Here is a 57516-nt window from a genome sequence, read left to right as displayed (position 1 = left end):
ACAAGGAATTTGTGGTCGATCTCTGGCAGGTGTTTCATGCGCGAGCGATGGGCGCTTCCGCGGTCTTGCTGATCGTTGCTGCTTTGGAGGACGGCGACCTTAGGGAGCTTAGTCGATGCGCCGAATCGCTCGGACTAGTGCCGCTGGTTGAGGTTCACGACGCGAGCGAACTTTCGCGCGCGTCGGATCTGGGCGCCCGGTGCATCGGCATCAACAACCGAGATCTCAAAACGTTTCATACGACGTTGGAAACGACCGAAGAGCTGTCGGGCCTTGCGCCGGCGGGGTGTTGTCTGGTCAGCGAGAGTGGGATCGGGTCGGCGGAGGACGTCGAGCGCGTGCGGCGCGCCGGGGCGCATGCGGTATTGGTGGGGGAATCGCTGCTGCGCCGCCCTAGGCTGGCGGAGGCCATTCAAGATTTGATGGGTCGAGCATGGGCGTCAGGGTGAAGATTTGCGGACTGGCGCGCGCGAAGGACGTCCTTGCGGTGGCTGAATGCCATCCGGATGCCATCGGCTTTGTATTCTGGCCGGGTTCCAAGCGGGCCGTACGCGCCCGCGATGTCGCCGAATGGGTCGTCGACCTCCCAACCAATATTTTAAAGGTTGGTGTTTTCGTGGATGCCACACGCAGCGACATTGAACGCACCATGGCTGTGGCCGGACTCGACATCGCCCAACTGCATGGAAACGAATCTCCGGAGGAGTTCGTCGGATTTCGTGGGGGATTGTGGCGGAGCGTGAGGTTGTCGAGCGGGTCCCATGTCGATCCAGCGGCATGGCACGTTGACGCATATCTGATCGATACTTATAGTGAGGAAGCGCCCGGTGGCACGGGCAGGGTAGGGGACTGGGTCCGGGCGCGCGAGTTCGTCGTGGCCTGTTCGAGGCCCGTATGGCTCGCCGGCGGTCTGACGCCCAACAACGTCCGGGAAGCCATACGGAGGGTCCAGCCCTGGGGTGTGGACGTTAGTTCGGGGGTTGAAGAGGCGCCGGGACAGAAGGATTTGGAAAAGGTCAAAGCGTTTATCGAAGCATGCCGAGAGGACTGACAGAACCAGATTCCATGGGGCATTTCGGGCCCTACGGCGGGATGTATGTCCCGGAGACCTTGATGCAGCCGTTGCAGGATCTCGCCGCTGAGTACATGAAAATTCGGAGAGATCCGGCGTTTCGTCGGGAGCTTGGCGAATATTTGCGGAACTATGTCGGCCGGCCGACGCCGCTTTACTATGCCCCGCGCTTATCGGAAGAAATCGGGGCCAGGACCTATCTCAAGCGGGAAGACCTCTGCCACACGGGAGCCCATAAGATCAACAACTCGCTGGGTCAGGCGCTCCTTGCCCGGCGAATGGGCAAGCGACGCGTCATTGCCGAAACGGGCGCCGGGCAGCACGGAGTGGCCACGGCAACGGCTGCGGCGATGTTCGGGATGGAATGCGTGATCTACATGGGCGCAGTGGACATGGAACGCCAGGCGCTCAATGTCTCGCGCATGAAGCGATTGGGCGCCACGGTCGTTCCTGTCACTGCGGGCCAGCAAACCTTGAAAGAGGCCATCAACGAAGCGATGCGCGACTGGGTAACCAACGTGCGCACGACGCACTACATCCTCGGTTCGGCGCTGGGGTCTCATCCCTACCCGCTGATGGTTCGCGATTTTCAAAGCGTGATTGGCCGTGAAGCACGCGCCCAGATTCTCAAAGCTGAAGGGCGGCTGCCGACTCATGTGCTGGCTTGCGTGGGCGGGGGAAGCAATGCCATCGGAATTTTTTACCCCTTCATCCGAGACCACGAGGTGACGTTGATCGGCATTGAAGCGGGCGGCGAGGGGATCCGACCCGGCCGGCACGCGGCGAGATTCGCCGGTGGGCAGGTGGGTATTCTCCAGGGGACGCGCACGTATCTCCTCCAAGACCCCGACGGCAATATCCAGCTCACTCACTCGGTAAGCGCGGGATTGGACTACGCCGCCATCGGACCCGAACACGCCCTGCTGAGGGATTTGAAGCGCGCTGAATATCACTACATTTGTGACGAAGATGCGGTGGAGGCGCTCAACCGGCTTTGCCGACTCGAGGGAATATTGCCGGCCCTGGAGACGGCTCACGCCGTGGCTTACGCTTTGAAGGCGAAACGCCGTTTCCGGAAAGACGACCTGATTATCATCAATTTGTCGGGGCGGGGCGACAAGGATGTCCAGCAACTCGAAGCGTGGGAACACGGCCGGGCTCACTCCGGCCGAAATGGAGGAGACCGGTGAGCATCCGGAGCATGACCGGCTTCGGGCACGGCTCGGCAACGGTCGGCGGAATCCACGCTGAAGTCGAAATCAGTTCCGTCAATCGCAAGCAACTCGACGTCGTCCTCTCGTTGCCCCGCCCCTTGAGCTGCCTGGAGGCACGGCTTCACGAAGAGGTGGCCGCCGAGATGTCGCGCGGGCGCATTTCGATAAGCATCAAGGTGAAAACGACGACGGTCGACGGCAGCCATAGTGTTCGCTTGGATTACGCGCTCGCCAGAGCCTATCTGGAAGCGTTTCAAAAGGCTGGAAAGGCGTTGGGCATTCCCGCCGATGTGAACGTTCGGATGCTTGCTGAATTGCCGGGTGTCTTGGCCATCGAAACTCCGGAGGAAGATCCTGAAAAGGTCTGGCCGGCCATTCAGCGAGCTCTACGTCAAGCGCTGCAGAAATTGGACCAAATGCGCCTGCGCGAGGGGAGGGCGCTCGCGATCGATTTGTCTAAACGGATTGACCGGCTCACCCGCCTGTCTTCCAAAATTCGTCGCCGGGTGCCAGGTTCTGTCGAAGGGTACCGAAGGTCGCTTGCAAGGCGCGTTCAAGCGATCCGGCGCGATATTCCGATCGATCCGGATCGCATCGAGCGGGAGGTTGTGATGTTCGCAGACCGTGTGGACATCACGGAGGAATGCACACGGATCGAAAGCCACCTCAATCAGGCTCGGCAGTTGCTGCGGGGAAGCGAGCCGGCGGGTAGGGCGCTGGACTTTCTCGCGCAAGAATTGAACCGCGAGATCAACACAATCGCATCCAAGTCGGCAGACCGTGAGATTGCAAAAATGTCTGTCATGTTTCGCGCCGAATTGGAACGGTTTCGGGAACAGGTGCAAAATGTCCAGTGATTGATCTGCCTCCCAGATCTCTCTTGCTGGTTGTTTCCGCTCCGTCGGGCGGCGGCAAAACGACGCTTTGCGAACGCCTCCTCGCGGAGTTTGACCAGATGATCTACTCCGTTTCCTGCACAACCCGGCCGCCGCGCGAGGGCGAAGTCGATGGCGTTGACTACTACTTTATCTCTGAGGCCGAGTTCGAAAAAAGAGTTCGAGCCGGAGAGTTTCTCGAGCACGCGATTGTGCACGGACACCGATATGGAACCCTTCGGCGGTTCATTGAGCGGGGCTTCGCGACCGGGCGGGACGTTTTGATGGACATCGATGTCCAGGGAGCTGCGCAAATCCGCGCGAGTCTCGCGGCGCTGCCGCCGAACGATCCCCTGCGCCTTGGATTCGTGGATGTGTTCATCGCGCCGCCGTCCATCGAAGTTCTGAGGAAACGGCTGTATTTGCGTGGCAAGGATTCAGACGAAGTGATCGAACGACGCATCGCGCAAGCGGAGCAGGAGTTGAGCCGCTGGCGCGAGTATCAATATCTCATCATCAATGATCGGCTCGACGCCTCCTACGACGCATTACGAGCCATCGTAGTGGCCGAACACCGGCGTGTAGCGAGGAGAGCTGTGTGATTTTTTTGCAACGATGGTTGACGGCAACGACAAGTGTTCTTATTCTGTTGCAAACGTGATAGAATTTAATGAGCAGTGAATCACACTTGTTCGATGCTATCGCTGGCCATGTCGCTGGCTGATCCATTTTTCTCTCTGATCTCCGATCCGCTTCACATGCATCCGAGAGCGGCTATCAAAGGTCGCAGGTTCGAGTTCGGATTGTCTTCGAAGGCCGCCATCTTCCTGGGACGCGCTAGCGTTCCACGGCGGGGTGGCGAGCAAGCGAAGGAAACACAAGGTACGCAAAGCGGAAAGGAGGGATGAAAGCCATGGTCGCCAAGAAAGCAGCGAAGAAGGCGGCGAAGAAAGCGGCGAAGAAAAAATAAGCCGATAAAAAAGGAACCTGGCCGTTGATCGGCCAGGCCGTGAAATGACGACTCGCGATTCTCAAGGTCAAAGAGTCGTCATTTCATTTTTCAGCTAACGAATGCCACCAGATTCTGGCAAGTAGAAATCCTCAAAACTTGTTTGCTATACAGCCCCTAGTCGAATAAATTACACGAGACCGCTACAGGTTGTGGCATCGAGACGTTATGCGTTGCCCGAAATGTAACCATTTGGATGACAAAGTGATCGACAGCCGGATGGTCCGAAACGGCGATGTGATCCGGCGACGACGCGTTTGCCTGGCCTGCGGCTATCGCTTCACGACGTATGAGGAGGTCGTCAAACCCGGCTTGCGCGTCATCAAGCGTGATGGACGGCATGAAGATTTTGACCGCAAGAAACTGATCACCGGCATCGAACGCGCATGTGAAAAGCGACCCATCAGCTCTCAACAAATCGAAGCGCTTGTTGATTCGATCGTCCAGGAACTCGAAAGCGAATACGAGCGCGAGGTGCCATCCACGGTCATCGGCCAAAAGGTGATGGACAAACTCGAAGAGCTCGACGAGGTCGCCTATGTCCGGTTTGCCTCCGTTTACAGGCGCTTTCGAGATGTGAACCAGTTCCTGAGCGAGGTTGAGGGACTGATCGGTCGAGAATGATAAGGCCCACATCCGCTCCATCGTATGAGGACCCGCTCCGCCGAGTCGATTCTCTGGTCGACCTTTGTTCTGAATCCGGATTCGATAACGCCGCAATTCGAGAGATATGGAACGGGGTGAGGATGTTTCTGGATCAGACTGGCTGCCCCAGGAATTACGTGGCGGATGCAGAGGCTTTGTGTCTCGCTAAGGCCCTCGCATTGTGCGGCTTCAAGGAGGAAGCGGCACGATCGTGCGCACTAGCGCATTCCGCACGGCCTTTTGGCGGATGTCTGCCCGCCGCACAACTTTCAACCGCTGGATTGATGGCGCTGGCCCTGGGGGTGCTGAGGGGCGTCGAGAGACCCGCGCTTGTGCCGGGCTTTTGTATCGTGCTTGACGGCGAGCCGCTAAGCCGCAGTGGTTTTCTTTCGCTCGACTTCGCGTTCTGGCCGATGATCCGAACGCTGCTGCGCGATGCGCTGCAAATCCTCAATTCGGCCTGTCGACCTGGCGCCGTGATGATGAAAAACTGGTCCAAATCCGGCGCTAAGAAGCGCATCGCCGCGTGGCGCGGCGAAGTGGCCTGTCTGTTTGCCGATCTTGCTGGGATGGATACAGCTCACCGGCTTATATGGGCCTCCACATGACCTTTGGCGGGCCCGACCTTGACGTTGGCTGGGGTGTTGGCTAGCGTCGCATCTCCTTCGCACATGCCGAAACTCCAAATTCTTCCATCCTTGTTAGCCGGCGATTTTGGAGCTCTCGCAGAGTCCTGTCGCATCGCTGAGGCGGCCGGCGCGGATGGCCTGCACCTGGATGTCATGGACGGCCATTTTGTACCCAACCTGACCATGGGGCCGGACATCGTCCGGGCAGCACGCCGCGCCACACGATTGCCGTTGAGCGTTCACCTCATGTGCACACACCCGGGAACACTTTTGGAGGCATTTCTCGATGCGGGCTCCGATCTGATTCTTGTTCACGTGGAGGCGCGGGAATCGCCCGGTCCTCTTCTCAAACGGATTCGGGAGGCTAACCGTCGTGCGGGAGTTGTTCTCAATCCGGAAACACCGGCGGCCGCCGCTGAACCTTGGCTCGGGGCGTCCGACGAAATTCTTGTGATGACCGTGCACCCGGGGTTCGGCGGCCAACCGTTTTTGGAGCATGTCACTCCGAAGATTACCGAGTTGCGTCGCCTGGCGCCGAATATCGACATCTCAGTCGATGGCGGAATCCACGCGGAGACGGCCGAACGGTGCGCGCGGGCTGGGGCGAACGTGATGATCGCGGGAACATCGCTATATCGATCAGCCGACATGAAGGCGGAAATCGCTCGCATGCGCGATCGCTGCCTGCGATGCCTGGCGTGACTTGGACATGCGCGATCTCTCTCACATCCGCAACTTCTGCATCATCGCGCACATCGACCACGGGAAGTCGACGCTCGCCGATCGACTGCTGGAAATGACGGCGACGATTGAGAAGCGGCTGATGCAGGATCAGGTCCTGGACGCGATGGACCTCGAACGGGAGAGGGGCATCACGATCAAAGCCCACCCTGTAACGATGTACTACACTGCGAAAGACGGGAGGCGCTACACGTTTAACTTGATCGACACTCCCGGGCACGTGGACTTTTCCTACGAAGTCCAGCGAAGTCTCGCGGCCTGCGAGGGGGCGTTGCTGGTGGTCGACACAACCCAGGGCGTGGAAGCCCAGACGGTCGCCAACACCTACCTGGCCGTCGCGCAAGGCCTGACGATTGTGCCCGTGCTGAACAAAATCGATATGCAGAACGCCCGCATCGAGGAGGCGGAAAAGCAGTTGGAGGAAATACTCGCGATCCCCTCGCAGGACGCCTTCAAGGTCAGTGCGCGCACCGGGCTAGGGGTGGATCTTCTGCTGGAGGGCATCGTGGCCCGAATCCCGCCCCCTCGGACGACTCTCGAGCAACTTCGCGCACTGGTCTTCGATTCGACCTATGACAACTTCCGCGGAGTGGTCACTTACATTCGCGTCGTCGATGGCTCCCTGAAGCCGGGCGATCGAGTGCGCCTGCTCAGCACCGGGCGAGATTACGAGGTGAAAGAAGTCGGCATATTCACCCCAAATCCCGAGCAGGTTGCCGCACTGGGGCCCGGTGAAGTGGGTTATTTCATCGGAAACATCAAGGACCCTGCTGAAGTCCGTATTGGCGATACGGTTACGCTCGCGCAACGGCCGGCCTCCGTTCCGCTACCAGGGTTCAAAGAGATTCATCCGATGGTCTTCAGCGGCATTTATCCGATCAATACAGCAGACTTCGAAAAGTTGAAAACCAGTCTGGAAAAGTATCGCCTGAATGACAGCTCGTTCAGCTACACCCCTGAGAACTCGGTCGCCTTGGGTCTCGGATTTCGTTGCGGTTTTCTCGGCCTGCTTCATATGGAAATCGTGCAGGAACGGCTCCGCAGGGAATATGACGTCGACATTATTTCTACCTATCCGAACGTTGTGTATCGCGTGTTCACCACCGATGGGGAGATGATCGAGCTGGAAAACCCGACGAAGCTGCCGGATCCCTCAAGAATCGCCCGCATCGAAGAACCTATCATCAAGGCGTTTATCATCTGCCACAACGAGCATATTGGCGACATGTTGCAACTGATCATGGATCGCCGAGGTACCGTCGAAAAAACCGAGTCGCTGGATACACGCCGGGTAATGCTCACTTGCAAGCTACCGTTGAATGAGATCCTGATCGATTTTCAGGACAAGCTGAAGAGCATAAGCCGGGGGTACGCCTCAATGGACTATGAGCATCATGGGTACGAGCCGTCTGATCTGGTACGGCTTGATATCTTGGTCCATGGCGAGCCGGTTGAAGCGTTTTCCTGCATCATCCATCGCACGAAGGCGGAGGGGAGGGGCCGTCAACTTTGCGTCGCGCTCAAAGAGCTGATCCCGCCTGCCATGTTTCCGATCGCGATCCAGGCTGCCGTCAACCGAAAGATCATCGCCCGCGAAACGATCCGAGCCTATCGAAAGGACGTCACTGCGAAATGCTATGGTGGCGACATCACCCGGAAGAGGAAATTGCTCGAACGCCAAAAAGAGGGCAAGAAACGAATGAAACAGTTCGGAAGCGTGAGCATACCGCAGGAGGCGTTCGTAAAGGTTCTGAAAGGCGGCGTGGAATGAGAGGGTTGAGCGAATGGCTATCGCGCCGCAGGCTTCGAAAAGCGGTTCGCCATCTGCTCCACGAGGCGGCGCACCTCCGGCGGATGCGGGAGGACATCGCTTCGTCCGCCTCAATTGACGCCGTTCGCCGGGCAGAAGAGGAGCTGAGGCACGCTCGGCAATCGGGAGACCGGCAGAAAATGGAAGAGGCGGCGGAGCGCCTCGGCGCGGCCCTCGAACTGCTGGCGCCTCCGAGGGCGCACCCGCGACTCCGAGAGAATCTGGAGGTCCTTGTCGTTGCTCTTGTGGTGGCGATGGGCTTCCGGACCTACTTCATCCAGCCGTTCAAAATTCCCACGGGCTCTATGCAGCCCACTCTATACGGGATCACCGTAACGCCGCAAAAAGGAAAAAAGTGGTACGACTATTTTCCAATAAATCTCATTCCGCTGGCCCTGTTTGGTGAACGATACCAGGAGGTGCGGGCGCGTGCAGACGGCCGTTTGGAGGCGCGGTTTGATGAATCGGAAGAATCGATTCGCCTCTATGTATCAGGTGTTCCGCACGACCTGCCGCGGGGCATGGTGGTCAACGTCCAGCCGGGCTCCCAGGTGCGGCGCGGCGAAATTCTGGCCTCCGGACGCGTTCGCCTCGGGGATCACATTTTTGTCAACAAGGTCATCTACAATTTCAGCCGACCCAAGCGCGGCGATATCTTTGTGTTCAGCACGGATGGAATCGACTATCCAAGGATTCGACCTGATTCATTTTACATCAAACGAATTGCCGCATTGCCGGGCGAGCAAGTTCAACTGGACCCGCCTTATCTGGTTGTGAATGGAAGCCCCGTCATCAAACCATACCCCTTTGAAAGAATGCAGGACAAACGCAAGGGTTATCATGGGTACCAGTTGCCGATTTCAGACGGCCGAACCCGTCTGGCGCTTGGATTCCGGGGTCAGACCCTCAAGCTTTCCGAATTTCAGTATTTGCCATTGGGCGACAACACGATGTCCAGCCTCGACGGACGATATTTCGGCGGGGTCGACAGGAAAAACATCGTTGGTCCGGCCTTTATGGTTTACTGGCCGTTCGGTCGGCGATGGGGCTGGGTGCGATAAAAATTGACCCGCAAAAATTTCGATCTGTTTTCAGGGGATTCGTAACATGGTCATTCACGTCGTTGACGGCCCAAAGTTCTTGTATACCAACGTCGCATAATACATATTATGTCTAATAACCTAGGGCGGACAAAACCATATCTTGTGGTGTCGACTCGATGTAATCGTCGAAGGTCACAAGGCGTGTCAAACCTCGCAGAAAGTCGGGATTGTAAGATCGCGGTGACGCGGAACGGCAGAGCTCATTGTCCCTTCACCGTGAAGTACTCACGCGGCGGGTCAAATTCCGCTCAGTCGAAGTCAACCCCTTCCAATATCCCTAATGATTGCCTAATTCGGGGCTCCAATTCGATGGTATAAATCCAGATACTGCTTGGCTGCCTTTTCCCAGGAAAGGTCGAGCCCCATCATTCGCCGAGCGAGCTCCAACCGCTTGGTCGTTTTGTGCCACTCGAGAGCACGATCAAGCGCTCGAAGCAACGCCGTTGCTGTGTATTCGCGGAACTTAAAGCCCGTAGGCTCCGATGATTCATCCGGGTCGCGAATGGAGTCCGAGAGACCGCCAACCGAATGAACAATCGGAACAGTTCCGTAACGCTGGCTATACATCTGGGTCAAACCGCAAGGCTCGGATTTTGATGGGATGAGCATGAAATCAGAACCCGCGGTGATAAGGTGGGATAGGGGGGCGTTGTATCCGATAAGTACCCCTACCCTACCCTTGAAGGTTTCCGCCCACGATCGCGCCAGATCCTCGTATTTCTTTTCCCCGGAGCCCAGCAAAACAAATACGAGGTCGCGCTCCATCATTCCCGGCAGGGCCTCCGCGACGATATCAAGGCCTTTCATGTCGACCAGCCGGGAAACCATTCCGACGATTTTCGTCTTTTCACCCACCAGAACACCCATTTTGGCAGCAAGCGAGCGCCGGCAAGCTGCCTTGCCCTTCAAATCGGATGACGTATAGGGAGCTGGCAGGTGCGGATCCGTTGCGGGATTCCACACCTCGACGTCGATGCCGTTCAACACGCCGAAAAGGCGGTCCTTCACGCTCCGCAGCAAACCATCCAATCCAAATCCCCCCTCAGGTGTTAGAATTTCACGCGCGTAACCCGGGCTGACCGTTGTTACCGCATCCGAACCCGTAATGCCCGCCTTCATGCAGTTGATCTTTCCGTAATATTCAAAAGTGTTCACGGAGTAGGCGCTGAAGGGCAGATTGGTCAGGGCATAATCCGCATCGGGGTAAATACCTTGGTAGGCGATGTTGTGTATCGTGAACATGCATTTCTCGCGGCGACCTCGACGTTTTCCCTGAATACCGTGCTCGAGAAAATACGGGATCATCCCCGTTTGCCAGTCATTCAGATGAATGACATCGGGAGCGAGGTTCAGACGGTCAATGAGCGCAATCACGGCCTTTTGGAAAAAAACAAACCGCTCGAAGTTGTCCTCGTAATCGCGTTCGGGAAGATTGTAGAGCTGGGAACGGTCGAAAAACTCGTCCCGTCGCACGAACCAGGTGATCACCCCGCGGTCATTGACCGTCAGAAATTCAGCGGTGTACTGCTTCATGCCGACGGGCACGGTCACTCGCAAATCCTCCCGGTTGAAGCGGGACGCCTTCTCCAGCACTGTCCGATAACAGGGCATGAACCGATGAACCGTATGACCCAACTTGGCGAGCGCAACCGGCAGCGCCCCCGCAACCTCGCCCAGGCCTCCTGTCGAAGCGAATGGTGATATCTCGCTCGAAACGTATGCGATTTTCATGGAATCATCGGCTTCACGTTGGAATCCCGGCGTCTCAGTGTATAGTCCCACGAAATGGCTTCCAGAGCAAGCTTGGAAAATCGGTTGCTGCAACTAATGGCGGACCCCGCCTATCAGCCGCTAAAGCAGCATGACCTGATTCGCGAGCTGGGCGTCCAACCTCGCGATCGATCATCATTCCGCGCTCTTCTGCGCGACCTGGAAAAGGCAGGCCGCATTGTCCGGCTCCGTAAAAATCGTTGGTCGCTGCCGCAGGCGACGAGGTATGTCGAAGCGCGAATTACGTCTCTGCCCGGCGGCGATGCGATTGCGACGGCCGCCGATGACCCCGCGCGCGAATTTCACATCGACCGCACCCATCTCGCCGGCGCACTGCACGGCGACCGCGTGTTGCTCGAACTTTTTCGGCGCCGCATGCGCGACGGTGTCGAACGGCATCAGGCCCGGGTCGTGCGCGTCATTGAACGCTTTCTGCGAAAAATTCCCGGCGTCCTTATCCGCGGGCCCTATTATTGGTATGTCATTCCGGACCACCCGCGGATTCGGGACAACATCCGCGTCACCGGGGCAGCTTCAGGCATCACGCTTCGGGAGAATTTCCACGTTGTGGTTGAACTGGCGCCGTGGGAGGGACCAGGCGAGGGGCTTCTCGGCAACGTGGTTGAGATCCTGGGCAGGTCGGACGACCCGAAGCTCCCCGTCCGGATCCTTCTGCGGAACTACCAACTTGAAGAGGCGTTTGACGACGACGTCGAGCGTACCGCTCGAAGCCGAAGTGCAAAACTTACCGAGGATGACCTTGCAGGCCGCGAAGATGCGCGAGCCCTCATCGCATTCACCATTGATCCCGAAGATGCGCGTGATTTTGACGATGCCGTCTCGCTGGTCTCCATCTCGGATGGATGGGAATTGGGGGTGCATATCGCCGACGTATCCCATTTTGTGCCCCTGGGCTCGGCGGTCGACCGCGAGGCGGCCCGCCGCGGAAACAGTGTCTACCTCACGGGCGGCTTTGTGCCCATGCTGCCGCATTATTTGACGTCCGACGTCTGCAGTCTGGCGCCAAGGATCGACCGCCTTACCTATTCCGTCTGGATTCGGATTGACAACAACGGAAAGGTTCTCGGGCACCGAATTGCTCCTTCCATTATCCATTCGCGTGCGCGCCTGGACTATGATCAGGTGCAGCAACATTTCGACCGCCCCTCCTCCTCGACCATACCTTCGGAAATCCGCGAAACGTTGGAGGCCATGTGGTCGCTGGCTGCTACTCTTCGAAGGCGTCGTATGGCGCTGGGAGCTCTCGACCTTTCGATGCCGGAGATCAAATGCGAGCTTGATGAAAGCGGGCGCCCGGCGGTGATTCGCAGGCGCGGAGCACTCCAGGCGTACCATCTTATCGAGGAATTCATGTTGCTGGCAAATGTCGCTGTCGCCGAGGAATTGTCCGCCCGGCGATCGCCGGCCCTATACAGGATCCATGATGAGCCATCGGAGGAACAATGGGCGGCCATGGCCGAGAGCCTTGCGAAGCTGGGAATTCGGCACGCTCCTTCAAACAAGTCGGAAATCAATCAGATCTGCGCGGAAGTTGCCGGAACGCCGCGGGAATACATCGTGAATTTGACTATCCTTCGTCACCTCAAACGGGCGCTTTACTCCGAGAGACTTTCCGGCCATTTCGGGCTGGGATTTCCCAAATACACGCACTTCACCTCGCCCATTCGCCGTTATCCGGATTTGATTGTTCACCGTCTCCTCAAATCCCTTCAGGCAGGCCGCCGGCCTCCCTACACACGGGAAGAATTGCAGGTTCTTGCCGATCACTGTTCCACCACGGAGCGCAACGCCGATGAGGCGGAAGCAGAGAGCCTCCGCCAAGCTTGCCTGACCTACTACGAGGCCCAACTTCAAGCCGGCCGCACAGGGCCCTATGAGGCGCTGATAACCGGCGTCAATCCCCGCGGACTTCTCATCGAACTTCAGGAATCCCTACAACGAGGGATGATCCTGTTTCGTGACATGAGGGATGGCGACTTCATCGTGGACGAGGAGGCGGGCCGGGCGCGGTCACGGGATCGCCAACGCGTTTACCGCATCGGCGACACGGTGCAAGTGGATCTGCTCCGCGTGGATACCCGGCGACAAAGAATAGACTTCACTCTGGCTGATCCGGCTAGTCGCGGAGCGCCGCCCGAAGGCCGTCGCGGGCGTCATCGAATCAGGTAAATCAACTTTTCCTCACGGCCTTCGCGCTCGATGTCGAGAACCAGTGCGCTGATCCGATTCTTCAGAAATTCGGAAAGAAAATATTCCGCCCTCCGCTGGCTGACCATCCGCATCGAATTGACCCGACGGATTATATCGCCCTCCCGCAACCCGACCGCGCGAAAAAAGTCCTCCTCGCCCTCGGAATCGAGGACATAACCCGAGATCGACTCCCCATCCATCACCGGCTTGAGCGAAGCATAGACGTTCGCGATTCGTTCCGGATCTTCGAGGACCTCCGCGTAATACCTCAGCAACTCGTCCCGTCGAAACACCCATCGATTCTCCCCCACCCTCTTCCCGAAGCGAGACGTTTCAAGAGCGGGCATATCTTCCATGCTCAGTGGCTCGGACGAAGATGTGGAAACAACGTGCCGCTCGGACGAGGAGGCCGCGCGGAAACTGAGGGTGATTTCAAAAACCCGCTGGTCCTGCCGAAGGCGAACGCGATCCGCCTCGATATGCAGCACGGTGACATCCTCAACCTGATCCCCCTCCCTCACAATGAACTGCGTTTTCCGCGCGATGTCGTCGATGATGGCCAAACGACCGGACGGTTCACTCTGTCCCTCGGATTCCGCCCCATACAGGAAAAATGTGCCGGCAAGTCGAAAACGGGAATCGGGAGTCTCGGAAACGGAAGCTGCGGGGCTTCCGGCCCGGAAGACGCCCCAAGCGTCGCGCGGAGGCAAGGGTTCCTGAAGATCGGTCGTCGAAGCCGGCAACGGAGCGGGCGGCTCAACATAGCGAGGCAGGCCTCGAAGCGTGAGGTAGACGTGGACGGCTGCCATGGCCGCGAGCAGAAGGCAAAGGGCCGCTCCCGCAGCGGCCGAACTGGCGACAATACTGTTCATATAAAGAAAGGCATGGCGCGGTAAGCCGGATTCTGTCACCGCCTGAGCGGTCCGGTCATTTGTCTGATGCGATCTACCCGAGGCACTCCCCGTTCAGGGGTCCCCCGCTCGTGCGGGGAGAGGCGGGCCACCTCGTGCCTCCTACGCGATCTTGCTCCGGGCGGGGTTTGCCTTGCTCCGAACCTCTCGGTCCGGAACGGTGGTCTCTTACACCACCTTTTCACCCTTGCCGGCCGTTGAAACGGTCGGCGGTTTGTTTTCTGTGGCACTTTCCGTCAGTACGGTTTGACCGTACCCCTCCCGACCGTTTCCGGCCGGGACGCCCTGCCCTGCGGAGTCCGGACTTTCCTCCCCCCGGCGCCGAGCGGACCGGGGAGCGACCGGGCGCCATGCCTGCATCATATATACCCCTTCACCCGCGCCAATACAAGAGACGACCGCAATAGGAACAGCTCGTCATAACCGTTCCTCGCTTGGCGTCGTGCACCGATTGCGGCGGCAACTGCATGTGACAGCCGCCGCACGATCCTCTGTCCACGGGAACGACGGCAAAATCGCCAGTATGGTTGAGGACGCGTTCATAGCGGGATAGCCATGCCGGATCGACCTGTTTCGCTAGCTCCGACCGCTCTGCAGCAGCCCTCTCCAGCTCCGCGCGAAGATTCGCAAGCCGCTGATCCAGCGCTCGGGCCTCGCTCTCGAACACTGCAGCCTCCGACTTATACTTCTGCTCGATCAAAGCCAGGTTCGCGCGCAGCCCTTCGGTCTCTTCCATCAATTGAATTTCCCGATCCTCCTCGTCCCGAATGGCCTTTTCCGTCGCAGCGATCTCCCGGTCCAGAGCGCGATATTCCTCGTTCGTCCGAACAGTGTTTTGTTGGGCGCGGAGTTTACCAATCTTTTGGCGTAGGGATTCGATCTCCAAGTCGATGGCTTTGATCGCAGCAGCGTTTTTTTTCAGCGCTTCATGCGCCGCGTTCAGCGCAGCCTTGTGTTCCTGCAACGCCTTCTCGTGCAGCTTTTTCCGCGCCGGAATATCCTCAATTTCACGCTTGAGCTGTTTGATCCGCCGGTCGCGGTCCTGGAGAACAAGCAACTGTTCAATCGATGTCAACATGCTTCTCCTGAAATTCCGGCGACGATACGACCCGAGGCTGTCGAAGTCAACGGCTCCGCCATGTAAGCAGATGGTGCTCCGTGCGATATACAGGCGTGGATAGGCAAAAAGTATTCTTCTACGCTTTGTTTTGTTCGATATTCGCTGCCATGTCGTGGGCGACGGTCCGCGCCAGCCTGGACCGCAACGTCATCGACGCCACGAGGGAACTTATTCGCGATCCCTGGGTTGTGGCAGCTCTCTTCGACGCCTATTTCGGTTTTTTGACCTTCTATCTATGGGTTTATTACAAAGAGACGCGCGCGGCCGCCCGTTTGCTCTGGTTTGTCGCCATCATGCTGCTGGGCAATTTCGCGATGTCATTTTATGTCCTTCGGGAACTCATACGCCTTCCTCCCGGCCAGCCGGTTCACCTCATTCTACTCCGGAGATCGCACGGGTGACCCGCCGCCGGTTTGCTCAGACCGTTTTGGATCTCCTTCGACAAGGCGTCAGCCCGCCGAAACTCGCCGCGAGCCTTGCACTAGGCTCTCTGATCGGTGTCATTCCTGTCCTCGGGATTACCACCGTCTTGTGCATGGCCGTGGCCCTTCTATTTCGCTTGAATCTTGTTGCCATCCAACTCGCGAATTGGTTGGTGTATCCGCTTCAAATCGCCCTTCTTTATCCGTTTTATTGGGTCGGCGCTCGCCTTTTCGGCACGGGTGAATTTGAGTTGAGCGGGTCCGAAATCTTTCACCTTCTATCCACGGATTGGGTGATGGCGATTCGGGAATTCTGGGATGCCACGCTTCGTGCGGTTGCCGCGTGGTTGATTGCTTCACTGGCGTTGGGTCCACCTCTTTACGCCGCACTGGGATTTCTACTTCGTAGCGCATGGAGGAGCAACTCCAGTTCCAGGGTGCAGCCATGAATGGATGGATGTTGATGATTGAAGGCTGTGCGGCCGCCATGATCGCCATGGTTTTCTTGTGGTTGATTCAGCGGAGAATCGGCAATGCCGGAATTGTCGACGTCGCGTGGGCAGCCGGAATCGGTTCCCTGTTTGTGATCTTCGCCGCGCTCGGTGAAGGACCAACTGCCCACCGCCTTGCGATCGCGATCATGGGAGGCCTATGGGGTTTGCGACTCGCCGTTCACATTCATCGACGTGGCCACGGCAAGCCGGAAGATGGGCGGTACGCGGAATTAAGGCGGAAATGGGGTCCGGATTTCCAACCCAAGCTCCTCGCGTTTTATCAGCTTCAGGCCCTAACGATCGCTTTTTTTTCGCTGCCCGCAGCGCTCATCTCGACATCGCCCTCGGACCTCGTATGGGCCGCGTGGAACTCGGCGGGGCTGATCATCTGGGCCGTCGGCTGGATTGGGGAATGGATTGCGGACGCCCAACTAGAAGCATTCAAGCGGGATCCGATGAAAACAGAAAGCGTATGCCAAAGAGGCCTCTGGCGATATTCACGCCATCCGAATTACTTCTTTGAATGGCTTGTCTGGGTTGGAATCGCCATTTTTTGCCTGCCTGCTCCACAAGGATGGCTGGCTGCGGCCTGTCCTGCAGCCATGTTATATGTGTTGCTCAGAGTGACCGGAATCCCGGCCACGGAGGCACAGGCGCTGCGGTCAAAGGGTGAGGCATACCGACGCTACCAGCAGCAGACCAGCATGTTCGTTCCGTGGCCTCCCCGAAAGGACGTCATATGAGACCTTGGGCTTTGATCGAAAGGGGATGGATCCCCGACCCGATTTTGCGATGGGGTATTCGGCGTCTCCTTTCAAAGCGTCTGGAAATCGAGGCGGCCCGGGCCAGCGATTTGCCTCGATGGATCGAAAGCCTAAAACGCGGTCCGATTGCCATCCATTCGGATGCGGCGAATCGGCAGCACTACGAACTCCCGACCTCTTTTTTCCAGACCGTTCTGGGGCCTCGTCTGAAATATAGTTGTTGTCTGTGGTCCGAGGGCGCAGAGGATCTCGCCGCAGCAGAGGAGGCCATGCTGAGTCTCACTTGCCGGCGGGCTGAAGTTGCAGATGGCCAACGCATTCTTGAACTCGGCTGCGGGTGGGGCTCGCTTGCCCTGTACATCGCCGAACACTATCCGAATTCGAAGATTGTTGCGGTTTCGAATTCCAGGACACAGAGACTCTTCATCGAAGAAAAAATCCGCGAGCGCCGACTGAAAAATCTCGAGGTGATCACGGCAGATATGAATGACTTTCAGGCGCCCGGCACATTCGATCGCGTCATCTCTGTCGAGATGTTCGAGCATATGCGAAATTATGAGGAGCTGCTGGCTCGAATTCGTCGCTGGCTCGTGCCGAATGGCCGACTATTTGTGCACATTTTTTGCCATGACCGTTATGCCTATCCGTTCGAGGCGGAGGGGGATGACGATTGGATGGCCAAATACTTTTTCACCGGAGGCGTCATGCCGTCCTTTGATTTGTTGAGCCGATTCGACCGCGATATGCGGCTGGTCGAATCCTGGAAGGTCAACGGCCTCAATTATGCACAAACCCTTGAAGCGTGGTTGAAGCGGATGGATTCATCACGTGATGCCATTTGGCCGATTTTTGAAGGCGTTTATGGTAAAAAGGATGCCCAGCGTTGGTGGATGTATTGGCGGATCTTTTTCATGGCCTGCGCTGAACTCTTTGCCTATCGGGGCGGCGAAGAATGGTACGTGGGCCACTATCTTTTGGCTCCAAGAGATGTCGGCTAGTCCTACCGGTTAGTGAGCAAGCCGGATCTCGCTGATCTTTGCCTCCCGATTCACCGCTTGATTATCAGGAAGTTCGGAGACGCACAAACCGCTGCACGTATTTGCCGATCATATCTGTCTCCAAATTGACGGCGTCGCCAGGCCTCAACTCTGACAGCGAGGTGTTCGCCCACGTGTGAGGAATCAGGTGAACGGTGAATCCATCGTCGAATAAATCGACGAGGGTCAGGCTCACACCGCTGACTGCAATCGAGCCTTTTCCCACCATTTGCATCATCAACTCCGGATCGCAACCAATCTCAAGAATCCAGTCTCGACCAATAGGCGTCAGTTTGCGCACCCGCCCTACCCCGTCGACATGCCCGGTCACAAAATGGCCTCCGATCGGATCGCCCGCCCGAAGAGCTCGTTCCAAATTCACGCGTGAGCCGATCTTCTTTTCGCCGAGATTCGTCCGGTCAAATGTCTCCTTGAGAACGTCGAAGCTCAAAACGCCAAATCTGGCTTCCGTCACCGTGAGGCAGATTCCCTCGACCGCTACGCTTTCGCCAATGGAGATAGAGGGCTCCCATTCACCGGCGCGCACGCGAAGCCGGCCGTGTCCACCGCTGCGTTCTAGGGTTTCAATTTCACCGGTTCTCTGAACTATGCCTGTAAACATAAGCCTCCTTTCTGTGAGCCGCGCAGCGGTCGGGCAATCACGAGGATATCGGGATCCAGTTGTTCCACGCGTTCTACGCGCCACAACGGCGCCCTATGGAGTCGCCATCCACCGCCAATCGATGGCCTGCCCGAAGCGCCCAGTACTTTGGGCGCGTAGAAAAACCACGCCTCGTCGACCAATCGCTCGCGGATCAACGAGCCGGCCAGCTCTCCGCCGCCTTCGCACACGACGTGCAGAAGTCCCATGGAGCCCAACACTCCGAGGACTCGGCGCATACGAAACCGACCGTCCGGCGCGGGAAGCTCAGCAAGGTGAATGCCCCGCGTGGCGCACATTTCACGAAACTCGCGGGGGGCCTCGGGGGAAACCAGCACCAGTGTCTGCTCACGATACCGATCGCGAAACAGCCGGAGCGAAAAGGGCAATCGTCCCTTGGGATCGAGCACGATCCGCCAGGGCCGCCGTCCATCAGAGGGATTCGGCAAAAGGGTCGGATTGTCGAGCGCGGCGGTTGCGCGGCCAACCATGATTCCGTCGACACGCGCGCGAAGGCGATGCACGGCGTTTCGGGCCTGCTCGCCGCTGATCCAGCGCGAACGGCCCCGCTCGTCCGCAATTCTGCCGTCCAGCGTCATTGCGAGCTTGAGCGTGACAAAGGGCCGGCCCAGTCTCTGCAGGCAAGCAAACGGCTCAATCAGCCGCGCACATTCCTGTTCCAAGACGCCGACAGTCACGGAGATGCCGGACGCCCGAAGCAAATCGAAACCTCGCCCGCCGTGCCGTGGATTGGGATCAGCTACACCTGCAACTACACGTCGGATGCCCGACCGTAGGATGGCGTCTGTGCACGGCGGAGTTCTGCCCCACGTGCTGCAAGGTTCCAGCGTGACATATAGGTCAGCCCCCCGCGAACGTTCACCGGCCGCCTGCAGCGCGACCACTTCAGCGTGCGGACCCCCCGCCCGCTCATGGTAGCCTTCGGCCACCAGTCCGCCGTTTTTGACGATAACTGCGCCCACCGGGGGGTTGGGCCTCGTGAGCCCTTCGCCCCGCCTCGCCAGCTCGATCGCTCGGCGCATCCACTGCTCATCAACGGATGTCCGGTCGACCGGCATGATGCGGTTCCCGAATTGACGCCTCCAGGCCAAGCAGCGCATCTACAAAGGCGGAGGGGTCGAAGACAGCAAGGTCGTCGGGCCCCTCGCCCAGTCCGACATATCGAATGGGGACGCCGAGTTCTGCCGCAATTCCAAACACAAAACCGCCCTTCGCGGAGCCGTCCAGCTTGGCCAAAATCGCTCCGGTCAGCGGCACAATCTCATGGAACAACCGCGCTTGTGCCAGGGCGTTCTGACCCAACGTCGCGTCGAGCACCATCCAGATTTCATGTGGCGCTTCCGGCAGGCGTTTGGCCAGCGAACGGCGAATCTTTCCAAGCTCTTCCATCAGCGGCGCCTTCGTATGCATTCGACCTGCCGTATCGATGATCGCAACGTTGCAGCCGCGCGCTTCGGCCGCTGCCAGGGCATCAAATGCTGTGGCTGCCGCGTCGCTGCCAGTGCGGCCCACGACCACTTCGCACCCGATGCGATCTGCCCAAAGCCGAAGTTGATCTGAGCCGGCTGCTCGAAAAGTGTCCGCCGCTCCCAGCAGCGGCCGCAGCCCCTGGCGTTTCGCCATGTGTGCAAGCTTGGCGCAAGTCGTGGTTTTGCCGGAACCGTTGATGCCCACGATCATGATGCAGAGAACCGGCTCGCGGCGTGGCCAGTCGAACGGCGGACATTCACCCAGTGTAGAGATCAACAGGGACCGAAGGCGCTCTCGAGGATCCTGAGTTCCTTCCCACCCGCCTTTTTCAAGATCGGCTCTGAAACGAGCGGCCATTTTCGGGGGAACATCGGCGAGAATGAGCGACGCCTCGAGTTCTTCCAGCGTCTCCGCGTCCGGCTTGGCGCCGCGTTGAAACAGACGGCTGACCGCATCCGCGAGCTGCCGCCGCGTGCGGCTGAGGGCTTGAAACCAAGAGAACATCCTATCCTTCGCGCATCGGGGCGGGATTTTCGGATGCAGCGCCGACGGCGATCCGACCGCTTTGCAGATCGCGACGCGCCCGATCCAGGATGCCGTTGACAAACCGCCCGGATTCCTCCGAGCTCAACTCTTTTGCCAGCTCAACCGCCTCATCGATCGACACCGGATGGGGAATGTCCGGCCGATGCATCATTTCATAAAGCGCCACGCGCATCACATTCCGATCCACCGCGCCCATGCGGCGAACATCCCAGTGGTCAGCGCAGGACCCGAGAATCTGATCGATTTGCGGCTTGTTCGCCTCGACACCGCGGATGAGCGAATCGGCAAATCGCCGCACGGCGGCGCTCGCGGGTTGATCGGACCAAAACAGTTCCAGGTCCTCATCCAGGTTTCCCGCGTTGAAATCGCGTTGGAAGAGAAACTGGACCGCCAGACGGCGGGCGTCATGGCGGCTTTTCATAGCGCTTCTTCGCGCAACCGGCGAAGCACATTCGCCATTTCGATTGCGCATTCTGCAGCCGTCCAGCCTCGATTCCCGTGCTTGCCGCCGCTCCGCTCCAGCGCCTGATCCGCATTCTGCGCGCCGATGACCCCGTCGATTACGGGTACGCCCGTCTCAGCAATAATGTCAGCGATGGAGGCGGCGAGCTGCCGGTTGATGATCTCGGCGTGGTCCGTACCTCCCTGGATAACCACGCCCAGCGCGATCAGCGCATGATATTTCCCGCAGACCGCCATCGGCCGCAACACGGTGGGCAGCTCAAATGAACCGGGCACCCAGACCACCGTGATGTCTTCATCCCGAACGCCATGTCGCTGAAGAGCCTCCAGGGCGCCTTGAAGAAGATTCCTCGTGAAGTGGTCATTGAATCGGCTAACGGCGATGCCGAATCGCAGCCCCTTGGCAGATCCCTCGCCGATGATTGTCTTCATGGTCGCAACTCCTACAAGAGATGACCCAATTTTTCGCGCTTAGTTCGAAGGTATTTCTCATTGTGCGACGTGGCCGGTCGGACGAGCGGCACACGTTCCACCACGTCGATGTCATAGTCCTCGAGGCCGGAAACCTTCCGCGGATTGTTTGTCAACAGCCGGCAGGATCGAACCCCGAGGTCCCGCAAAATTTGAGCGGCAATGGCATAGTCGCGCGCATCCGCCTCGAATCCGAGTTGTTCGTTTGCTTCGACCGTGTCGAGCCCCGCCTCCTGAAGGGCGTAGGCGCGAATCTTTTGTTCAAGCCCGATGCCCCTCCCCTCCTGCCGCATGTAAAGCAACACACCATGCTGGTTTTCCGCGATGAGTCGCATCGCCGCCTGAAGTTGAGATCCGCAATCACAACGGAGCGATCCGAAGGCATCGCCCGTTAAGCACTCACTGTGCACACGAACGAGCGGCGCCGGAACGCTGGACGGATCCCCCGCGATCAGGGCCAGATGGTGCTTCTCCTCGATCGGACTGTGATACATTCGAAGTCGAAAAAGCCCGTAAATGGTGGGCAGCGAAATGTCCTCCTCCAGCTCAATCAGCCGCTCGGTCCGCCGGCGATGCTGCGCGATGGCCTGAACGGTGATAATGCGCAGGCCGTGCCGCCGCGCGAACGCGAACAGATCGGGTCGCCGCGCCATCTTCCCGTCTTCGCGCAGAATCTCGCAAATCACGCCCCCGGGCTGGAGTCCGGCCAATTTGGAGAGGTCAATTGCCGCCTCCGTGTGGCCAGGCCGTTTGAGCACACCGCCCGGCACCGCCTCTAATGGGAATACATGGCCTGGGGTGACGAGATCATCAGGCGTTGTTGCCGGATCCATAAGTACCGAAATCGTGCGCGCTCGGTCATGGGCGCTGATGCCCGTTGTGACGCCATGCCGCGCGTCCACCGATTCGACAAACGCTGTGCGATAGGGATCCGTCTCCCCGCGAGGTATCAACCGGGCGAGACCGAGTTTCAGAAGCCGTTCCTTTTCCAGGGCAACGCAAATCAACCCACGTCCGTGCCGGGCCATGAAATTAATGGCCTGCGGGGTCACCTTTTGCGCCGCCAGAATCAGGTCGCCCTCATTTTCCCGCCGCTCGTCGTCGACGACGATCACCATTTCTCCCCGAGCGATCGCGGCGACCGCATCTTCCAGGCGATCAAATTGTTCCAACTCGTTTTTTTCTTTCATCATGTCTGCCCCTAAGGGCGGCGACTTCGGGGCAGACTCCACCTCTCAGAGCGACACTTCATTTCATCCCGACTTTACGGTCGGCGACAGATGAAGCGCTATTCTGGCGCTCTGACTGTCTCGGTCTCCTTTCGGAGAGTCGCGGGCTTCACCGCCGGTGGGGACTTGCCAATCTCTGCGGACCGGCTCACCCCGCCCCGAAGTTCGCTGAGATGAACTTATTGCGACGGACCTAAAGATGCAAGCCCCTCTCTGGAGGGGTGATCCCAAAACTCCTTGCGGGCCGGCGCCGCCGCATTACTCTCCTTTGCTCCCATCCGGAGGTTCCAGCGTATGAAAAAGCGAATTTATCTCTGCGGGCCAATCATGGATGAACACGAGGGACACGCGCGCGCCTGGCGACAGAAGGCCAAGGAGCTCCTCGCACACGATTTCATTCTGCTCGATCCGATGCGGCGCAATTTCAAAGACCGCGAAGTGGACAGCGCAAACGAGATCGTCGAATTCGATCTGCAGGACATCCGAGATGCCGACATCCTCCTCGTCAATTACAACAAGCCGTCCATCGGAACCGCGATGGAGGTCTTCTACGCCTCGCACGATCTCGGAAAATTCGTCGTTGCCTTCTCTCCATTCTCCTTCAAGGACTGCAGCCCGTGGATGATCCGCTTCTGCACGAAAATTCTGCCGAACCTGGAAGCGGCCTGCGCGTACATCAAAGAGCACTTCGTCGCCCAACGCTACGCGTGACCGAGGCCCTGCGGCGATTGGTCCAACCGCCCTTCCGATCCGGCGCGCGGAATGAGATTTCCATTTCTCAAACGCTCCCGGATTGTTAGCATTGTGTTATGAACTCGCCCGATTTGTGGACGGTGCTGAAACCCAAACGACCGCCCTATCCACCTGGCTCTCGCGTGAGCGATAGAATCACACTGGCTGTGCCCGACCTCGACCCGGTTTGCCATCCTTTATCTTCATCCTACTTTCGATGGTGGTGAATTTGACTCATTCGATCGTCGGGGCTGCTAGTGTGATCGTTGGAATCGCCATGCTTGCCGTGCAGAGGGAAGAGTGCCGCGGATCACGAATTAGAATTCGGTTAGCCCGACGGCACGCCTTGACCGGACCAACCGGCTTGGCAAGGCTTACTCAAGGCTGAGATATGGGCGCTGCCGTTCGCCTCGAACAGGTAACCAAACGATTCGGCGACCTCATCGTCGTCAACCGGATCTCGCTCACCATTGAAGCGGGCGAGCTTTTCTTCCTCCTGGGGCCCAGCGGGTGTGGCAAAACAACCCTGCTCCGTTCGATTGCTGGGTTTTACTTTCCGGATAGCGGGTCCATCCACATTGGAGACCGCGACGTTACGCGCCTCCCTCCGGAAGAGCGCGATACGGGTATGGTTTTCCAAAGTTACGCGCTGTGGCCTCACATGACCGTCGCCGAAAATGTGGCATTCGGGCTCGAGCTGCGAAAACTCCCCAAAGACGAGATTGCAAGACGGGTCGCGGACGCTCTCGCTATGGTCAAGATGGCTGACCGCGCCGAATATAAACCTAACCAGCTTTCCGGCGGCCAGCAGCAGCGCGTCGCGCTCGCGCGCGCCCTTGTGATCCGTCCGAAATGCCTCCTGCTCGATGAGCCTCTGTCAAACCTCGACGCCAAACTGCGGCTCGAAATGCGGAGTGAAATCCGCCGGATTTGCAAGCAGGCCGGACTCACCGCCATCTACGTCACCCATGACCAGAAAGAGGCGCTCTCCATAGCTGACCGGATTGCCGTCTTCGACCGAGGGGTCATTCAGCAGTGCGATCGGCCCGACGTTGTATACCGCCGCCCCGCAAATCGCTTCGTCGCCAACTTCATCGGAGAAACGAATTTCATCGAAGGCGTGATCGAAGAATCCCAACCCGGGCGCGCCGTGGTTCGAACCGAGATCGGTCGAATCGTTTCCACATCCTTGCCCTCATCCGGTGTGTCCCGCGGCCAATCGGTCACCCTCTCCATTCGTCCGGAGACGCTGCACGCGGGGACCACGCCCGAGGATCCGACCAATGTGTTCCATGGCGAATTGCACGATACCGTCTACCTCGGAGAAATGGCCCAGCACGCCTTTCAAATTCGATCTCCCGAGAGGAATGGAGATATCTCTGTCAACGTATTTGAGCTGAACCCCAAAATCATCGCACACGACAATGAGCGGCGCGCCACCCATGTTTGGGTCCGGCCGGAAAACGTGATTGTCCTGACTGAATGAACGAGGGGGACCGCGTCGATGCGGAAAGAATCAACCTTCGGACGTCATGCGGCCATCCTGTTAGCGGCCGCCGCAACGGTCGCGCTCCCCTTTCTGGCCCGCCGGCCGGCAGCAGAAACGGAGGAGTGGAAACCGGGCGATCCCGAACTTGTCATCATCTCGCCGCATAATGAGGCGATTCGATACGAATTCGGCGAAGGATTCTCCCGCTGGCACCAGGCACGCTACGGAAGGCCCGTCAAAGTCGATTGGCGCGTGATTGGAGGAACTTCGGAAATTAGCCGCTATCTGACATCCTCTTTCATCGCTGCTGCGCGCGCTTGGTGGACCTCTCAGGGTCGATCGTGGCTCCCCGGGGCAGGTGAATCTCTGATTGACCGACGTTTTCCCGTAGATGCCCCGCCCGAAATTTCCCGGCGGGCGGATGAATCGGAAGAATCCTGGCGTCGTCGCACGGAGGCCGAACTCGCCCGCTGGAGGGAATTGCGCGAACTTTATACCCGCTTCCGATCGACGGACGACCCGTCCCAAATTTCTGCGAAGATCGATTTGTTTTTCGGCGGCGGAGATTATGACCACCTGAAGGCCCACGGCGAGGGCTTGACCGTTGCCCCGTGGCCGCCCGAAAGCCCCCCGCCGGATCTCTTCACCGATTCGCGCGGGCGCGAAATCATTCCCGCTCGAATCGCCGGTGAGACGTGGCGCACCCCCACCATGTTTGGCAACGCTGTGGCCACTTTCGGGATTTGTTACAACCTTGATCGGCTCCGGGACTTGGGGATCGAACGCCCCCCGACGAATTGGTCGGATCTGACTGATCCAAGGTACTTCCGCCAGATCGGCGTTGCCGACCCGACAAAAAGCGGGAGCATCGCCAAGGCATTTGAACTCATCATTCACCAACAATGTCACGAAGCCGTACGCGCGGCGGGCTTTTCGGAAGAGGACATCGACCGATTTGAACGGGAGATTGCGGCCGCCCGGCTTCCGCCTGGCGAACTACCTCCTGGAGTGCCCGCGGATTATCAACGCGCCATCGAACGCGGCTGGGAGAACGGTATCCGGCTCATCCAGAAGATCGGCGCGAATGCCCGATATTTCACGGATTCGGCGGGGAAGGTTCCAATCGACGTCAGCATGGGCGCGGCGGCCGCCGGCATCGCGATCGATTTCTACGGGCGCTTCCAGGCCCAGACCACTCGGTCGCCCGATGGCCGAGAGCGGATGGGTTTCGTCGCGCCCGCCGGTGGAACGGGCGTCAGTTCCGACCCCATCAGTCTCCTCCGCGGCGCGCCCAACCGGCAGATTGCGATTCGATTCATCGAGTTTGTCCTGAGCGAGGACGGCCAGAAATTGTGGACCTATCGCCCAGGGACCCCTGGAGGCCCGATCAAATACGCGCTCCGCCGAATCCCCGTCCGCCGTACTTTCTTCCCGTCGGAAGATCCCGAAATCCAAGCCGCCCATAAGCAGCATATGCAATATGCGGCTGACAACCTCGCGGACCCCCAAATCAATCCGTACGCGTTGGCGGAGCAGTTTACGTACCGACCGCGTTGGACGGCCTCCCATTTTGGCGTCCACCGCGACCTAGTTCGCGCGATGTGCCTAAATGCCTCCGAGGAGCTGCAGCGCGCCTGGAAAGCCGTCATTTCACACGGGGAGCCCGTCCGCCAGGCGGCCGCGCTCTCCATGATCGCCCGCCTGCCGGACCGACCTGAACCGCTCACCTGGCGCTCGGCTCCACGGCTGGTTCGAGAGTATTCCCGCCTCGACTATATGCGCGAATGGACCGTTTTCTACCGCGCTAGCTATCGGGCCGCCGTGCGCGCCGTGCTCGAACAGGAGGCCACCCGCTGACGTCCATGAACCGCACGATCTCACGCATCATTTTCGTCGCGGCTTCCGCAATCTTTGCGGTCCTCTTTTTGGTCCCCCTGGGAACGGTCATTCAGGGCGGATTCTGGGTCCATGGGCGTCTGACCTTCGAATATCTCGCAGGCGTGTTTCTGAATCCCATTTATTCGGAAGGGCTTCTCAACAGCTTCCTGATCGCCTCGGGCACCACCGCGCTGGCCACGCTGATCGCGCTACCGCTCGCCTGGCTGACGGCCAAATTTGATTTTATCGGGAAAAATTGGCTCACCGGCATGATCCTCATTCCGATGATCCTGCCGCCCTTTGTCGGCGCCATCGGCTTCCAGCAGATTCTGGGTCCCTACGGTGGCCTGAACAGCCTCCTCGGCCTCGGGCCCGTGGATTGGCTCGGTCGCATGCAATACTGGGGCGTCGTCATTCTGCAGGCGCTATCGCTCTACCCCATCATGTACCTCAACACCACCGCCGCGCTCGCGAACATCGACCCGGCGATGGAGGAAGCCGCGGAAAATCTCGGCTGTCGTGGTTTCACCAAATTTCGGCGCATCACCCTGCCGTTGATGATGCCCGGCCTTTTCGCCGGCGGAACCATCGTGTTCATCTGGAGCTTTACCGAACTCGGCACGCCGTTGATTCTGAACTACACCAAGTGTGCATCCGTCCAGGTCTTTGACGCGCTCAAGGAAATCGGCGCCAACCCGTTTCCGTATGCCCTGGTCTTTGTCATGCTTGTGGCCAGCGTGCTACTCTACGCCGCTGGAAAGATGCTCTTTGGCGGGCAGGCCTATGCCATGCAGAGCAAAGCCGCCATCCACGCCGCCACACGACGACTCACCGGCATGCGTGCCGCCCTCGCAATCCTGCCCTTCGCGCTCGTGATCCTCGTCGCGATGACGCCGCACCTCGGCGTGATCGCCACAAGTTTCGCGCGCCCTGGCAGTTGGTATCAATCCGTCTTGCCGACCGACTGGACGCTGGCCAACTATGTAGAAGCCCTCGGCCACGATATGACGGTCAGCAGCATCCGCAACAGCCTCGTCTACGCTTCCCTTGCGGTCGCATTCAATACCATCCTGGGGGTCGCCATCGCCTACGTCGTCGTGCGCTCCGACATCCGCGGGCGCGGATGGCTCGACGCCCTCGCCATGCTGCCCCTCGCGGTGCCGGGCCTGGTGATGGCGTTTGGCTACCTGGCCGTCAGCGCTCACCTCAGCAACCAGGAATGGGTCAAACAGAATTCGTTCTGGCAAAACCTGCTGGACGTCCGCGAGAATCCCACCTTCTTCCTCGTCATGGCCTACAGCGTGCGACGGCTCCCGTACATGGTCCGCTCCGCCGTCGCTGGTTTGCAGCAGACGTCGATTGCGCTCGAAGAGGCGGCCGCCAACCTCGGCGCGCGATTCTTCACGGTGCTCCGCCGCATCACCGTGCCGCTCATTCTGGCGAATCTCATCGCCGGCGCGCTCCTCGCCTTTGCTTTCAGCATGCTGGAGGTCTCAGACAGCCTGATGCTCGCTCAGCGGGCGGATTATTATCCCATTACGAAAACCATTTACGAGCTCTACCAGTTGATCGGCATCGGCCAATATATCGCATCTGCCCTCGGCGTCTGGGCGATGATCTTCCTCGCCGTGACGATCCTCGGCGCATCGGCGATCCTCGGCAGAAAGCTCGGCGCTCTCTTCCGCGCGTGACGCGCGCCACGGGCCCTCAGCGGATCTCCGGATCTCCGACACGACTGCGGCGCAAAGCGCAATTTCACTTTAATTCGATGTCCAGCCGCGGAATATTGAGGCGTCGGCGCCGGGTTTCGCCGGGCAGCAAATTGGTTTTGCGCATCGGCTCGACGGCCCGCGGGCTTGGCGGCGCGCGAGACAGGAACAGCGACGAGCCAAGCGACAGCTTGTGCTTGCCATACCACGCGTTGACCGCATCGATCACCCGCGCGGCCCGCTGCATCCGCTCCGCCCGCACAGCATCCTCGAACAGCTCGTACTGCACATACCAATCCGTCTCGATCTCGCCCAATACCACCATCGTCGTGCGGTATTCCGCGCCAGGCTCGTACAGCCGCTCGAACATCTCGCGGACGATGGGCAACATCTCCTGCGGCGCCGACGTCGCTCGGGTCAGGCGAGCCTCCATCGCTGATTCGCTGAAGTCGCGGCGCCGCAGCGCCACGCACACCGCGCGTGCGCGCAATCGGTGGCGGCGCAGTTTGATGCAGGCCGATTCGACATTCCGGACCAGCTTGGCGTAGACGTATTCGCGGTCCCCGCTCGGCGCGGCAAAGGTTTTGCACTTGCTGATCGTCAAATACTCGCTCTTTTCTTCGGGATTCACGGGATAGATCGATTCACCGCGCAGCTCGTGCCAAATCTCGCGGCCGATCTTGCCGAGCAGCTTGTCTGCCCACCCCTCCGGCTTCATCGCGAAATCGTAAGCCGTCTTCAGGCCGTGTTTCTGCAGCAGGTTCACCGTGTTCGGCCCGAACCCCCACACCTCCTCCAGCGGCGTTTGCTGCAACAGCAGATGCACGCGATATCCGGGCACGGCCGTGAATCCGTCCGGCTTCCGGAACTTCGAACAAAGCTTCGCCAGCCCCTTCGTCAGGCTCAGCCCTACCGAAACCGTCAGATCCAGTGAGCGCTGAATCTCCTCCTTGATGCGGCGCGCAATTTCCTCGTACGACGTGCGGTGCACGCGGCGCAGGCCGGTGAGGTCCGCGAACCCCTCGTCGATTGAGCTTTCCTCCACAATCGGCGTGTAGCGCCGGATGATGTCGAACATCCGCTTCGAATAAATGCTGTAGGTCTCGTAATCGCTCGGCACGACGATCAACTCCGGGCACATTTTCCGCGCCTCGTGCAGCGGGACCCCCCGCTTGATGCCCAATGCCTTCGCCTCATAGCTGGCGCAGGCGATGATGCCGCGCTCCTGGCCGGTCACCATCGGCCGGCCCTTCCACTCGGGGTGAATCGACTGCTCGACGGACGTAAAAAAGGCGTCGCCATCGACATGCAGGATGGCCCGCGGATACGAGCGCAGGGAAAGGGGCTGGGAATCTGAACGCATGTTCAGTTATACTCATACCCTCGCCGCAAGCCCGTTGCAAGACCCCCGATGTTCGCGCCCGGCCCGTTTCCGGTCGCGCCCAGTTTCCGGCAGCGCTATCCTTCTGCGCATGACGCGCACGGAAGCCCGGCAACGAATTGAAACGCTGCGCCGCGAAATCGAGCGGCACAACCGCCTCTACTACGTGGAGGCCGCCCCCGAAATCTCGGATGCCGAATTCGACCGCCTGATGGACGAGCTGCGGCGGCTCGAGGCGGAATTTCCGGAATTCATCACGCCAGACTCGCCCACGCAGCGGGTTGGCGGCCAGCCGCTCGAGGGGTTTACCCGCGTCCGGCACCGCGCCCCCATGCTTTCGCTCGAGAAAAAGGAAAACCTCCACGAACTGACGCTCTTTGAGCGCGAAATTCTGAAGAAACTGCCCGATTTTGTGCCGGACTACGTCGTCGAACCCAAAATCGACGGCGTGTCCATTTCGCTCCATTACGTAAACGGTGTGCTTCAGCTCGGCGTGACCCGCGGCGACGGCGAAACCGGCGACGATATCACAGCAAATTTGCGCACCGTGCGGGACATCCCGCTCCGACTGAACACCTCATCGCCCCCCGCCTACCTCGAAGTGCGCGGCGAGGCCTACATGCGCGAGGCGGACCGCATCGCCCTCAACGAATCCCTGCGCGCCCGCGGTGAAAAGACCTTTGCGAACACCCGAAACGCCACCGCGGGGTCGCTCAAGCAATTGGACCCGCGCATCGTCGCGCAGCGCCCGATCCGGGCCGTGTTCTATGCCCTCGGCCATGTCGAGGGCACCGAATTCGCCTCTCACTCGGAGGAGCTCGAAACCCTCCGTCGGTTCGGCCTGCCGATCCCGCTGATCTGGCGCCGGGTGTCCAGTATTCGGGAGGCGGAGGCCGCGGCCCGCGAAATCAAGGAGCGCGAGGACGAACTGCCCTATGAAATCGATGGCGCGGTCATCAAGGTCAACGACAACGCCGCCTGCCGCGCGCTCGGGCTCAAGACCAATGTGCCCGCATACGCTGTCGCCTACAAGCGCCCCGAGTGGTTCCACGAGGCGCAAACGAAACTGGAACGAATTGTCGTCCAGGTCGGCCGCACCGGCGTGCTAACCCCGGTCGCGGAAGTTGCGCCCGTTTTTCTCGACGGCACCACCATCTCGAGGATCACCCTCCACAACGCAGAGGAGATCAAGCGCAAGGACATCCGCATCGGCGACACTGTGGTGATCAAGCGGGCGGGCCGCGTGATCCCCGCGATTGTCCGCGTCGTCGACGACGCGCGGACGGGCGACGAAAAGCCGTTCCAGATGCCGGACCGCTGCCCCGCCTGCGGCTCGCCGGTCGTCCGGCGCAGGTTGGCCAGCGGAACAGGGACCGAAGTTGCCGTCCGCTGTGAAAACCCGCGATGCCCCGCCCAGGCCGCGCGTCGAATCGAATATTTCTCAAGCCGCAACGCGATGAACATCGAGGGGCTCGGCGAGACGGTCGCAGACAAACTTGTCGAACAAGGCGTGGCGCGATCGGTCTGGGATCTCTTTCGCCTCGATGTTGACCGGCTTGCGCGGCTGAATCTCGGTTCCCCGGAAGAACCGCGGGTCCTGGGCGAGAAAGTAGCCCGCCGCATCATGGAGGGCATCGAAGCCGCCCGCCGAGCGCCGCTCGCGAAATGGATCCATGCCCTCGGCCTGCCCGGCGTCGGCGAAACCATTGCCGGCAAACTCGCGGAAACCCATCGCACGTTCGAGGAGTTGGTCGCCTCGCCCAAGCTGCGGCGGATCGCAGAACTTGCTGAACTCGAGGAACAACTTGCGTCCGGTTCCCGGGCATTGCGGGGCCGGCGCGGGTTCATTGGTCGGGATTCCGATATGACCTACGCGGAACTGGTCAAAAGGCGCGACCGCCTGAAAGCCGAGGTGGACGCCCATCCGATCGAGGGCGTGGGACCGGCGTTAGCTCGGGAGCTGGTGGCTTTTTTCGATTCCGACGCCGCCCGCGAGATTCTGGCGGAAATGAAGGCCTTGGGCATCAACCCTGAAGGCGCTCCGCCGCCGGCCCCAACAGCATCGGGTCCGTTCGCCGGCAAGGTGGTCGTTGTGACCGGCACATTGCAGCGTTTCACGCGGGCCGAAGCGCACGAAGCCCTTCGCAAGGCCGGCGCCCGCGTGGCCGACAGCGTCACCGGCAAGACCGATTATCTGATTGTGGGCGCCGATGCGGGCTCCAAACTCGACAAAGCCCGCAAACTCGGCATTCCGACGCTGGACGAATCGGAATTCATCAAAATGCTCGGCGAATAGTCGGATCTGTTCAGGGCGGAGGCCGTTCGCCTGCACAGCCGGCACCAGATTCCAGAGCCGAATTTTTTCAGCGATGTCACTCGAAAATTCCATGGCATGGAAATTTCCATGCGATGGAAACGTGTTGCGGCAAATTTTCCATGCCATGGAAAAATGTTGCCGCAGATTTTCCATGCCATGGAAAAAAGTTGCTGCAGATTTTCCATGCGATGGAAAATCATCGCTGCAAGTTTTCCATTTCATGGAAATCCATGCGTGATCGGGGACGGAACGCAGCGGCCATCGCGATAGATGCGGCGCGGCGCTGATTCGCGCTTGCCCAACGCGAGCGATGTTTTGTTTAGTCGCCGCGTGTATTTCCGCAAATTTCCGCATTTTCTGAATTTCGAATTCATTCGCCGGGTAGATCGGCGCGGTTCGGCCCGGGCCGGCCGCTCCGGCTTGCACATCGAATTTCGCCAGTTTGGCAATGGAATCTGTCGACTGCGGCTCAGAGGGCCGTGGCAGTCCGTTCCGCTTCTCAGCGGACTGGATCCGCGCAGGCCGAAACGCGGCAGCGCGCCGGTTTATGAGGCCTCGATGGACGCCACTGGCGCGGTCGCTGTACGCGCGCCGGACGGCGCCGAGGTGTTCTCGGCTCCCGCCGGCTCCGCGATCGGCGTCAGCGGATCGGCGACGGTGTTCCTGTTTGAAAGACGCGATGACGATCGGTTCTATGGTATGGGTGAAAAGCTCTTGGGGCTCGAGCTTTCGGGGCGGCAGTCTAAATTTTGGAATACCGACGCCTTCGCCGACTTTCACTGGAAAGAAGTCTTCGAGGACCGACCGGATCCGTATTATGCCTCCATCCCCTACCTGATTGTGCATCGGGGGCGCCACTGGATCGGCCTGCTCCTCGACAATCCTCAAGCGACGTTCATTCACACGGGGGCATCGTTCCCTGACGGCAGCGGCAGCGCGGCGCCGCGAATCGCGCTGGGCGCCGAGAGCGGGGCCTCGGACCTTTACGTGATCGCAGCCGAGAGCCTTCCCGAATTGACGCGGCTTTACCAAACCCTCGTGGGTCGTACGCCGCTGCCCCCCGTGTGGGCGCTGGGCTACCATCAGTGCCGTTGGGGCTATCAATCCGAATCGGACCTCCTCGAGCTGGACGGGAAATTCCGCGAGCATGGAATCCCCTGCGACGGCTTGTGGATCGACATCGACTACATGCAGTCGTTCAAGGTGTTTACGGTCGATCCGAAACATTTCCCCGATTTTGGGGCCGCCGTCAAAAGACTTGAGGAAAACGGCAGAAAGGTCATCCCGATTCTCGACCCGGGCGTAAAACGCGAGCCGGGCTACTCGATTTACGACGACGGGCAAAAGCACGACATCTTTTGCCGGAATCCTCAAGGCGGCGAGTTTGTGGGCCAGGTGTGGCCAGGCGACACGGTCTTCCCCGACTTCTCGCTGCCCGAGGGGCGCAAATGGTGGGCGGAAAACGTGCGGAAATTTGCCGCTGCGGGCATTCGCGGCGCGTGGATCGACATGAATGATCCGTCGACCGGCTTCGTGCAGAACGATGCGATGCGGTTTCAGAAAGGGCGCCTGCCCCACGACGCGTTTCACAATCAATATGCCCTGGGTATGGCGATCGCGACGCGTGAGGGTTTCGCCGCGGCGCACCCTGGCAGGCGGCCCTTCGTGATCAGCCGTTCCGGCTACGTGGGCATCGGCAAATATGCCGCGATTTGGACCGGCGACAATTGCTCCAACTACCACTATCTGAAGCTCGCGATCCCGTGCACGTTGAACCTCGCTCTTTCTGGAGTTCCGTTCAATGGCCCGGATATTGGCGGATTTGCCGGCGACACATCACCGCAACTCCTGCGCGACTGGCAAAAGGCGTGTTTTCTGTTTCCCTTTTGTCGAAACCACAGCGCGAAGGGCACTCGCCGGCAGGAGCCCTGGGCGTTCGATCGGCTCACGCTTCGCGTCGTGCGGCATTACATCCGGCTCCGCTACAAGCTCCGACCCTATCTCTACAACCTGTTCATCCGGCACGAAGAGGACGGCGACGCGATTATACGGCCGCTGTTCTACGACTTTGACTCAACGACTGATTTCCCGCTGGACCGCATCGAGGATGAATTCATGATTGGTCCGGCGATCCTGCAGGCACCGATTCTCGATGGCGAACGGCGGACGCGGGACGTGATCCTGCCCGGACCTGCAGCGTGGTGGTCGGCGATCGATTCGCGTTGGATTGAAGCTCCCTGCCGCCTGACGGTTTCACCGACTGAGGAACAAACACCGCTCTATGTCCGGGAAGGAAGCATCCTTCCGATGAGTGTCGGCGAGCCGGTCGACAACCGATGGAATCCGTTGGAGATCGAGGCCCATATCTTCCTTCGAAACAGGGACGGGGCTCAGGCGTCGGCCACCTACACCTGCGACGATGGAGATACCGATGGCTATCGGTCCGGGCAGCGGAGTTCCGTGGTGATTCGGGCTGAAGTGCATGGGCGCGACCTCGTCGTCCAGACGGAAACGATCGAGGATGGGTTCGGCATCGGATCAATCGCGCTCGTTCTATATGACCGCTTCTCGCGGGTATTTTTCGATGGGGCGCCCGTTCGGCTCGTTTCCAAATCGTGGCGGTTTTGCGGAACGTTGCAGCGCGTTCGGGCATCGGCGGCGCCGTTGGGAAGGGGCTGACGCCGCCTCAGCCGCTGCGCGAACGATCCGTTGCTAGAAGGAACCGTCTGCGAACGCCATTGACGATCGGCGGATCAGAACCCGCCCTGAAATTAGGCGAATTTTCCGCGCAAATACCGCGACGTTCCTGCGCGGTGAGGTCTTCTCAACGCGAAATCGCGTTGAAATCGATGACAGACGGTTTCGGCGGAAGGGACAGACCTCGAGCCATGGCGTCTTGAAGGTCGGCGGCGGCATCCGGGTCATACCACCACAGACTGGCGGCTGCGCTTTCATCTCCGTATTTGCCCAGGACAGTCGGTGGGGTCCCGAATTTGTTCCAATAGAGCAGCCGGGTGTAGTTCAGGTTCCACAGGAGGATGTAGGGAACCTCTGCCGTGAGGATCGAATCGATCTCGCGAAGGATCGCATTCCGTTTTTCGAGGTCGAATTCGGTCCGTTGCCTGGCGATCAGTTCGTCCACGCGCTCGTTCTTGAAGCCGGTAATGTTTTGGCCGCCCGGCCGGTCCGCCTCGCGAGAGGACCATTGGTGTTCAGGATCGCGCCAGATGCCTCCCGCCCAGGCTGCCCAGGTCATGTCGTAATTGAATTCGTCCATGTCCTTCATCCACGCGGACCAATCTTTTTGGACGATGTTCATTTCGATTCCGACATCCTTCAGGTCTTCCTTGTAAATCACCAAGAAGCGGTCCACGGCCGCGTCTCGCGTCAGGAAGGTGAAGCGAAACGGTTTTCCATCTTTGTGCAGGATGCCGGTTTGCGGATCCGCCACCCACCCTGCTTCGGCCAGGAGGCTTCGCGCGCCGGCCTTGTCGAAGGGAATCAGCGGATTCGTGCAGGGATGTTCCGGCGTGTACAGGTCCTCATAGTAGGACCGATGCAGAAAATACTGATTGTGCATCAACACTTCATTCATGTGCTGCCGGTTGAGCAGCATGGCGAGGGCGCGCCGGACCCGCACGTCGTCGAATGGGAATCGACGCATGTTCATGGCGAAGCCCTGAAAACCCACCGGTTGGTGGTTATGGATGCGCTGCTTAACGATCCAGTTGCGCTCAAATCGCTCGCCCGATGTCTGATTCACCCAGACGTGCGCCGTGTAGACGGGGAACACGTCGATTGTCCCTTTCAGAAACGCGTCGAATGCGTTCTCTCTTTCCTGGAAATACATGTACCGCAAGGTCTGAAAATTCCCGACATGTTGGTTCCGGAGCCGATGACGCTGCCACCAGTCCTCTCTCCGTTCGAAGCGGGAGAAAAAGCCTTCGCGCAGCTCGGCGAGTCGATAAGGACCGGAGACCACGGGAAACTCAAAGTTCAATTTATTGAAATCACTCGTCGAAAAGGCGTGTTTGGGTAAGGGATTGAATCCCGCAATGACCAGGAGGTTTTTCCAATGCGGTTCACGGGCCACCAAACGCACTGTCCGCTCATCGAGAACTTCGGGTTCCTGAAAGCGCTCGAGGTCGACCTTGTGGGGACCTGTGAGATGCCGTGGGTCAAGGATGGCCTTCCACGTCCACACGATGTCCTCGGCCGTAATGGGACGGCCGTCGCTCCAAACTGCCTCGGGATCCAGGTGGATCGTGAAGGTCATTTTGTCGTCGCCGACGACAACGCGTTGCGCGATCCCCGGCTCGAATTCAAGGGACGCAGGATTCATCGTCAACAGGCTGTCGTACAGCAGGTTGAGGATTTCTGCGGAATGTGAGGACGAGTCGAGGTAGTAGTTGAGGCTGCGAGGGTACGGACCTGCATACATGGACATTTCGCCGCCCGGCTCCGCGTCAGCCGATGCGTAGGGGTGAGTCGATTCCTGCCAACCCTCGGACGGGATGACGGTTTCGCTTCGGCCTGCCGCCGCTATCATCAGGACAAGGCCTAAGCTCCAAATCGAAAACCGCTGGGTCGACTTCATTAGAAACTCCCTTTTCCCGAACTATTTCTCCCTGTGTCGCCGTCTGCAAGCTGATCCTCACCATGAGATCTGGTTCAGGGACAGCACTGGCAACAGAATGCCCACGGCGACCACAAGAACCATCGCCCCGACAAGCAGGATGAGAAGCGGCTCGATGAGGCGGAGCATCCGCTGCACTAGATTTTCCCAGCGCGCGTAGTACTGGTTCGCCGCCTGTTCAAGCAGCGTCGCCGGATCGCCGGACGCTTCACCGGCGCAGTACCATGAAACAAGGAGGTCTCCGACTATCGGGCATCTGCCTAGTGCGTCGGCAGGGGCTTTGCCCTGGCGGATCTCTTCGGCGCAGACGATGGATGCTTCTTCCACCGAACGCATACCGGAGGCTCGGCCCGCCAGCGGGAAGGCGTCCGGAATTTGCACCCCGCCCCGAATGCAGAGGGCCAGAGTTCTGCCAAAACGAGCGGCAGCCGACAGGCGGAGCAGGCTGCCGAACAACGGGATTCGCACAGCGCGAAGTTCAAGGGATTTTCGAGCCGCCGGCCGCGAGATCGCGCGAGCCCCGAACATGACTCCTGCAGCCGCTGCCAGCACAGAAGCGAGCAAGGCGTTTCGGCCGTCGCGCCCCATCCAGATCAAGGCCCTTGTCAAACTCGGCAGGTCGGCGCCCGTCTCCTCGAACAACGAGGCTAAACGCGGAAACAGGACAAGAATGACTACAACCCCGATCAGCAGCCCAAGCAGGAGCACGAGAAACGGATAGATCAACGCCGATTTGATCCCTTCGCGAAGCCGCTCCTCGTTCTCCAGATAGCCGGCGAGCTGCTCCATCGACTCGCCTAGCCGCCCGCTGCGGCGGCCGGCCTGCAAGAGAGCGGCCTCGAATGGCGTCATGCCCGTCAGGGATGCAGCGAGCGCGTCATCCGGAGCGACGCCTTCGCGGATTCGATCGCGCGCCGATGCGAGCCCATGCGACTCGGCGCCTGTGGCATACGTGTTCCCCAGCAGGGATAGAGCGTTTTCCAGAGGTACCCCGGCTCGAATGAGCGACCCCAACTCGCGGTAGAGAGCCGCCCGTTTTGAAGCCGGAATGCGGCTTCGACCAGCCGCCCCAGCAGCCGGTTCGATCCGCTCCGGCAGGATTTCCCGCGCAATGAGTTTTTCCCGGGCTTCCTTCGGACCGATTGCCTCGACTATGCCCCGAACGCGTGTCCCGCCGCGAGTATATCCGCGGTATGCGAACGTCTTCATGCGAGGTCGGGCGTGTGTGAACCGCCGAGCGCACGGAAGAATTCGTCGAGTGATGTGATCCCCGAGAGGACTTTCTCCATACCATCATCGGCCAACGAGGGAATTCCGCGACTTCGCGCCTGTCGGCGGAGGGACTCGACATTGTGCCCCATTCGGATTGCTGATTCCCAGTCCTGCCCGAACGCAACCCATTCGTAAATGCCGATCCGATCCAAATATCCGCCCATGCACGATGAACAACTCCCCGGTCGCCAAATGGGCCGATCCGCGACTTCAGCGGCGCGACGGCCCAACAACTGAAGCTCTTCCGGCGTAGCGCGAGATTCTCGGCGGCAATTCGGACAGAGGCGTCGAACCAGCCGTTGGGCCATGCACCCGCGGAGCGCGGTGGCCAGAAGATATGTGGGGACCCCCATGTCCGCGAGGCGCGCTACGGCGGAAACGGCGTCGTTCGTATGCAGCGTGCTGAATACGAGGTGGCCAGTCAGCGCGGCGCGGACAGCAATCTCCGCGGTTTCGGCGTCGCGGATTTCGCCGACGAGGATGACGTCCGGATCCTGTCGGAGAATGTGGCGAAGACCTTGGGCAAACGTCAGGCCGATTTTTGGGCGAACCTGCATCTGGCTGACGTTTGGGATCTGATATTCGATCGGATCCTCGATGGTCAGGACGTTGAGCCGCGCGGTGTCGATTGCTTGCAGGGCTGCATACAAGGTCGTCGTTTTGCCGCTGCCGGTCGGACCAGTGACCAGAATGACACCATGAGGTTCCCTTAGGGCGCGGCGGAAATCCTCTTCAATCCGTTTGGGCATACCGAGTTGTTCGAGCGGCCGGAGGAGGCTTTCCGGATTCAAAAGGCGCAAGACCACACGCTCGCCTTCCGCGACCGGGATGGTGGAGACCCGTACGTCGAACTCGCGCTCTCCAATCCGAACGCGCGCCATGCCATCCTGGGGGAGCCTTCGCTCCGCAACATCGAGCCGGGCCATCACTTTGATTCTCGAAACCAGAGCATCCTCGATCGTTCTCGGGGGCTGCGGTTGAGCGTACAGAAAGCCATCGATTCGAAAACGAATCTGCAGATGGGATTCGAACGGTTCCAAATGAATATCGGATGCGCGCCGCCTCAGCGCGTCGAGAAGCAGAGCGCTGACATACTGGGCGACTGGCGCATCTTCCCCGACCCGCAACAGGTCTTCCGCCTTCGACTCGATCTGGCGGACCCCGCTGATGGGCTCCGCGTTGATGGCGGGCGCCTCTCGCATGGAGTAGCATAGGTCGATCGCGCGCCGGACCTGTTCCGGCGTGCTCAGAAGAGGAAACAGATCTCGTCCAAGGAGCAAAGAAAGCTCATGGGCCCTCGCTGCGGCTGAAGGACCCGCTGCCAGCGCGTAGAGGACACCGTCTTTCTCCACGGGAAGAACCTGATGAGTCCGGGCCCAGTCGACTGGCAATTTTTCCACCCACTGCGGCCTCAACCATGAAGGGTCCACGAGCTCGACAAAGGGCAGGCCACCCGGTTCGACGGCTGGACGGTCTGCGCACACGCCTACCTCCGCGTTTCGTTCTCGTGGCCCTGCAGTGATTCTGAAGTTAGCGCTGTTTGTTTCTGGAGACGTTCCTTCATCTCCTTCGCCACGCGGATGTCTGTCACAATATGCGGAGTTACAAAAATCAGAAGGTTCGTGCGCTCCATCCGCTCCCCCTTTTTGCGGAAAAAGAAACCGATCAGCGGGATATCTCCCAGAATCGGCACCTTATACACATCCTGAACGCGATCCTCGCGGATCAGGCCGCTAATCACCACCGTCGCGCCATTGGGAACGGTCACTGTTGTTGAAACCTCCCGCTTGGCAATGGTCGGCGCAAAGCTGGTGCCGGGAGGTCCTTGGTCCACGATGGCCTCGATGCTGGGATTAAGTTTGAGCGTGATCTCGCCGTCAGGATTAACGTGGGGAGTTACCTTTAGTTTGATACCGACATCAATCCGATCGATGTTTTGGATAATGTCCCGTGCCGTCCCTGATCCGCCCTCGATGGTGGATCGAAGAATCGGGATGTTGTCGACAACGCTGACGGTAGCCTCACTGTTGTTCTGCGCCCAGAGGGGAACATTTGATAGGATTTTTACGTCACGGCTCCGGGCGAGCGCCTCGATGAGCAGCGGCATGTTCGGGACTGGATCACCGGTGCGAGGATTGATGAGGACGCCCCGTGCGACGCCGATGGCCAATCCCTGCGGAAAAACGCCTTTTTCGATGAATTCTGCGAGCGAATCGGTCTCCCCCAGCCTGCTGGTTCCTAATGCAGTTGTCGCGCCGTCCTTGGGCTGTTCCACTGTGGCAAGCCGCACGCCGATATCGAGGTTGCGGCCGACCGCCACTTCCGCCAGCAGCACTTCGACGAGAACTTGCTGCGGGACCTGATCCAGTTTCTCGACGAGCGCGCGAATGAACTCGTAATCCTGTGGCGACGCGTCCACGATTAACGCGTTGTTGGCGGGATTAGGCTCGATCGCGATCGGTGAACGTTGTTCCTTGTCGGCCTTTTGGAGGAGCGCATTGAGGCTCTTCGCCGCATCCTCGGCGGAGAGATAACGAAGAAAAATCGCATGGAGCCGGCCGTATCCGGATCGGGCCGGCACGTCGAGCCGAGCGATGATGTCGCGCAACTCCTTGAGCTGGACCGGCGTGCCCACAATCAACAGGCTGTTTGCGCGCGGCGACGGTACGACAACTACATCGGCCGGCAGGGCCGCCATGCCTTCCGTGACCTGTTGCAAGTGGCGTTGCACTCTTTCCCCGGCTGTCTCGCCGGCCCGCATCGCGGCGACAATCTGGCGAGCCAGATCATCCGGTGCGGCATGTTTCAATTCAATGACCTCAACGACTCGGGCGGCTCCGGGTTTGTCGAGCTCAGTCACAATTTTTTCAATCAAACGAACGTTTTCGGCCGTGTCCGTGATGATCAGGTGATTGGTCGGCGGGAAGGCCGCCAGCGCACCTGCCTTGCCGCCGCGCACGAGCGGCTCGAGCAATCGCCTCAACTCCACGACGCCGACGTGTTGCACGCGAATGATACGGGTTACGAGTCCCTCCGCGGACTCCATGGTCTGCGATTCCCCCACCACGGAGGCCGGGGCAACCACGCGCTCCGGTAGGGAGACGACGTGGAATACGCCCCCGCGTTCAACCACCGACAGCCCACGGGATTCAAGGATGGAAAGCAATAGCGGATAGGCGTCGCGTGCCGGAATGCGCTGCGGCGTGACGACCGTCACCCGCCCCGAAATGTCCTCCCCAACCACGAAACGGCGCCCCGTGATTTCGCCGACCAGTTTAATCAAAACAGGGATGTCGACCTGGTCGAAATTGAAGTTGACATAACCGTCGGCCGGAAGCTGTCCTCGCGCAGTGGCTATCAAGGAAAGGCTTAGCCAGAGCGCCAGCGCTCGTTGTCCCCTTCGCTTCACTTGATAATCCCGCGCTCGGATGCCCGAATAAATGCGATGAGGTGCTCGATTTCCGGCAGGCGCGGCAATTCCTGCTCCATCCGCGCGAGGGCGGCGCTTGTATTCAGGCCGCTGCGATAAAGAAGCCGATGCGCCTGTTTGAGAGCATGCTGCGCCTCCTCTGATAGACCGGCGCGCTTTAGCCCCAACGCATTGATGCCGGGGACCCTCGGCGGATTGCCGTCGGCCATCATGAATGGAGGCACGTCCTGTGTGATTTTTGTGCACCCACCCACGATGCAATTTCGTCCGAGGCGAACGAACTGGTGGATGCCGCTCAGCCCCCCGATGAGGACCCTGTCTTCAACGATTACATGCCCCGCCAGCGTGCCAACATTGGCAATAATCACATGGTCTCCGACGACGCAATCGTGCGCGATGTGGGCATAAGCCATGATATGACAATGGGACCCCACCCGCGTCAGATCCCCATCTTTTGTCGCGGCGTTTATGGTAACGTACTCTCGAATCGTGGTGCGGTCACCGATGACCGTTCCGGGACGACCGCCGCGATATTTCAGATCCTGCGTCTGCAGCCCGATGCTCGCAAATGGGAAGATCGTGCAATCGCTGCCGATCCGGGTGAATCCGTCGACGACGACGTGAGAGATGAGGCGCGTGCGGTCTCCGATCTCCACATCCGGGCCAACGGTGCAATATGGTCCGATGTAGACATCCTCCCCCAACCGGGCGTTCGGCGAAACGATGGCGGAGGGGTGAACTGTGGCCATGCTTCAGGCATCCCCGTAGCCGAACATGATGTCGGCCTCGCAGGCGAGTTCACCGTCCACGGTAATCGTTCCATGCAACCGCATCATGCCGAGGCGCGCGCGCTGAAAAACCACTTCAATTCGCATGGTGTCGCCGGGGCGGATCACGCGGCGGAAGCGAGCTTTGTCCACGGCCAGAAAATAGGCGATTCGCCCGGGCTCTCCATACGACTGATTCATCAGCACGCCGCCCGCCTGCGCCATGGCTTCAAGCTGGAGAACGCCGGGAAAAATCGGGCGCCCGGGGAAATGGCCGGAAAAGCAGGGCTCATTGGCCGTCACATTTTTGATCGCAACTACCCGGTCCCCTTCGCATTCGACCACCCGATCGATGAGAAGCATCGGGTACCGGTGCGGCAGAATCCGCATAATATCTTCAATCAGAATGTCAGGCATCTGGGCTAGCCTCCGCCAGTTGCTGTAAATGTGAACCAAAGATGCGGACGCGGAAAGCGGAAAAAAGCGACTCTGAACAGGTTACGAGGTCGAGATCAGAAGGCCCTGCATGGTGAATCGAAGGTTTTCATTGCGGTCATAAATTTCAACGCCAAGCTCAACCTGGGCCAGAAAGGCAAGCCGTTGGGCCACCTTGAAGACGGAATAACTGTCGTCGCGGGCGATCAAAACGATGCGCCGATTCTCTTTCGGAAAATTCTTAAGGAGATTCACCATAAAATTGTCTGTGGCGAAGGTCGACCGCTCCTCAAGTTCATAGCCGTCTCTCGCAGGATCGGGCCGCGGCTTGATAACAAGCTGCCCGACCAGATAATAGGACATGTCAACCTCATAGAAATCGTCCGTGACCCGCAAGCCGCCGAGAAGCTGCATTTTGCGGATGGGATCCCCAGCGGCCTCCTGATTGATGCGTTGCACCTCGGCTCGTGCTTTTCGCGCCAGCTCAAAACTATCGAGCGGATAGATTTTGTTGCCCCGACATTCAAGATAAACAGGCGTTCGCGCGCTGACGCGCTCCATAGGGGTCGGGATCAGAACTTTTGTCTGGGCCGCGTCGATCCCGGTGGCGATGATCACCAGCATAAGGATTCCCTGCAAACAGGTGAGAATGTCGAGGAAGGAGTCCAGGTTGACAGCTCCCTCCGTTTGATGTTTGCGGGGCATGCTTTGATTCCTATCCCTAAATGACTCCGGTAACGCTCATTGTCTGGTTTGTATCGACATTTCTCAGCCGAATCGGGTCGGTGCCGTATAACAGATCCATTCCGATGTCGATTTTGCGGTCGCGGATTACATATTTCAATTTACGAGCCACGGATCCCGCATTTTGCCGCACCAGGAGAACGATGTACTGCCGATTTTTCCGCTCCTCCACGAATTTGAGGAATCGCTCAAACTTGTTGTCCTTCGACTCGAGCTCGCGGATGAGAATTTCTTCTCCGCCGGGATGAATAATAAGCCGGTCGCGCCAGACCTCGAGATACCATGGCGCTTTCACGACATTGCCGAAAGGGTCAATAATCTCTTTATCCGACTCGTCGTCCCCCGCACCAACGCCAGTCGGAATAATCGAGGTAATCTGAACGTTTTCAGGATTGGCTGAAATAACGACCACATTGCTGATCATGATTGTGACAAGACATCCCGTGAGCATCAGGATGACACACATGAAGGACGAAAAGTCTGTCTTGGTCTCCTTTTCAGCCATGTCCCCTCACTCCCTGATGCCCATCTTAAAACTTCCGGTTTATTCTTCGCGCAGCGTAATGATGCGAGGCCGGCTCAACCGGTTGCACAATTCGGTTGTCGCCTGGAGCTGTTTCCTCAAATCTTCGAGAGTCGCCTTGAATGCCTCGGACGCGGACAAGGTCGCCAGAGTCTGATCAATCGATTGGCTGACTTTCAGAAGCCCATCGATATTCGCCGCAAGGCGGCTTACTTCCGTCATTTTTTCCGCAAGATCGCGGGAAGCGGTCGCCATCTGTTCAGACACTGCGCGGGCGCTGGATTGCAGCGACTCGGCGCCCTCGCGATAGCTGCGCGCAATACGCTCGGCGGTCGCGTTGATGTCGGCGGCAACCTCCCTGAATCGCGTGGCCTCCTGCTCGCCGAGCAAGCGGCGAGCCTCCAGCGTCCGATCATCTTGCTTCCGGATTTCGTCGGCCAACCCACGAAGGCTCTGCTCCACCGCGGTGCCGGCACCACTGAGCTGATCTGCCAGCCGTTGCCCCATGTCGCGGAGCGCTGTTTCATACTTTGCCGAAAGACCCGCAAAGCGCTCTTCCACCGCCGCCGCGGCCCGATCAATCGAGCGGGTAAACACTTCATCGTAACGGTCCGGGTCGGGTATGTAGCGGCGGAATGCGGCCTCAATGGAGTCCTCCAGATTCTCAATCACGATCGGTTTTTGTTCCGGAGACGGAAGACGCGCCAGCAGGACGTCTTCCAAATAATTATCGATTTCGCCGAAGAGGTTTTCTTCCCGACGCTGAAACGCCGTCAATGGGAACATCAGCAGCGTTGTGAGAATCAGAGCCAACAGGGTCGTGTCGAAGGCAACGCCGAGACCCAGGGTGACCTTCCCAATGGCCTCCTTGATGGCGCCGACGTCAGCCGCGCCGCCCAAAACGCCGAATCCGGCGACAGCCTGCCCGAGCCCGTTGACCGTTCCAATAAAGCCCAGAATCGGAATCGCCCACATCAACGCCCGCGCCAGCGAATAGGAAGAGTCTGACGCGGCTTGATCACGGGCCGACTCCGATTGCAGATAGGTGGCCAGCCGGGAAACGTCCTTGCTGCCCAGCCAGAGGGCGAGGGCGCGATCGAGTCGGTTCAGCAGAATGCTCCACTCAAATTCAGGCCGTTGGGGCAAAGAATCTCGAAATGCCTGCAGAGCGGCGTCATCGTTCAAATCCAGCTCCGGCGGCAGCGGATTTGACGCCACCACTCGAAGATTGCGATTCACAATTCGGCTCTTGAGCGCGATCAGCGAACCCACCATGAAAGACATCAGCAGTTCCAAATACTGAACAGGTCCGCGATCGTTGATGATGCCGTAGAGGTAGTCCGCTTTGGTCCCCTTCAGGGGAATAACGGCGAGCGCCACCAGAACGGTGCCCAGTATGCCGACGGTGATCTGTATAAATACGTTGGCGTCGGTCCCCGGCCTCGCGCCCCGTAGTGACTGAAATTCTTCGGGTTGGGCTTCCAGCGGGACTTCGGACTGTTGTTCGGTCTGATCCATATCGCCCCCGTAGTTATTTATTTGCTTTTGTGGGCTGCTGATGCTCCGCGCGAGCTTGACCGATTGAATACGCGAAAAATTGATGCCAAGTCAAGGCAATGCTGGCGCAAAATCAAACGATTTGGTTCCGGGCTTGCCAGGGAGCGCTTAAACAGATAGTGTGCCAATGCTGTGCTCAACCACAACGGAGAGGTGGCTGAGTGGTCGATAGCGGCGGCTTGCTAAGCCGTTATACGGGTAACACCGTATCGAGGGTTCGAATCCCTCCCTCTCCGCCATATTCTTGATTGGGCAACGTCGGCCTATCACGACGAAAGAAAACAGTCACCTTACTGGATTTTGAACGGAAAGTTTCAAGTGTGTCTCTTGGGTTTCTGTTGGGACCCTTTCTTTCGGGCGCAGAATTTCAGGGGATAGAATAGCTTCGTTGGGACGATCGTGGATCCGAGACATCTCTCCCCTCTCCTCCCTGATACCCACGCTCTTCAGCGAAGCCCCGATGCTCCACCGGAAGAATCCAGACGGCCAGCACCAACAGCAGACCCGCTAACAAGCCCACCAGAACCGGCCATTTCAGACCGGGCCAAGCCGTGTACCAGAGCCACTTCCAATGAAGGGCGAGATGGAGCAAGACCAGCGCAATCGCCACATATGCCAGCCACGCGTGCAGGTCGCCCCATTCATGCCGGCTCAAGCCCCATATTTCGAGCCCGCGACCTCCGCGGCTTCCGGGCGGCAATCGATACCGGAGGATGAATCCGGTGGCCGCCATCAGGCTAATGGACAGCCAGAGCAGAAAATCGACGATCCGATTCCACGTCAGTTTGTTTGCAAGCTTCATGGGGAAATCCATATCCAGGAAACGGTCCTCTGGAACTATTAACGAGGCGACTAGCTCAAATATTGTTCGATCGTTGCGACAAAATTACGAATCTGATCCCGGACTCTTCGATAATGACCCAACGCCTCTTCCTCGCTGCTGGCCATTTTCGCCAGCCTGGGAGGGTCGTCGAATCCCACGTGAATTACGCGCGACGCCCCGCGCAACCAGGCGGGGCAGGTTTCATCCGCATGCCCGCAAACCGTAACCACGACATCGAACGCCTCCCCGCGGAGTTCTTCGACCGTCTTGGACCGCTGCGCCGAAATGTCCACTCCTGCCTCGGCCATGACGCGGACCGCATTGGGATTGAGTCCGTGCGCTTCAAGTCCGGCTGAAAAGGGTTCAATCGAATCCCCCTTGAGAGCCCGCGCCCAGCCCTCCGCCATCTGGCTGCGGCAGGAATTCCCGGTGCACAGAAAAAGAATCTTCAACTTGCGCGCTCGGTTCATGAGGCTACTCCCTTGGTCGGCTCCTCACTAGCAAGGACCCCGCAAAAAAAAGGACGCTGCAACAGGCAAAAGCCGCTTCCCGGCCGAAATGCATCCATAGAAATCCGACGGCTGCGCTGCTCAAAAAATCGCCTATTCCATTGACCGTTGCCAGGGTGCCAAACCCCATGCCGTGGTGTTCGCGATCCACGAGCTCCGCGGCAAGGGCATCTTCCAGCGACTCCTCGATTGCCATGTAGATTCCACCCAGCGCAAAGATGACGCAGAATACCGGAAGGCGGAGCGGGGCGAGGGCAAGGAGAAGGCCCATCACGCCAGCCAATGCGTAGCCGGCCGACAAAATCCGACGCTTGTCAAACCGGTCGGCCAGCCAGCCGGCGATGTAAGCGAATGCCGCATTCAACACGTTCCGAAACAGGTAAAGCGCTGTTGCGGCGAGCGAGGCACGTTCCGCCCCCATCGAGGGGGTGAGCGACTCCACTGCTAGCAGGATCAGTAGCGTGTGCGAAAAATCGCCGATCCCGAAAACGCCCACGCCCAGTAGAAATCGGCGGAACCCGAGAGGCAGGGCGGCAAGTCGAGCCGCGAATGAAACGTGGGCAACAGGGGTCCTAGCCCGCTCGCGAACGAGGAGGGCAATGGCGGCAGCCGCTGCTAGGCCGGGAATCAGAGTTATCGCCAAAACGGCATCCGCCCGATGGCCCGTCCACTGCAGAAGCACAAGGGCGGTGGCCGGGCCGACAATCGCGCCCAGGGTGTCCATCATGCGTTCAAACCCAAAAGCGCGCCCATAAGCGGGCGCCTCCACCGATGCCGCAAGGAGCGCCTTGCGGACCGGCGTTCGAATCCCGCGCCCAAACCAAGCCGCAGTACGGGCCAACAGCACGTGCCACGCCTGAGACGCCAGACCGATGGCCGCCGTCCCGAAAGCCGTGATGATATACCCCACTACGGCGATGGGTTTTCGTCGTTGAAATTGGTCGGTGTAATAGCCGGAGCCCATTTTGGCGAACGAGGACACTGCGTCCGCCGTTCCCTCAATCAAACCCAGCCACGCCGCCGAAACACCGAGCCCCGCAAGGTAAACCGGCAGAACCGCAGTGGCTATCTCATGAGACCAGTCGCTCAGCAGACTGGCCAGCCCGATGCCAACTACGCATCGGTTCAGCCATTTCACGCGGGATCCCGATCGTTTACCTATCAAACTGGGGCAGCCTCCATTGCCGGACTCCACCCCCGAGCCCGGGCATGCCCCGGCGCGCTGCTGTTCGCTCGGGATCACTGGCGCGAAACCATGGGTTCAGGGTCCCGAGGTCAATTTGAGGCCAACTATTCCGCCGATGATGGCCAACAAACTCACCAACCTCAGGGCATCCCGGCTTTCCCCGAGAAACAGAATTCCAACAAGGGCTGTTCCCGCCGCGCCGATACCGACCCATACGGCATAAGCCGTGCCGATCGGAATCTCGCGCGCGGCGACAGAGAGCCCGTACATGCTGGCAGCCACAAAGAGGAGAGCCAATAGCGACGGCACCGGACGCGTAAAGGCGCGGGTGTGCGGCATGAGCACTGCATAGACGATCTCGCAGAGCCCTGCGACGATCAACCACGTCCACGGTGAACCTGTTCGCATACGTCAAACTCCTAGCCGGGGAACGATCCAACCTTCGCATGTCGGTACGTGGACGGTCAAACGGCTCCCGCGCCCAACCGGAGAAGTCCCGACCGTGTGACCATTCCCAGGAACCGACCGGCTGAATCCACAACCGGAATCTGCTTAATCCCTTTCTCGGCCATTAGGCAGACCGCCTCCTCGACCGGCGTTTCGGCCCGCAAGGTCGCCTCCGGAGCTTTCATTATATCAGCCGCTGTGCGACTGCGCAGGTTTTTGAACAGGTCATCTCGGCGCCTGCCGACTTCTCGAAACGGCCATTTATCGAGCAGATATTCCCAAAGCCCCGTTTTGTGCTCGGCAAACGCTTCCAGCAGGTGCTTGTCCGTAATCAGCCCGCAAAGAATTCCCCGTTCGTTCACCACCGCCGCGCACTGCACGTCGGTGGTGTCAACCAGCCGGATCACTTCCTCGAGCGGCGTATCGGGTCGAACGGATGGGACGCTGGCCTCGATGAGGTCTCCCGCGGTTCGAATGGTTTGGACGTCCACCTTTTGCGACTGTAGCGACGCGGTCGTCGGAGCCGCCCTTTGAATTGCGCGGAAAACATCCAGCCGCGAAAAAATTCCCACCAGGCGCCCCTCGGAGTCCACCACCGGCAACCGTTTGATCTTATGCTTGATCATCAAGTCCACGGCGACGCGAACCGTCTCATGCTCCCTCACCGTGACGACGGGCTGACTCATGACGTCAGCCGCCTTCATCGACCCTAGGCTTTGCAAAAGGCTGTTCACATGGTCGGGGCCAAAGGCCTCGAGCAGGCCTCTCCGGATCGGCATGCCCGCGCGCCGAATCAGGTCGCCCTGGGTCACAATGCCAACGGGCCGTAGATTCGTGTCCACCACGGGTACGCCGCCAAACCGCTCGCGCATCATGGCGGACAGGATTTCGCTGAGCGGCGTATCCGGCCGGGCGCGGTACGGATCGGGGGTCATCGCATCTCGCACCCGCAGATGCCGGGGCAGAAGGCAAGCCCTGACTCGATGAAGTCGGACATGAGTGTCTCTCACAGCAACAATCCCATCCGACACCAGCTTCTCGATCTCGGGCAGGATGCGCTCTACCTCCGCCGCAGGCAGGATCACCTCGATTTTTAGCGGCATGTTGAAGGAGAGCACCTCGATGCCATGGGCGGCCATTTCTCCGTTTTCGTAACACCCTGCGATGCCCCGCAGGACGATGCACCGCGCTGCCAGCTTCTGGTCCCGAACGAATTCCATAATCCGCTGAGCAACCGGAGCGCCTTGCACTCGCGCCTCCTCGCTGGTGAAGATTTCAATTACGGAGTACGGAATGCTCATGGGGCCCTGTTCACCGCACCCATTTGGCGGCCAGGATCCCGGCGGCCGCCAACGCCAAGCCCCCTACATTATTGATCAGTACATTCAAAAGCAGCGCGCCGGCGCCGCTTTGCCGGCCTGCGGCAACGCTTTCCACAGCAAACGCCGAGAAGGTCGTCAGGCCGCCCAGAAAGCCCGTCATGACGAACAGGCGGGCTCCGGGGCCAATCCATGAGGTCCTTTCCGCAATCCCGTAAACGAGTCCTATGAGAAAGCATCCGGCCAAATTCACAATCGCTGTACCCCATGGAAATGAGGTGCCGAACCATCGCGCCGAGAGCACAGCCGTTCCGAAACGTGCGAGCGACCCCAGTCCACCGCCGATAAAAACCAGCAACACTTTATCCATCTCGCTCTGTCCGGCCGAGGTGGGAGGCCCACCCGCCGTCTAGGAATCTAGCTTTGGCACGGAACGCCGAGCAAGCCACAATCCGGCGGGTTCACCAAACCCATCCCGCATCTTGCCCCAGCTCAGCTCCAAAGTCGGTGCCAGAACCACCATTTTCGCAAACAGCGAAATTTCCATGCGATGGAAAACGAGCACGATGGTTTTTCCATGCCATGGAAAATTTGACGTGCGGTTTTCCATTCCATGGAAATTTGTACAAACGTTTTTCCATTCCATGGAAAAAGCGAGGGGCGGCTGGCGAAGGCTGTCCGCATGCGCATCGGAAAATGCCGCGCGGTGCCGAGACATCGACTTTTCATTCGGTTTGCGGGTTGGAGCGGCGCAATCGCGGCGGTATAAGGAACCCCGCTGAAGGATGACAACGACGTATAGAAAGCGTCAGCGCATTGAGGTGGTCCTGTCCGACATGGGGGATGGAGATCGCTGTTTCGGCCGCCTGGCCGACGGTATGGCGATGTTCGTGAGTGGACCGGCGGCCGTTGGCGACCGGGTGGCTGCCGAAGTGACGAAAATCAAGCCGAATTATCTCGAGGCAAGGCTCGTTGAGGTGCTGGACCCCTCGCCCAGCCGAATCACGCCGCCTTGCGTCCATTTTGGCGTGTGCGGCGGCTGCAAGTGGCAGCATGTCGATTATGCCGAGCAACTGCGGATCAAACGAAAATTTGTTGAGGACGCGCTGGCACATATCGGCGGGATCTCCGGACACGTGGTTTTGGATCCCCTCCCCTCGCCGCTCCCCTACGCCTACCGGAACAAAATTGAATTTTCCTTTGGAAATCGCCGCTTCATCCCGCCCTCCGAGCTGGGGCGGGAATCGTCAGCCGCCCGGCATGATTACGCACTTGGATTTCACGCCCCCGGACGTTTCGACAAGGTAATCGACATCGGCACATGCCTACTGGCGACCCCATTCATGAACCGCGTGTTGGACCTGACTCGCGAGTTCGGCCTTGAGCGAAATCTGAGCGCTTATGACACGCGGCGGCATGTGGGGTTTTTACGAAATCTCGTGATTCGCCATGCTGTCGGCACGGACGAGACGATGGTTTACCTCATCACGTCGGAGCACGATCCCCGCCTCATGGCTGATTTTGACGCATTTCTGGAAGCAAAACTGGGCGGGGCGCTGACCACACTGGTCAACGGAATTACCACACGGCGCAACACCGTGGCCCGCGGTGACCGTGATATCGTGGTCCGCGGGCGCGGGGTGATTCGCGAGCGGCTGGGGAACCTGTACTTTGAAATATCACCGACTTCTTTCTTTCAAACGAACACCGTCCAGGCGGAACGGTTGTATGGCGAGGTGCTGAAATCAGCGGGGCTGACGGGCCATGAGGTCGTTTTCGATCTTTATTGTGGAACGGGAACCATTGGCCTGTGGCTGGCGCCACATTGCCGCCGCGTTCTTGGATTTGAGGTTGAAGCGGCTTCCATTCGCGACGCGGAAGCGAATGCCAGGTTGAACGGGATCGGGAATGCCGAATTTCTCGCAGTGGATTTGAAGGATTTTACCGCGGCGATACGCGCGCTTCCGGACGTTCCATTTCCCGATGTCGTGGTTGTCGACCCGCCCCGCGCAGGACTTCATCCCCGAGTTGTAGCCGGGCTGAGGGCCTTGAAGCCCCATCGAATTGTGTATGTGAGCTGCAATCCGGCAACTCTAGCGAGGGATGTCCGTGAATTGTGCGCCGATGGACTCTATCGACTTGGATCAGTTCAGCCGGTCGATTTATTTCCCCAGACGGGCCACATCGAATGCGTGGCTCCGCTTAATCTGGCGGGATAGAGAGAATCGCAAACGTCAGTCGATGAGGTAGCTACGCCAGTGATCCACGAGCCGCGCGGCCGCCGGGTGGTCCGGATTGAGACGTTCCGGATGCCATTGGACGGCAGAAATCCGCAAGTTTGGATCCACCGATTCGACGGCTTCTATAATTCCGGCGCCACTGACTGCGGCAACCACGAGCCCGCTGCCCAGCCGATCGGGATCGATAGCCTGGTGATGGGCGCTATTGGTTTCCACGACGTCCGCAAAGGCGGCGCCCAAACGGGTGGATGGGTCGGCTTTCAACGCGTGAACCTCGTCGTAGCTTTCGACCTTCTCGTGCCGTTCGACGTCGGTGGGCACGACGTCTGGGACATGTTGAATGAGACCGCCGCCAAAGAACACGTTCAGGATTTGGATTCCGCGACAGATGCCGAAAATCGGCCGTCCCATGTCGAGGAATTCGCGAATGAGTCGGATTTCAAGCTCATCGCGCGGCGGGTGGACCCCGTACACCGTCGGATGCCTCCAAGAATCCCCGTAGCGAGAAGGTTCAACGTCGCCTCCACCGGGTAACAGGAGGGCCGCGAACTCGTCCAGGGATCCGGGGTGTTTATAATTCGAATCGATCATATGCGGTTCAGCGCCGCACGCTTCGACAAATGCCTTGTAGCGGGCCACCGAGGGCCCATCTTCGGGGTATGTCAGCAGCCACTTCATCGCTCGGCCGAAAATTGTGCATTAAAGAAGCATTCCCGATGAATCTGTGTCAATGGCACGCCGCGTTCCTGCAAAAAACGGCCGACCTCGTCAATCATCGCATCTAGTCCGCATAGATAGTAATCGAGATTGCCAACCGGCAATTCCTCCATGCATTCCGTTATCCGGCCTCGGCGACAGCCGTTAATGTCCTCGCGCGAGACGAAGCATTCCGCTCCCCATGTGTCCCGCAACCAATCTGCATCGACGAGGTCCACTCCGAGTCGGCAACCGTATCGAAATGCGGCAGGCCGCCGAGCTCCCGGCGAGCGCAAATAGGCGAGGAAGGGGGCGATCCCTGTCCCTGTCGCCATAAAAACGAACGGCCGTATGGCGGCATGGGCTCCGGGTCGGAACCAGCCGAACGGAGCGCTCGCGCGGACGACGTCGCCCGGCTGACGGGCGCACAAAAATGGACTCACATCGCCGCCCGGCATTCGCCGAATAATGAACCTTAGGACCGGTTCCTGCGTCCCCGACGCGATGCTGTACGGCCTCGATACGCGGCCATCACCGGCGTAGAGGGCCATGCAGTCGCCGGGGGTGAATTCCAGGCCGCGGCGTTCCAGTTCGATCACGAATATATCCGGCCCAATATTTCGGACAGAAACCACGGATCGAATTTCGTCGCGAGGATCCATCGCTAGGTCGGCCTGCAAATCCTGTCCGATCCCTTAGTTGGGCCGGTTTTCCCCCCAGTCGCCGAGAAGACGGACCTCCCGCTGAAGTTCGATGCCGAACCGTTCCTTCACAAGCGCAGCCATTTGGCGCGACAGCTCGAGAACGTCCGCCGCCGTGCATCCGCGCTCGGCGATGATGATGTTCGCGTGTTTCTCATAGGTGCGGGCGCCGCCCACGCGCAGTGATTTGGCGCCCGCCTGTTCCAGATACCAGCCCGCGGCCTGCCTCCGGCCAGCTTTCGACGTCGGTTCAATATTTTTGAAAAAACTGCCGGCTGTCGGAATGCGGGTCCAATCGGGATGCTTGGCGGCTCGGATCGCCAGAATCTCCTGGCGCTGGATTCGCAGTCGTTCGCGGTCGCCTGGCCGCAGGCGAAGCCGGGCCGATACCACAATCACGTCGGAATCAGCCAGCGCCGAGCGGCGGTATCCGAAGCCCAATTCATCAGCCTTCAACTCTCTTTCCTCGCCATCCCGGTCCATGACCGTGACGGAGAGAATCCGGTCGCCAATTTGCTCGCCGAATGCGCCGGCATTTCCCACAATCGCGCCGCCAACGGTGCCGGGAATTCCCGAGCAATACACCAATCCGTCCAGACCATTGAAGACTGTGAATGACACGAGGTCGTCCAGCTTCGTGGACGCCTGAACTGTGAGTTCATTGCCCTGGCGCGCGATGACCGGTTTTTCGCTGTAAAAACGGATCACATGGGTATCCATGCCTCGGTCGCTGACCAGTAAGTTGGAGCCTCCCCCGATCAGAACAAACGGCTCCCCCTTCTCGCCGAGCTGGTTGACCGCCCTCAAAAGCTCGGTGCGAGTCGCACAGTTGAACAGGCCGCGGCAGGGCCCGCCCAACCGGAACGTCGTGTAATTGGCAAGGCGGGGCCCTTTGGTGCGCCGCGCTGCACCCGGTTCGTACGTCTTCATGTGCCCTGCAAATCCTTGCGCTTGCGCAACTCCCTCAACGACAGGGATTCTCCTTCCTCCAGCCGCGCGAGCAGCCACAGGTAGTCCGATAGCCGGTTCAGCCAGATGAGCAGATGGCGGTTGTCGATCAGCCCCGCCCGTTGCAAACGAACGGCCCGCCGCTCAAGTCTGCGGGCGATGGCTCGGGCAAAATCGAGGAAGGCCGCGCCGCGCGAACCGCTGCCACCTGGGATGATGAATCCGTCGGGCATCCGGATACGCGCCTCGAGAGAAGACCTGCGCGACTCAAACTCGCTAAGTTCCGCCTCGCCAATCCGCTGTTTCAGAAGATTGACGTGGTCGACCGCGGTCGCCAATTCGGCGCCCACCGTGAAGAGATCGCGTTGAATCAACAGAATGTCGTTTTTGATTTCTTCCGACTCGACATGACATCGCGCGAGGCCGAGGGCGCTGACCAATTCATCGAGGTCGCCATAGGCCATGGTACGGGGCGAATCTTTGGGCACCTCTTCTCCGGAAAAAAGGAATGTGGTGCCGCGGTCACCCACCTTTGTCGTGATCGAACGCATGAGCGGGAACGGTACTCCCGCCACGCATTTCCGGCAAGTGGGCTCGGCGCGAGCTTTCCCGCATGGCGATGCCCATGATACCGCCGGCAGCGTGTTTGAGGTTGATCCTCGCGAACTTCAACCGCCTGGCGGTGCGGCGGTCGAGCACTGGATCCTCTACATATCCTTGATGATCTCCTGCTCGGCGCTGATCAGCAGGTTATACATTTCCTCGGCCGTTTCCGCCTCGCGGAGATCGATCAGAAGGGTGGTTTGGTAACACAGCACGCAAAGTCGGGCGAGGACATGCAAGTGAATCTTGTCCTCCTGACAGCAGACCAGAAAAAAGAGGTCCGTCATCATGCCGTCCGGCGCGCCGTAGGGCACGGGCTGGACGGTTCGCCCAAAAACGAGGAAAGAATCCTCAAACATGTAAGGCTGGTGCGTCCGCGGGTGGAGCAGGGCGATTCCCCCCGCGAGCGCCGTCGAACACATCTGTTCACGTTCCTTGAGGCTCTTCAGCAGGTCCGCCTTCTGGAGCAGAAGACCTGTCTTGTCCGCCAGCGCAACCATATCGTTGATGACGGCGGCCTTGGTCTTCGACTTTAGCGCAGGGTTGATATATTCGACCTTTAGCAATTCGGGAATGATCGCATGCTGGCGGTCGAGGTTGTGCGGCTTGGGACGTGGAGTGTATCGTTCCTCGTCGATCTCCCCCTTTTTCGAGCCGATGATCCGTTTCGACGCCCACTCGTCAATCTCGCTGCGAATGAACACGAGCTTTTCGCCGCGTTTTTGGTACGGGATTTCATTATCCCGCACGAGCCTTTCGACATCCGCTCGCGAGAGGTGAAGGTAATCGGCGACCTCGTACAAATTGAAGATTCGATGAGGAACGCGGGTGGTTTTCGCACCCGCAGATGTTGATGTTTTACCCATATAAAAAAACGTGGAGCCAACGGACGGATTCGAACCGACGACCTGCGCATTACGAATGCGCTGCTCTGCCAGCTGAGCTACGTTGGCATCCGTAGTGTGTAGGTTAGTGACTACCGTCCAAAAGTCAACTGTCGATGAGGACCATCCGCTAATCCCCCGCGATGATCCGGGCGGCAGGCTTGTTTTTTAGCGCTTCCCAAGAGTACTCTCGCCACATGCGCCGAATTCTCGCCTTGTTTGCAGTTCTCATGTGCAACGGCTGTGTAACTCCTCTTCCGAAAGAGGAGCCGACCGGACCGTTAAGTCCCGAACAAATACGCGCCCTTTTCAAAAAAGCGCGCCCCCCACAGGCCTTTGGCCTGACGGTCTACACCACGGAACGGGGACCCCTGTTCGCAGGCGCTCACCGCGTTCGGCCGGAACAGGTGGCGGTTCTCTCATTTGCAGGCGATAAATCATCTCGCGTGCCCCTTATCGCCGTCGGCGCGAGAGGCGACATCCGTGCTGTTGCCCTTCTCGACACCGCCGCGAGGGAAAATTGGATCTCCTTGAAACGCGCCGCCCAGTTCGCGATGACACCCCTGGCGGGTTCAGCGCCGTATGAGGCCAATCCTGCGCATGTTTACGACGAAATCAGCGGCTATGCCGCTTTGTTGCCACGCCTCACTCTTGGATCGGTCCAGGTGGACAATAGCATTCTTTTCATCCGGGCGGCGCATGGGTCGATCGGTCCGCTAGCGAGGTGGATCCAGTCCCCCACCCCAGACCTCGTGCTCGGCGTGCCATTCATGCGCGCTTTCAGCTTCACAACGTTGGATTTTCCCGGGCGGCTCGCCGTTTTCGCCAGCGGAATGCCCTTCCCAGGGGCGCCGGAGGACCGATTAATCGAAAAGGTCAAACTGCTCGAGGTTCGCGGCGCCCTTGGGGTGGAGGGCACCATCGCGGGTGAGCCGGTCACATTCATTCTGGACACGGGCGGAGATTTTCAGGTGACCATGAGCGAGCCTAAAGACCCAATAATACGCCGACTTTCAATCGGCGATCTTGTTCTGTCCAACGTAGAGGTCACGCCCTCTCTCGACGCAGGACTCGGGGAAATCGAATATCCGCGGATCGGCCGAGGGATTCTGTCTAAATACAAGGTCACCTTCGACTTCCGGAACCGCCTCGTGTGGTTTGAGCGACCCCTTGAGGATGATGGCGAATAAAGCCGCCAGCGCGAGATTCTCTCCACTCCCGCATCCCTACGGCCCCGACCATCGCGATTTTTTTGCGCGTGACGCCGCGAAGGCCACGCGAGACGTTCTCCTTGCCATGCCAGGGTCTCCGAGAAGAAAGCCGATTCTTTGCGGATTGACCCCGTGAAAGGTGTACCGTAAAGATGAGCGCCTTCAAAAGGACTCGACATGAACCCGAAACGGGTATTGTCCAAAGACACCATCGTGTTGGCGCTCAAAGCGACCACAAAAGAAGGAATTATCGAAGAGCTGATTGACGTTCTTGTGCGCGCCGGCCGCGTCAAGGACCGAAAGGCGGCTCTGAAGACCGTCCTTGAGCGAGAGCGGAAAATGTCGACCGGCCTTCAAAACGGTATCGCCATCCCCCACGGCAAGACTGACTC

The 57516-nt window shown here is 59.2% G+C and carries 54 protein-coding genes, 2 tRNA genes and 1 other RNA gene (1 of these 57 only partly in view); 25 read left to right on the top strand and 32 right to left on the bottom strand.

What is annotated here, in order from left to right; translation table 11 throughout:
* The 10 genes from trpC to lepB all read left to right on the top strand — a co-directional run.
* Positions 1–449: the 3' portion of an indole-3-glycerol phosphate synthase TrpC gene (gene trpC, locus NZ740_07740; protein MCS6771902.1), read on the top strand. The gene continues 343 nt to the left of window position 1, outside the view; 449 of the gene's 792 nt are visible here — the last part of the coding sequence; its start codon lies off the left edge, out of view; its stop codon occupies positions 447–449.
* Positions 446–1051, top strand: coding sequence for a phosphoribosylanthranilate isomerase (locus NZ740_07735; protein MCS6771901.1), 606 nt, complete (start codon positions 446–448; stop codon positions 1049–1051). The genes trpC and NZ740_07735 overlap by 4 nt, the downstream gene beginning before the upstream one ends.
* On the top strand, positions 1036–2262 hold the full coding sequence (trpB, locus tag NZ740_07730) for a tryptophan synthase subunit beta (GenBank protein ID MCS6771900.1): 1227 nt from the start codon (positions 1036–1038) through the stop codon (positions 2260–2262). The genes NZ740_07735 and trpB overlap by 16 nt, the downstream gene beginning before the upstream one ends.
* Positions 2259–3143, top strand: a complete 885-nt coding sequence (locus NZ740_07725) for a YicC family protein (GenBank protein MCS6771899.1) — start codon at positions 2259–2261, stop codon at positions 3141–3143. Before trpB ends, NZ740_07725 begins: the two co-directional genes overlap by 4 nt.
* Positions 3140–3763: a guanylate kinase gene (gene gmk / locus NZ740_07720; GenBank protein ID MCS6771898.1), complete on the top strand. Its 624-nt coding sequence runs from the start codon at positions 3140–3142 to the stop codon at positions 3761–3763. The genes NZ740_07725 and gmk overlap by 4 nt, the downstream gene beginning before the upstream one ends.
* A gap of 575 nt (positions 3764–4338) precedes the next feature.
* Positions 4339–4794, top strand: coding sequence for a transcriptional regulator NrdR (gene nrdR / locus NZ740_07715; GenBank protein MCS6771897.1), 456 nt, complete (start codon positions 4339–4341; stop codon positions 4792–4794).
* Between the two features lie 305 nt (positions 4795–5099).
* Positions 5100–5423 carry a hypothetical protein gene (locus tag NZ740_07710; protein MCS6771896.1) on the top strand — a complete coding sequence of 108 codons (324 nt, stop codon included), beginning with the start codon at positions 5100–5102 and terminating at the stop codon, positions 5421–5423.
* Positions 5424–5486: 63 nt separating this feature from the next.
* A complete protein-coding gene (rpe, locus tag NZ740_07705; protein MCS6771895.1) occupies positions 5487–6146 on the top strand; it encodes a ribulose-phosphate 3-epimerase in 660 nt (219 codons plus the stop codon).
* A gap of 7 nt (positions 6147–6153) precedes the next feature.
* Positions 6154–7956, top strand: coding sequence for a translation elongation factor 4 (lepA, locus tag NZ740_07700; protein ID MCS6771894.1), 1803 nt, complete (start codon positions 6154–6156; stop codon positions 7954–7956).
* The gene (gene lepB, locus NZ740_07695; protein MCS6771893.1) at positions 7953–9056 is read left to right on the top strand and encodes a signal peptidase I; all 1104 of its coding nucleotides are present in this window, start codon (positions 7953–7955) and stop codon (positions 9054–9056) included. The genes lepA and lepB overlap by 4 nt, the downstream gene beginning before the upstream one ends.
* A gap of 330 nt (positions 9057–9386) precedes the next feature.
* On the opposite strand, the gene glgA is transcribed toward lepB, so the two are convergent.
* A complete protein-coding gene (glgA, locus tag NZ740_07690) occupies positions 9387–10829 on the bottom strand; it encodes a glycogen synthase GlgA (protein MCS6771892.1) in 1443 nt (480 codons plus the stop codon).
* Positions 10830–10883: 54 nt separating this feature from the next.
* On the opposite strand from glgA, the gene NZ740_07685 reads away from it, so the two are divergent.
* Positions 10884–13058 carry a VacB/RNase II family 3'-5' exoribonuclease gene (locus tag NZ740_07685; GenBank protein ID MCS6771891.1) on the top strand — a complete coding sequence of 725 codons (2175 nt, stop codon included), beginning with the start codon at positions 10884–10886 and terminating at the stop codon, positions 13056–13058.
* Here NZ740_07685 and NZ740_07680 read toward each other — a convergent pair.
* The 3 genes from NZ740_07680 to NZ740_07670 all read right to left on the bottom strand — a co-directional run bounded on the left by NZ740_07680 (position 13043) and on the right by NZ740_07670 (position 15068).
* Positions 13043–13951, bottom strand: coding sequence for a hypothetical protein (locus NZ740_07680; GenBank protein MCS6771890.1), 909 nt, complete (start codon positions 13949–13951; stop codon positions 13043–13045). The two genes, NZ740_07685 and NZ740_07680, sit on opposite strands and share 16 nt — an antisense overlap.
* A 3-nt stretch (positions 13952–13954) precedes the next feature.
* Positions 13955–14347: RNase P RNA component class A (gene rnpB / locus NZ740_07675), an RNA gene on the bottom strand.
* Positions 14348–14363: 16 nt separating this feature from the next.
* Positions 14364–15068 carry a C4-type zinc ribbon domain-containing protein gene (locus NZ740_07670; protein ID MCS6771889.1) on the bottom strand — a complete coding sequence of 235 codons (705 nt, stop codon included), beginning with the start codon at positions 15066–15068 and terminating at the stop codon, positions 14364–14366.
* 95 nt (positions 15069–15163) lie between these two features.
* On the opposite strand from NZ740_07670, the gene NZ740_07665 reads away from it, so the two are divergent.
* The 4 genes from NZ740_07665 to NZ740_07650 are packed head-to-tail and all read left to right on the top strand — an operon-like array spanning position 15164 to position 17788.
* Positions 15164–15511 carry a DUF1475 domain-containing protein gene (locus tag NZ740_07665; GenBank protein ID MCS6771888.1) on the top strand — a complete coding sequence of 116 codons (348 nt, stop codon included), beginning with the start codon at positions 15164–15166 and terminating at the stop codon, positions 15509–15511.
* On the top strand, positions 15508–15981 hold the full coding sequence (locus tag NZ740_07660) for a DUF2062 domain-containing protein (protein ID MCS6771887.1): 474 nt from the start codon (positions 15508–15510) through the stop codon (positions 15979–15981). The genes NZ740_07665 and NZ740_07660 overlap by 4 nt, the downstream gene beginning before the upstream one ends.
* Positions 15978–16769 (top strand): DUF1295 domain-containing protein, encoded by a 792-nt coding sequence (locus tag NZ740_07655; protein MCS6771886.1) that lies wholly within the window; start codon positions 15978–15980, stop codon positions 16767–16769. The genes NZ740_07660 and NZ740_07655 overlap by 4 nt, the downstream gene beginning before the upstream one ends.
* Entirely contained in the window at positions 16766–17788 is a 1023-nt protein-coding gene (locus NZ740_07650; GenBank protein MCS6771885.1) for a cyclopropane-fatty-acyl-phospholipid synthase family protein, read from the top strand. Before NZ740_07655 ends, NZ740_07650 begins: the two co-directional genes overlap by 4 nt.
* Positions 17789–17852: 64 nt before the next feature.
* Here the strand turns inward: NZ740_07650 and NZ740_07645 are convergent, their stop codons facing one another.
* Genes NZ740_07645 through NZ740_07620 form a run of 6 tightly spaced genes read right to left on the bottom strand, consistent with a single transcriptional unit; the run spans position 17853 to position 22648 of the window.
* On the bottom strand, positions 17853–18449 hold the full coding sequence (locus NZ740_07645; GenBank protein MCS6771884.1) for a riboflavin synthase: 597 nt from the start codon (positions 18447–18449) through the stop codon (positions 17853–17855).
* The gene (gene ribD / locus NZ740_07640; GenBank protein ID MCS6771883.1) at positions 18434–19531 is read right to left on the bottom strand and encodes a bifunctional diaminohydroxyphosphoribosylaminopyrimidine deaminase/5-amino-6-(5-phosphoribosylamino)uracil reductase RibD; all 1098 of its coding nucleotides are present in this window, start codon (positions 19529–19531) and stop codon (positions 18434–18436) included. The genes NZ740_07645 and ribD overlap by 16 nt, the downstream gene beginning before the upstream one ends.
* A 10-nt stretch (positions 19532–19541) precedes the next feature.
* Complete coding sequence (ftsY, locus tag NZ740_07635) at positions 19542–20483, bottom strand: signal recognition particle-docking protein FtsY (GenBank protein ID MCS6771882.1); 942 nt, start codon at positions 20481–20483, stop codon at positions 19542–19544.
* A 1-nt stretch (position 20484) separates the two neighbouring features.
* Positions 20485–20946 (bottom strand): transcription antitermination factor NusB, encoded by a 462-nt coding sequence (gene nusB, locus NZ740_07630; protein ID MCS6771881.1) that lies wholly within the window; start codon positions 20944–20946, stop codon positions 20485–20487.
* Complete coding sequence (ribH, locus tag NZ740_07625) at positions 20943–21419, bottom strand: 6,7-dimethyl-8-ribityllumazine synthase (GenBank protein MCS6771880.1); 477 nt, start codon at positions 21417–21419, stop codon at positions 20943–20945. The genes nusB and ribH overlap by 4 nt, the downstream gene beginning before the upstream one ends.
* An 11-nt stretch (positions 21420–21430) precedes the next feature.
* Complete coding sequence (locus tag NZ740_07620) at positions 21431–22648, bottom strand: bifunctional 3,4-dihydroxy-2-butanone-4-phosphate synthase/GTP cyclohydrolase II (protein MCS6771879.1); 1218 nt, start codon at positions 22646–22648, stop codon at positions 21431–21433.
* 333 nt (positions 22649–22981) lie between these two features.
* Here NZ740_07620 and NZ740_07615 point away from each other — a divergent pair, with 333 nt between their 5' ends.
* From NZ740_07615 to NZ740_07600, 4 genes are all read left to right on the top strand, one after another.
* Positions 22982–23398: a nucleoside 2-deoxyribosyltransferase gene (locus NZ740_07615; GenBank protein MCS6771878.1), complete on the top strand. Its 417-nt coding sequence runs from the start codon at positions 22982–22984 to the stop codon at positions 23396–23398.
* Between the two features lie 412 nt (positions 23399–23810).
* A complete protein-coding gene (locus NZ740_07610) occupies positions 23811–24905 on the top strand; it encodes an ABC transporter ATP-binding protein (GenBank protein ID MCS6771877.1) in 1095 nt (364 codons plus the stop codon).
* 18 nt (positions 24906–24923) lie between these two features.
* A complete protein-coding gene (locus tag NZ740_07605) occupies positions 24924–26765 on the top strand; it encodes an ABC transporter substrate-binding protein (GenBank protein MCS6771876.1) in 1842 nt (613 codons plus the stop codon).
* A gap of 5 nt (positions 26766–26770) precedes the next feature.
* On the top strand, positions 26771–28477 hold the full coding sequence (locus NZ740_07600; protein ID MCS6771875.1) for an iron ABC transporter permease: 1707 nt from the start codon (positions 26771–26773) through the stop codon (positions 28475–28477).
* Positions 28478–28541: 64 nt separating this feature from the next.
* On the opposite strand, the gene NZ740_07595 is transcribed toward NZ740_07600, so the two are convergent.
* Positions 28542–29858, bottom strand: a complete 1317-nt coding sequence (locus NZ740_07595) for a DNA polymerase IV (GenBank protein ID MCS6771874.1) — start codon at positions 29856–29858, stop codon at positions 28542–28544.
* Between the two features lie 109 nt (positions 29859–29967).
* On the opposite strand from NZ740_07595, the gene ligA reads away from it, so the two are divergent.
* Positions 29968–32172: an NAD-dependent DNA ligase LigA gene (gene ligA / locus NZ740_07590; protein ID MCS6771873.1), complete on the top strand. Its 2205-nt coding sequence runs from the start codon at positions 29968–29970 to the stop codon at positions 32170–32172.
* A 315-nt stretch (positions 32173–32487) separates the two neighbouring features.
* Positions 32488–34872 (top strand): glycoside hydrolase family 31 protein, encoded by a 2385-nt coding sequence (locus NZ740_07585; GenBank protein MCS6771872.1) that lies wholly within the window; start codon positions 32488–32490, stop codon positions 34870–34872.
* 145 nt (positions 34873–35017) lie between these two features.
* Here NZ740_07585 and NZ740_07580 read toward each other — a convergent pair whose 3' ends face one another.
* The 9 genes from NZ740_07580 to NZ740_07540 form a co-directional block, all read right to left on the bottom strand.
* The gene (locus tag NZ740_07580) at positions 35018–36790 is read right to left on the bottom strand and encodes an extracellular solute-binding protein (protein ID MCS6771871.1); all 1773 of its coding nucleotides are present in this window, start codon (positions 36788–36790) and stop codon (positions 35018–35020) included.
* A 57-nt stretch (positions 36791–36847) separates the two neighbouring features.
* Complete coding sequence (locus NZ740_07575; protein ID MCS6771870.1) at positions 36848–38038, bottom strand: type II secretion system F family protein; 1191 nt, start codon at positions 38036–38038, stop codon at positions 36848–36850.
* Entirely contained in the window at positions 38035–39585 is a 1551-nt protein-coding gene (locus tag NZ740_07570; GenBank protein ID MCS6771869.1) for a GspE/PulE family protein, read from the bottom strand. Before NZ740_07570 ends, NZ740_07575 begins: the two co-directional genes overlap by 4 nt.
* Positions 39586–39587: 2 nt before the next feature.
* Positions 39588–41510, bottom strand: a complete 1923-nt coding sequence (locus tag NZ740_07565) for a hypothetical protein (GenBank protein ID MCS6771868.1) — start codon at positions 41508–41510, stop codon at positions 39588–39590.
* Entirely contained in the window at positions 41507–42280 is a 774-nt protein-coding gene (lpxA, locus tag NZ740_07560) for an acyl-ACP--UDP-N-acetylglucosamine O-acyltransferase (GenBank protein ID MCS6771867.1), read from the bottom strand. Before lpxA ends, NZ740_07565 begins: the two co-directional genes overlap by 4 nt.
* A gap of 3 nt (positions 42281–42283) precedes the next feature.
* The gene (gene fabZ / locus NZ740_07555) at positions 42284–42715 is read right to left on the bottom strand and encodes a 3-hydroxyacyl-ACP dehydratase FabZ (GenBank protein ID MCS6771866.1); all 432 of its coding nucleotides are present in this window, start codon (positions 42713–42715) and stop codon (positions 42284–42286) included.
* A gap of 81 nt (positions 42716–42796) precedes the next feature.
* Positions 42797–43438 (bottom strand): hypothetical protein, encoded by a 642-nt coding sequence (locus NZ740_07550; GenBank protein ID MCS6771865.1) that lies wholly within the window; start codon positions 43436–43438, stop codon positions 42797–42799.
* A 16-nt stretch (positions 43439–43454) separates the two neighbouring features.
* Positions 43455–43982, bottom strand: coding sequence for a hypothetical protein (locus tag NZ740_07545; protein ID MCS6771864.1), 528 nt, complete (start codon positions 43980–43982; stop codon positions 43455–43457).
* Between the two features lie 39 nt (positions 43983–44021).
* On the bottom strand, positions 44022–45518 hold the full coding sequence (locus NZ740_07540; protein MCS6771863.1) for a MotA/TolQ/ExbB proton channel family protein: 1497 nt from the start codon (positions 45516–45518) through the stop codon (positions 44022–44024).
* Between the two features lie 186 nt (positions 45519–45704).
* On the opposite strand from NZ740_07540, the gene NZ740_07535 reads away from it, so the two are divergent.
* A tRNA-Ser gene (locus NZ740_07535) sits at positions 45705–45796 on the top strand.
* A 128-nt stretch (positions 45797–45924) separates the two neighbouring features.
* On the opposite strand, the gene NZ740_07530 is transcribed toward NZ740_07535, so the two are convergent.
* The 6 genes from NZ740_07530 to crcB all read right to left on the bottom strand — a co-directional run bounded on the left by NZ740_07530 (position 45925) and on the right by crcB (position 50211).
* Positions 45925–46359, bottom strand: coding sequence for a DUF4405 domain-containing protein (locus tag NZ740_07530; protein MCS6771862.1), 435 nt, complete (start codon positions 46357–46359; stop codon positions 45925–45927).
* Positions 46360–46409: 50 nt separating this feature from the next.
* Positions 46410–46850, bottom strand: a complete 441-nt coding sequence (locus NZ740_07525; protein ID MCS6771861.1) for an arsenate reductase ArsC — start codon at positions 46848–46850, stop codon at positions 46410–46412.
* A 4-nt stretch (positions 46851–46854) separates the two neighbouring features.
* The gene (locus NZ740_07520) at positions 46855–48027 is read right to left on the bottom strand and encodes an MFS transporter (GenBank protein ID MCS6771860.1); all 1173 of its coding nucleotides are present in this window, start codon (positions 48025–48027) and stop codon (positions 46855–46857) included.
* Positions 48028–48150: 123 nt separating this feature from the next.
* Complete coding sequence (locus tag NZ740_07515) at positions 48151–48483, bottom strand: multidrug efflux SMR transporter (GenBank protein MCS6771859.1); 333 nt, start codon at positions 48481–48483, stop codon at positions 48151–48153.
* A gap of 56 nt (positions 48484–48539) precedes the next feature.
* On the bottom strand, positions 48540–49823 hold the full coding sequence (locus NZ740_07510; protein MCS6771858.1) for a DUF190 domain-containing protein: 1284 nt from the start codon (positions 49821–49823) through the stop codon (positions 48540–48542).
* A gap of 10 nt (positions 49824–49833) precedes the next feature.
* A complete protein-coding gene (gene crcB / locus NZ740_07505; protein ID MCS6771857.1) occupies positions 49834–50211 on the bottom strand; it encodes a fluoride efflux transporter CrcB in 378 nt (125 codons plus the stop codon).
* Positions 50212–50626: 415 nt separating this feature from the next.
* Between crcB and rlmD the strand changes: the two genes are divergently transcribed.
* Complete coding sequence (gene rlmD / locus NZ740_07500) at positions 50627–52060, top strand: 23S rRNA (uracil(1939)-C(5))-methyltransferase RlmD (protein MCS6771856.1); 1434 nt, start codon at positions 50627–50629, stop codon at positions 52058–52060.
* Positions 52061–52075: 15 nt separating this feature from the next.
* Here the strand turns inward: rlmD and NZ740_07495 are convergent, their stop codons facing one another.
* From NZ740_07495 to NZ740_07470, 6 genes are all read right to left on the bottom strand, one after another.
* Positions 52076–52759 carry a gamma-glutamyl-gamma-aminobutyrate hydrolase family protein gene (locus NZ740_07495; protein MCS6771855.1) on the bottom strand — a complete coding sequence of 228 codons (684 nt, stop codon included), beginning with the start codon at positions 52757–52759 and terminating at the stop codon, positions 52076–52078.
* Positions 52756–53439, bottom strand: a complete 684-nt coding sequence (locus tag NZ740_07490; GenBank protein ID MCS6771854.1) for an FAD-binding oxidoreductase — start codon at positions 53437–53439, stop codon at positions 52756–52758. Before NZ740_07490 ends, NZ740_07495 begins: the two co-directional genes overlap by 4 nt.
* 33 nt (positions 53440–53472) lie before the next feature.
* On the bottom strand, positions 53473–54408 hold the full coding sequence (gene murB / locus NZ740_07485; protein ID MCS6771853.1) for a UDP-N-acetylmuramate dehydrogenase: 936 nt from the start codon (positions 54406–54408) through the stop codon (positions 53473–53475).
* Complete coding sequence (locus NZ740_07480) at positions 54405–54977, bottom strand: cob(I)yrinic acid a,c-diamide adenosyltransferase (GenBank protein ID MCS6771852.1); 573 nt, start codon at positions 54975–54977, stop codon at positions 54405–54407. Before NZ740_07480 ends, murB begins: the two co-directional genes overlap by 4 nt.
* Before the next feature lie 156 nt (positions 54978–55133).
* Complete coding sequence (locus NZ740_07475) at positions 55134–55895, bottom strand: PTS sugar transporter subunit IIA (protein MCS6771851.1); 762 nt, start codon at positions 55893–55895, stop codon at positions 55134–55136.
* Between the two features lie 11 nt (positions 55896–55906).
* Positions 55907–55982 (bottom strand) — tRNA-Thr (locus NZ740_07470).
* A 128-nt stretch (positions 55983–56110) separates the two neighbouring features.
* Between NZ740_07470 and NZ740_07465 the strand changes: the two genes are divergently transcribed.
* Together NZ740_07465 and NZ740_07460 are read left to right on the top strand one after the other, a co-directional pair.
* Positions 56111–57103 (top strand): hypothetical protein, encoded by a 993-nt coding sequence (locus NZ740_07465; protein ID MCS6771850.1) that lies wholly within the window; start codon positions 56111–56113, stop codon positions 57101–57103.
* A 198-nt stretch (positions 57104–57301) separates the two neighbouring features.
* The coding region (locus NZ740_07460; protein MCS6771849.1) for a PTS sugar transporter subunit IIA at positions 57302–57516 on the top strand (215 nt) is incomplete at its 3' end.

The organism is Kiritimatiellia bacterium (assembly GCA_025054615.1).
Lineage (GTDB): Bacteria > Verrucomicrobiota > Kiritimatiellia > CAIVKH01 > CAIVKH01 > JANWZO01.
This window is presented reverse-complemented; position numbering and strand designations above follow the sequence as displayed.

Bases quoted from the DNA above. Each gene is read 5' to 3' on its own strand.
- trpB (MCS6771900.1), top strand. From the start codon at position 1,036: ATGCCGAGAGGACTGACAGAACCAGATTCCATGGGGCATTTCGGGCCC.
- nrdR (MCS6771897.1), top strand. From the start codon at position 4,339: ATGCGTTGCCCGAAATGTAACCATTTGGATGACAAAGTGATCGACAGC.
- NZ740_07710 (MCS6771896.1), top strand. From the start codon at position 5,100: ATGGCGCTGGCCCTGGGGGTGCTGAGGGGCGTCGAGAGACCCGCGCTT.
- rpe (MCS6771895.1), top strand. From the start codon at position 5,487: ATGCCGAAACTCCAAATTCTTCCATCCTTGTTAGCCGGCGATTTTGGA.
- lepA (MCS6771894.1), top strand. From the start codon at position 6,154: ATGCGCGATCTCTCTCACATCCGCAACTTCTGCATCATCGCGCACATC.
- lepB (MCS6771893.1), top strand. From the start codon at position 7,953: ATGAGAGGGTTGAGCGAATGGCTATCGCGCCGCAGGCTTCGAAAAGCG.
- glgA (MCS6771892.1), bottom strand. From the start codon at position 10,829: ATGAAAATCGCATACGTTTCGAGCGAGATATCACCATTCGCTTCGACA.
- NZ740_07685 (MCS6771891.1), top strand. From the start codon at position 10,884: ATGGCTTCCAGAGCAAGCTTGGAAAATCGGTTGCTGCAACTAATGGCG.
- NZ740_07680 (MCS6771890.1), bottom strand. From the start codon at position 13,951: ATGAACAGTATTGTCGCCAGTTCGGCCGCTGCGGGAGCGGCCCTTTGC.
- NZ740_07670 (MCS6771889.1), bottom strand. From the start codon at position 15,068: ATGTTGACATCGATTGAACAGTTGCTTGTTCTCCAGGACCGCGACCGG.
- NZ740_07655 (MCS6771886.1), top strand. From the start codon at position 15,978: ATGAATGGATGGATGTTGATGATTGAAGGCTGTGCGGCCGCCATGATC.
- NZ740_07650 (MCS6771885.1), top strand. From the start codon at position 16,766: ATGAGACCTTGGGCTTTGATCGAAAGGGGATGGATCCCCGACCCGATT.
- NZ740_07645 (MCS6771884.1), bottom strand. From the start codon at position 18,449: ATGTTTACAGGCATAGTTCAGAGAACCGGTGAAATTGAAACCCTAGAA.
- ribD (MCS6771883.1), bottom strand. From the start codon at position 19,531: ATGCGCCGAGCGATCGAGCTGGCGAGGCGGGGCGAAGGGCTCACGAGG.
- ftsY (MCS6771882.1), bottom strand. From the start codon at position 20,483: ATGTTCTCTTGGTTTCAAGCCCTCAGCCGCACGCGGCGGCAGCTCGCG.
- nusB (MCS6771881.1), bottom strand. From the start codon at position 20,946: ATGAAAAGCCGCCATGACGCCCGCCGTCTGGCGGTCCAGTTTCTCTTC.
- ribH (MCS6771880.1), bottom strand. From the start codon at position 21,419: ATGAAGACAATCATCGGCGAGGGATCTGCCAAGGGGCTGCGATTCGGC.
- NZ740_07620 (MCS6771879.1), bottom strand. From the start codon at position 22,648: ATGAAAGAAAAAAACGAGTTGGAACAATTTGATCGCCTGGAAGATGCG.
- NZ740_07615 (MCS6771878.1), top strand. From the start codon at position 22,982: ATGAAAAAGCGAATTTATCTCTGCGGGCCAATCATGGATGAACACGAG.
- NZ740_07610 (MCS6771877.1), top strand. From the start codon at position 23,811: ATGGGCGCTGCCGTTCGCCTCGAACAGGTAACCAAACGATTCGGCGAC.
- NZ740_07605 (MCS6771876.1), top strand. From the start codon at position 24,924: ATGCGGAAAGAATCAACCTTCGGACGTCATGCGGCCATCCTGTTAGCG.
- NZ740_07600 (MCS6771875.1), top strand. From the start codon at position 26,771: ATGAACCGCACGATCTCACGCATCATTTTCGTCGCGGCTTCCGCAATC.
- NZ740_07595 (MCS6771874.1), bottom strand. From the start codon at position 29,858: ATGCGTTCAGATTCCCAGCCCCTTTCCCTGCGCTCGTATCCGCGGGCC.
- ligA (MCS6771873.1), top strand. From the start codon at position 29,968: ATGACGCGCACGGAAGCCCGGCAACGAATTGAAACGCTGCGCCGCGAA.
- NZ740_07580 (MCS6771871.1), bottom strand. From the start codon at position 36,790: ATGAAGTCGACCCAGCGGTTTTCGATTTGGAGCTTAGGCCTTGTCCTG.
- NZ740_07575 (MCS6771870.1), bottom strand. From the start codon at position 38,038: ATGAAGACGTTCGCATACCGCGGATATACTCGCGGCGGGACACGCGTT.
- lpxA (MCS6771867.1), bottom strand. From the start codon at position 42,280: ATGGCCACAGTTCACCCCTCCGCCATCGTTTCGCCGAACGCCCGGTTG.
- fabZ (MCS6771866.1), bottom strand. From the start codon at position 42,715: ATGCCTGACATTCTGATTGAAGATATTATGCGGATTCTGCCGCACCGG.
- NZ740_07550 (MCS6771865.1), bottom strand. From the start codon at position 43,438: ATGCCCCGCAAACATCAAACGGAGGGAGCTGTCAACCTGGACTCCTTC.
- NZ740_07545 (MCS6771864.1), bottom strand. From the start codon at position 43,982: ATGGCTGAAAAGGAGACCAAGACAGACTTTTCGTCCTTCATGTGTGTC.
- NZ740_07540 (MCS6771863.1), bottom strand. From the start codon at position 45,518: ATGGATCAGACCGAACAACAGTCCGAAGTCCCGCTGGAAGCCCAACCC.
- NZ740_07530 (MCS6771862.1), bottom strand. From the start codon at position 46,359: ATGAAGCTTGCAAACAAACTGACGTGGAATCGGATCGTCGATTTTCTG.
- NZ740_07525 (MCS6771861.1), bottom strand. From the start codon at position 46,850: ATGAACCGAGCGCGCAAGTTGAAGATTCTTTTTCTGTGCACCGGGAAT.
- NZ740_07515 (MCS6771859.1), bottom strand. From the start codon at position 48,483: ATGCGAACAGGTTCACCGTGGACGTGGTTGATCGTCGCAGGGCTCTGC.
- NZ740_07510 (MCS6771858.1), bottom strand. From the start codon at position 49,823: ATGAGCATTCCGTACTCCGTAATTGAAATCTTCACCAGCGAGGAGGCG.
- crcB (MCS6771857.1), bottom strand. From the start codon at position 50,211: ATGGATAAAGTGTTGCTGGTTTTTATCGGCGGTGGACTGGGGTCGCTC.
- rlmD (MCS6771856.1), top strand. From the start codon at position 50,627: ATGACAACGACGTATAGAAAGCGTCAGCGCATTGAGGTGGTCCTGTCC.
- NZ740_07495 (MCS6771855.1), bottom strand. From the start codon at position 52,759: ATGAAGTGGCTGCTGACATACCCCGAAGATGGGCCCTCGGTGGCCCGC.
- NZ740_07490 (MCS6771854.1), bottom strand. From the start codon at position 53,439: ATGGATCCTCGCGACGAAATTCGATCCGTGGTTTCTGTCCGAAATATT.
- murB (MCS6771853.1), bottom strand. From the start codon at position 54,408: ATGAAGACGTACGAACCGGGTGCAGCGCGGCGCACCAAAGGGCCCCGC.
- NZ740_07480 (MCS6771852.1), bottom strand. From the start codon at position 54,977: ATGCGTTCGATCACGACAAAGGTGGGTGACCGCGGCACCACATTCCTT.
- NZ740_07475 (MCS6771851.1), bottom strand. From the start codon at position 55,895: ATGGGTAAAACATCAACATCTGCGGGTGCGAAAACCACCCGCGTTCCT.
- NZ740_07465 (MCS6771850.1), top strand. From the start codon at position 56,111: ATGCGCCGAATTCTCGCCTTGTTTGCAGTTCTCATGTGCAACGGCTGT.